Genomic DNA, 54,969 nt, shown 5'->3' on the forward strand with positions numbered 1-54,969 from the left:
TGGGCACCGCGAACCACTACTTCCTCGACGCGGTCGCCGGGGCCGCCGTGATGGGCGCCGGGCTGCTGCTCGCGCCGTTCGTCATGCGGACCGCGGACCGGGTCAAGCTCCGCCTGCGCTCGGGCTCCGGGCCCGCCGCAGCACCGGGCACCGCGTCGGCCGCCGAACCGGCCACCGCGTCCGCCGCCGCATCGGCCGGTGCCTCGGTCGCGGCGGACACTTCCGGCACGGGTTCCTCGATTGTCAGTGCCGGATGCCAGACTTCCGCGGGTGAGCGAATTCCACGGCAGCGAGCGTCACGGTTCGAACCAGGAGCCGAGCGGCCAGGTGCCTCCCCCTCGGACGCGGGGGAAGGCGCTGCGGCACCGGCTCGCTGAGCTGCGCGGTCCGGAGGTACCGGCGAAGGCGCTGGACGCCCGCGCCCTGGCCGCCCTCGCCGCCAACCCGGGCTGCAGGCGCCGCGCGCTCCTCGACGGCGCCGGGGTGGACAAGGCGGCGCTGGCGAGCGCGCTGGGCTCCCCCTCGGTCTTCGGCCAGTCGCAGTTCGCCTTCGTGCGGGGCAACGCCTTCGAGGCGAAGGTCAAGGCCGACGGCGGCACGGAGCTGCTGCGCCTGGCGCACGAGAAGCTGGACCGCTCGGCCGAGCCGCCCGCCGAGGCGCGCGTACCGGATCTGACCGCGCAGGGCCCCGAGGGCCGCACCGCGCGCACCGAGCTGGCCCTGCGCGAGGCCACCGAGGCGGCGGGCGCCTGGACGCTGCTCGACCACCCGATGCTCGCGCTCGACGTCGCGGGCTCCCCCGCCTTCCTGGAGCCCGACGCGGTGGTGGTGCACCCGGACGGCAGCTGGACGGTCGTGGAGATCAAGTCCTTCCCGATGCTGGACGGCTCCGCGGACCCGGCGAAGGTCGGCGCGGCGGCCCGGCAGGCAGCCGTGTACGTGCTGGCGCTGGAGGAGGTCGCCGCGAAACTCGAGACTCCCGCCCGCGTGCGCCACCGCGTCCTGCTGGTCTGCCCCAAGGACTTCTCCAACCTGCCCACCGCCTCCGCCGTGGACGTCCGCAAGCAGCGCGCGGTGACGGCCCGGCAGCTGACCCGGCTCACCCGCATCCAGGACATCGCCGACGCGCTCCCCGAGGGCGTCTGCTTCTCGCCCGAGCTGCCCGCGGAGCAGCTGACGGCAGCCGTGGAGGCGGTCCCGGCGACGTACGCGCCGGAGTGCCTGTCGGCCTGCGAGCTGGCCTTCCACTGCCGGGACCGCTCCCGCGCGGCCGGCGCGGTGACCTGTCTGGGCCGCCCGGTGCGCGCGGAGCTGGGCGGTCTGACGACGGTCGAGGACGTACTGGCGGCGGCGCGCGGTGAGGCCGGTGACCCGGACGACCCGGCGGTCGCCGCGCTGCGGCGCGCGGCGGCCCTGCGCGCGGAGGCCCTCGCGGCGCACCCGGTCCCGGAGGTGGCCCCGTGTCACTGATCGCCACCCTCGCCCGTCTCGAGGCGGTGAGCACCGGCCGCGCACAGCCGGCCGCCACCGTCCGGCACCGGCATCTGTCCGACCGCCCGCTGGTCCTCGTGCCGCTGATCACCGCCGGTGAGGCGGGCGCCCCGCTCGGTGCGCTGGTCGGCACCGACCGGGACGCGCCGCGGCTGCTCGTCGTACCGCAGCCCCGCGACCGCGACCTGCGCTTCGCGTTCCTCGCCGAACTGGCCGACGTGGTCCTGCCGTACGTGGACTCCTACGGCGACTCGGTGGAGGCCGCCGAGCGCACCGAGACCGACCCGGAGACCGGCAAGCGGGTCAAGGTCGAGGTGGAGCTGTGCGCGGACGCGCCGCAGCTGATCGTGCCGAGCCGGGCCGGCATCGATCTCGTACGGCTCCTCGGCCGCTCGATGCGGTTCCGGCGCACGGCGGAGCAGGACCCGGAGGCCCCTTTCCCGGCGCCGCCGCGCGTGCCGCTGCTCGGGCGGTGGCTGACGCACTTCGGGGAGCGGGCCCGGGTGCCCGGCTCGTCGCTGCTGCTGGCGATGACCGACGTGCTGTCCCGGCACTGGGCGACCGGGCAGTCCAGCCTGGAGGACCAGCATCTGGGGGCGTTGCTCGCCTGGATCGCCCCGCCCGAGGGACGCACCGGCGCGGACGCGGCCCGCGAGGCGGAGCTCGCGCGGGGCGCCGACGGCCAGCTGCTGCACCCGCCCGCGGGCCCGGCCACCGACCCGGCGTTCGACAACAAGCTGCTCGCCCCGGCGATCGAGGCCTACGACCGTGCCCGCACCGCGCTCGCCGCGGCGGAGGACGGCGTGCAGGCCGACGCCCGCCTCGGCGCCCTCACGGCGGCCGAGCGGCGCATCCGCGATCTGGTGGAGAGCCGCACGCTGCCCACCTGGAAGGCGGTGTGGCGGGGGCTGGACCTGCTGCGGGAGCTGCCCGAAGGGGCGCATGTCGAGGAGCGGTGGACGCGCGACCGCTGGTCGTTCACCGGCCACCGCGACCGGGTGCTGGCCGGTGAGCCGCCCCAGCCGCGCCGCGACGACGCGGTGACCGCGGCCAACAAGCTCGCCACGCGGGAGCGTGAGCAGGCCCGCCTGGAGGCACAGGAGGCGCTCGACGACCCGCTGGTGATGGCGGGCCGGAGGCTGTCCGGAGAGGCGTTCGCGGGCGAGGTCACCGATGTGGTCATGACCTACACCGACAGCAAGCGCCCGAGCCCCCGCCCCCTGATCACCGTCCGCACGGACGACCGCCCGCACCTGGGCGAGCGGGCCAGGGTGTACCGGTCGCTGAACGGCAAGCCGCAGACGGCCGAGTTCGTCGCCCGCGAGGAGGACGGCGGCGTCCTCGTGCTGCGCATCGTGGACAAGATGGGCCGCGGCCGGGAGCCCGAGCAGGGGTCGGTCCCGGAGAAGGGCGACCGGATCTGCTTCACGCTCTTCGAGCACGAACCGCGCGGCGGCGCGAAGCTCCCCGACCCGGAGGAGACGCCCTGGACCCACGGCGGCCCGCCCGGTGAGGAGCCGGTGGCGGAGCCCGCCGACCCGGTGACGGAGGAGGACGTCCTGTGACGACGGAGGCAGTGTCCCCGGAGTCGGTGCTGGACCCGGGCGCGGCGGCGACCCGCGCCACCGAGGCGATCCTGCACGACACGCTGCACGGCACGGCGCGCGGTGTCGTCGTCGACTCCCCGCCCGGCGCCGGCAAGTCCACGCTGGTGGTCCGCGCGGCGCTGGAGCTGGCCGGGGCGGGCCGCCCGCTGATGGTGGTGGCGCAGACGAACGCACAGGTCGACGACCTGGTGCTGCGCCTGGCGGAGAAGAACCCGGATCTGCCGGTGGGCCGTCTGCACAGCAGCGACACGGACCCGTACGACAAGGCGCTGGACGATCTGCCGAACGTCCGCACGTCGGCGAAGGCCGCGGACCTGGCGGGCCTGGACGTGGTGCTGTCGACCGCCGCCAAGTGGGCGCACGTCAAGGGGGTCGAGCCCTGGCGGCACGCGATCGTCGACGAGGCGTACCAGATGCGCTCGGACGCGCTCCTCGCGGTGGCGGGCCTGTTCGAGCGGGCCCTGTTCGTGGGCGACCCGGGCCAGTTGGACCCGTTCGCGATCGTCGGGAGCGAGCAGTGGGCGGGCCTGTCGTACGACCCGTCCGCCTCGGCCGTGACGACGCTGCTGGCGCACAACCCGGACCTCCCCCAGCACCGGCTGCCGGTCTCCTGGCGCCTGCCGGCCTCGGCGGCCCCGCTGGTCTCCGACGCCTTCTACCCGTACACGCCGTTCCGCAGCGGCACGGATCACGGCGACCGCCGCCTCGCCTTCGCCGTCCCGTCCGACGGTTCGGCCCCGGACCGGGTGATCGACGAGGCCGCCGCCACCGGCTGGGGCCTGCTGCAACTCCCCGCCGCGCACACTCCGCGCACGGACCCGGAGGCGGTCGGGGCAGTGGCCTCGGTCGTCCGCCGCCTGCTGGACCGCGAGGGCGAGGCGACGTCGGAACGCTCCCCGGACCCCACCCCGTTGAAGGCGGACCGCATCGCCGTGGGCACCGCCCACCGCGACCAGGCCGCCGCCGTACGGGCGGCCCTCGCGGACCTCGGCGTCACGGACGTCACCGTCGACACGGCCAACCGCCTCCAGGGCCGCGAGTACGACGTCACGGTCGTCCTGCACCCCCTGTCGGGCCGCCCGGACGCCACGGCGTTCCACCTGGAGACGGGCCGCCTGTGCGTGCTGGCCTCCCGCCACCGCCACGCCTGCATCGTCGTCTGCCGGGAGGGCGTGAGCGACCTCCTGGACGACTATCCGTCCACGGAACCGGTGCAGCTGGGCACGCTGGTGAAGTTCCCGGACGGCTGGGAGGCGAACCACGCGGTACTGGCGCATCTGGCGGAGCACCGGGTGGCGTGGAGGCCGTGAACACGGCCGTGACGGTCAGGGCGTCGGTGGCACGAGCAGAGGCAGGTCCCAGGCTCGACGGAACCCGTCGAGGAGCAGTCGCGCGCTGTACGTGGAGACGGCGAGCTCCTGACGGGCCTCGGCGAGCCGCTCCAGTTCGCCGTCGGGTCCCTTGCTCCGGCCCTTTCTGCGCCGTTCCGCGAAGTCGGGCCTGCCGAACACCTGGAGGAGCGTCAGTGCGAAGTAGGTGCAGACGACGACCTCGTGGCGCAGGGGGTCCACGTCGGAGTCGTCCACCAGCTCCCTGAGCCCGGACTCGAGCTCCGCCTCGTCCAGGTGAGGCGCCGCGTGCAGCGCGCGGACGAGGCCGTGGAGGCGGTGCATGAGCGGACCGCCCTCCGGGCCGGTGTCACGCAGGGCGAGCAGCGTACGGAAGCCCTCCAGGGTGTTGGCGAGTTCCTCCTGGATCACCCGCCGGGTCAGCTGCCGCAGTTCCCGTGGGCCAGGGTCGCCGTGTGACTCCACGAGGCGGCGCGTGTAGCGGATGAGGTCACGCGGCAGGCCGCCGGACAGGACATGCGCCAGCAGCACGAAGGGCGGTCCGAGCCCGGAGGCCCGGCGGGCGAGTATCTGCTCCGACTCTCCCGCCGTGCGCGGCGGGACGTAGAAGGTGTCGTCGATGGAGCTGTCGGTGGCGTCCCGGTGCGGCAGGCTGCGCCGGGCGAAGGCCGCGCCCACGTCCTCCGCCACCGAGACCAGGTAGTAGACGTTCCGGAGGCCGAAGACGGCCTTGATCTGCCCGAGGAACTTACGGGCCGTCTCCGTGTCACCGAGCCGGTCGAGTTCGTCGATGGCGATGACCACACGGACCCCCTCCCGGGCGGCCGCGTCGGCGATGCCCGCCAGCAGCTCACGGTATTCCGCGACCAGCTCCGGGAAAGTGAACGGAACGGAGGAGACGGACCTGGTGCTGGTCGCACCGGAGCCGATGCCCAGGAACTGCGGCAGTGCGAGGGTGAGCCCGGACGTGGTGTTCTGCGTCGTGCGCAGGCGGGCGAGGTGACGTACGCAGATGTCGTCGAGGGACGGCTCCGTCCTGCGCCGCTGCCGAAGAGGCGGCAGCAGACGGACGCCCAGCAGCACCAGGAAGAACCCCGCGGCCCAGGGATGGTCCTCCCAGACGCCCACGACGAACTCCCATACGTGCGTTCCGCCGCCGCGGGCGAGAGCCAGGTTTTCGGAGGAGAAGAACTCCTCCTGGAGCCATCTGACCACCGGGAACAGCCCGGCGAGCAGAGCCGCCAGAGCGAGCGCGAGGCGCAGCGCCCGGCTCAGCGCGTGGAGACCGGCCGACACGGCCAGCACCAGCCGGCGGCGGCGACGCGGGCGGAACACATCGAGATCCGGCTCCCCCGCGCCCGACCACTCCAGATACTGGGTGCACACCTCGTGGAAGAGGGTGAGCAGGAACTCGTGCGGGCTGTACTCCGCGGGTGCGCTGACGAAGACGGCGAGGTCCCGGGGGCCGTCCTGCTGCTCGGTCGAGCACATTCTCAGCAGGGTGGTCTTGCCTGCGCCGCGGGGTCCGCAGACGGCGATCGTGCCGCCCTCGATCTGGTTCATCCGCAGCTTCAGCTGTGCTTCCGCGGTGCCGCGGACCACGTAGTGCGGATTGTGCAGATCCCGCAGTCCGTCGAAGGACTCACCGGACCGGAAATGGGCCCACTCCGGGCCCATCAGATGCCGGGCCGCCTCGTGCAGCCCGGGAAAGACCGCCTTCGTCTCGAGGGCCCGCCGCCACAGCGTGCGTAGATCGGCCAGCTCCCGCCGCTGCCGACGAACGGCACGCCCGAACCACAGCAACCCGAACCCCGCCACCACCCTGCCGCGCGACTCGGTCCGAGCGAGGCACACGGCCACCGTGAGGAAGAGGCCCGCCACGAGGGCCGCGCTCCCCTCCGAGGGCAGCAGCCCCGGCCGCCACCCGCCCACGGTCCACCACAGCGCGCAGAGGACCGCCCACACCGTGGCCGCTCTCAGCCATCCGTCGAACAGCCACGTCACGCCCGCCTGGGCACGGCGTGCCCGGCTGTGCTCGAGCCGGGCGGCGGCCTGCCGGTAGAGCTCGTGAGCGGCCCTGGTCCCGGTGGCAGCGGCCTCGACGAAGGCGGGCTCGTGCGCGGCGCCCCACAGGTCGTCGGGGGACAGGCCCGGCTGTGCCCCGTAGTACTGCGTGAACTGCGGGTCCCAGAGACACCCTCGGACGACACCTTGGTAGATCGTGACGTCGCCCCGATCGTCCCAGGGCCACTCCAGCGCATCCGGTTCCGGCTCGCGCCACGTCATGGTCCCCCACCGCTGCTCACCCCTGCGTCCCCGGGCCAGAGTAGTGATCGAGCGGCACCGGCGAGACCAAAGTCGCAGTCCCCGTAGACCATCGGCCGACGACAGGGCACGGCGCCCGGGCCACACTCGGGACGCGGGACTCGGAACTACGGGGGACGGAACGTGGACCTGGACAAGAGGCCGGCCTCGCAGGCGGACGAGGCCACGGTGCTCGCGGAGTCGGCCTGGCTCATCACGGTGTTCTGTGTCGTGTGCGGGGCGGGGATCGGCGGGTCGGCCACGCTGCTCGCGAAATGGCTCGTGACACTGAAGTGGGCACCGCTCAAGGGACCGGCGAAGCTGCTGACCTCCATCCCGGAGCCGGGTCTCACCCTCGGTGCCGTCACCGTGGGCGCGCTGCTGGGTCTGCTGGTCGGTCTCATCGCGGTGCACGAGTCGCTGTCGGTGAGGATCGCGGACGACCGTGTCGTCCTCACGACCCGGGAGACGTCCCAGGACCTCGGGCACGACGACATCGCCTCGGCGTTCCGGGACGGCAAGCAGCTCGTCCTGCTCGCCCCGGACGGCATGGAGATCGCACGGGAGGACTGTGGCCTTCCCTGGCCGCGCCTCGCCGAGGCCTTCGCCGCACACGGGTATCGCTGGGAGGACGAGGACCCGCACCGGGACGAATGGCGCCGCTGGGTTCCTGGGACCCCCGGTCTGCCCGAGGGGGCGGACGCGCTGCTGAAGGCCCGCGCGAAGGCGCGCAAGCAGGGCGACTCCGAGGACGCCCGGGAACTGCGCGGGGAGCTGAGGAGGCTCGGCGTCCTCGTACGCGACGAGAAGCAGCGGCAGTACTGGCGCACACCGCGGCGGCCCTGATCACGCCGTACGTCTCACCGGTCCCGGCACGCTTCCCAGTTCGCACCAGACGTACTTGCCCCGGTTGCCCTCCCTGGCCAGCGGCTGCCAGCCCCACACGTCGGCGCACGCCCGGATCAGTGCGAGTCCCCGTCCGTCCTCCTGGTCCACCGACCGCTCGAAGGGCTCCGGCGGCTCCGGCGGCGAGGGGTCCGCGTCCCACGCGCCGATCCGCAGGACGCCCGTCCCCGTCCAGCGCACGCGCAGCGCGGCGGGCCCCTTGGTGTGCCGTACGGCGTTGCTGACCAGCTCCGTCGCGAGCAGCTCCGCCACGTCGACGAGGCGGATCAGGCCGTGCATCGTCAGGATGAGGCGGAGGGTGCGGCGGCATACGGTGACCGCCCGAGGGTCGTTGGGGACCCGCAGGGAGTACTCCCACGGTTCGTTTTCGGGCATGCGGACTCCTCGTTCGGTGAGGGGAGTTGAGGTCGGGCGTCGGTGTCATTGCCGCGTCCGTCATGGCAGGACGGAGCGGTGCGCTTCCGGTGCCCGGCGCTTCGGAGTGTGCGCGTTGCGTCACTGACGGTAGGACCTAAATTTAGGGCGGTGCAAGCCGTTGCCGTAATCTTGCCCCGAACGAGTCGTCACCTCCTGGACGTTGGGGGCGAGGAGGAGATTCATGGCACGTCGTCGGCAGCCCACCGCACGACAAGCGCGTCTGGGGATTGAGCTGCGGAAACTGCGTGAGGCGGCAGGGCTCAAGGCGCGTGAGGCTGCTGTGCTGCTCGGGGCCGATTCGGTGCAGATGAGTCAGATCGAGTCGGGGATCTCGGGGGTGAGTGAGGAGCGTGTCCGGCGCCTGGCGGCTCACTACTCCTGCCACAACGAGGAGTTGGTCACCGCGCTCGTGGGCATGGCAACCGACCGGACGCGCGGCTGGTGGGAGGAGTACTGGGGAGTGCTGCCCACTCCGTTCCTGGACCTGTCCGAGCTGGAGCATCACGCTCACTACCGCTGGGACGTGGACTTCCTGCACATCCCCGGGCTGCTGCAGACCGAGGACTACGCCCGTGCCCTGTACTCCTACGTGAACCCCGAGTTCCCGGCGGGAGAGGTGGAACGCTGGGTCGAACACCGGATGCGCCGCAGGGTAATCATCGAGAGAGCTGATCCGATCCCGTACGAAGCGGTCATTCATGAAGGCGCACTGCGCATCAGGGTCGGCGACCGAGCTGCGGCGCGGGCGCAACTCGCCCGCGTGCTGGAGCTCTCCGAGGCCGATCACGTCACCGTGCGTGTCATCCCCTTCGACCTGGACGGCTTCGGAGGAGCCGGGAGCGCCATGGTGTACGCGGGCGGCGCCGTCCCCCAACTGGACACGGTGGTCCGCGACGGGCCCAACGGGCCGGTGTTCATCGATGCCGAAGCACAACTGGACCGCTATCGAACGCTCTTCCGTAAGGTGGTGGCGGTGTCACTCGATCCCGATCGTTCGCGTGACTTCATCCACAGACTGGCGAAGGAGCTGTAGGGACATGCTGATCCCCGACACCTGGCAGAAGTCATCCTTCTCCGGCGGCGGACAGGGCGACGCATGCGTGGAGGTTGCTTACCGCCACCCCCACCACATAGCCGTCCGCGACTCCAAGACCCCCACCCGAGCCGTCCTCACCTTCCCGGCATCCGCATTCGCCGCCTTCCTCGACGGCCTCAAAGCCCGGGACCCGGAGTAACCGGGTCCCGGGCTGCCCTTACAGGGCGAGCATCGCGCGGCCGGCGAACGTGGTGTCCTGGAGCGGCTTCAGCGCCAGACGCACCAGGGCGCGTGCGTTGTCGTCGCCCGCGATGCGGTTGGTGCTGAGTTCACCGCAGGTCAGGCACTCGTGGATGAGCAGCCACTCGCCGTCCGGGCGTACCGCCATGCCCAGGGGCTCCATGCGGCCACCGCAGTCCGCGGCCCGGTCGCCCGGGACGCGGCGGTCCACGTGGAGGCTGACCAGGCAGTTCGGGCAGTGATTGCGGTGTGCGGTGCCCGGTGCCCGTGCGGGCACCGTCAGGCGGCAGCCCGCGCAGCGGAAGTCACCGGCGTCGTGCCGCCGACGACGTGGGCGGCGGGCCGTGCCCTGCTGCTCCCTTCTCCTCGCGCCCATCACAACGTGCCGAACGCTTCGAGCGGGAAGGGCGGTTGGGCCAGCGGGCGGACGGCCATGCGCATCAGGATGAGCTGGTTGTCGTCCGTGCAGACCGGGTTCGAGGTCAGCTCGTCGCAGCGCACACAGCGGTGCACGACCATCCAGTCGCCGGTGCGCAGCACGGCGATGGCGATCGGGGACATCCGTCCGTGGCACTGACTCGGGCCGCCCTCGACATGGTCGATGACATGGCGGGAGTGCAGGCACGACGGGCAGTGGTTGCGGCGGGTGCCGTCGGCGGCGTAGGCGGACACGGTCAGGCCGCACCACGCGCAGGTGAAGGAATCGATCTTGAGTGTGTCGGCCGGCTTGGACACCGGTGCTCCTTGCTGAGAGATGTGCCAGGACAGCAAGAGCAGGCCGAGGGCCTCGGCGGAGAACCGCGTTCGGTCGGTCAGACGGTACGGCGAGGCGCGCTCGGCGCGGGCCGGGTCATAAACCACTCTTTCCAGGGCACAGGGGCCCGGTCGGCAGCTGATGGGCGCCGCCAGCGTAGGCACGCCGGCCCGGGGCACGCCAGCGAATTTCCGGCTCGCGGCGCCCGGCACGGAATAAGCGGAGACCGTCTCCTGTTACGCCACAGCGCAGCACCGCCCGCACACGCACGACAGGAGGCACCCCACCGTGGCCGCAGACGACGAGATCAGGGGCACCGCGCACGGCACCGCCCCCGTGCCCCTCTCCGTTCTCGACCTGGTCACGGTCGGCGCCGGCCGCACCGCCACCGACGCCCTGCGGACCAGCGTCGCCCTCGCCCGGCTCGCCGAGTCGCGCGGGTACCACCGGTACTGGGTCGCCGAGCACCACTCCATGCCCGGCGTGGCCTCCTCCTCCCCCGCCGTGATCCTCGCCCACCTCGCCGCCCACACCGACCGCATCCGGCTCGGCTCGGGCGGCGTCATGCTGCCCAACCACGCCCCGCTCGTCATCGCCGAGCAGTTCGGCACGCTGGAGGCCATGGCGCCGGGCAGGGTCGATCTCGGGCTCGGGCGGGCCCCGGGGACGGACGGGGCGACCGCTGCCGCCCTGCGCCGCACCGACCGGCTGAACGAGGGCGCCGACGACTTTCCGCAGCAGCTCGCCGAACTCATCCGCTTCCTCGACGACGACTTCCCCGACGGGCATCCCTACCGGCGCATCCACGCCGTGCCCGGGCCGGTCCAGGCGACCTCCCCCGGCGGTGTGCAGTCGCCGCACCGGCCGCCGGTGTGGCTGCTCGGGTCCTCCGGGTTCAGCGCCCGGCTGGCCGGGACCCTCGGGCTGCCCTTCGCCTTCGCGCACCACTTCTCCGCGCGCAACACGATCCCGGCCCTCGATCTCTACCGCGAGTCGTTCCGGCCCAGTGCCGTCCTCGACCGGCCCTACGCCCTCATCGGCGTCTCCGCGCTCGCCGCCGACGACGAGAAGGAGGCCCGCCGGCAGGTGCTGGCCGCCGCGCTCAACATGGTGCGGCTGCGCACCGGGCGGCCCGGGCTCGTGCCCACTCCCGAGGAGGCCGAGGCGTATCCGTTCTCCCCGGTGGAGCGGGAGTTCGTCGACTCCTGGAACGCGAACGTCGTCCACGGCACCCCGGACGAGGTGCGCACCGGCCTCGACGATCTGCACAAGCGCACCGGCGCCGACGAGTTGATGCTGACCGCCAACGCCCACAGCGGTGACGCCCGCCTGCGGTCGTACGAACTCATCGCCAACGCCTACGGGTTGCCGACGCCCGCCTGAACTCCCGCCTCCGGGCTGCCCAGCAGCTCGGAGATACGATCCGGCGGCACGGGACGCGAGTACAGCCAGCCCTGACCGGTGTCGCAGCCGATCCGGCGCAGCCGGGTGGCCTGGGCCGAGGTCTCCACGCACTCCGCGGTGACCGTCAGGCCCAGCCGGTGGGCGAGTTGGACCATCGCCTCGACGATGACCTCGTCCGCCGGGTTCGGCGGCGTGGCGGCGCGCTCCTCGTACTGGAAGCCGCGCACGAAGGAGCCGTCCAGCTTCAGGACCGAGACCGGCAGGCGGCTGAGGTAGGCCAGGTTCGAGTAGCCGGTGCCGAAATCGTCGATGGCGATGCGGACGCCCATGTCGCTGAGCGCCTTCAGTGCCTGGAGCGGGCGGCCCGCCGAGCCCATCACCGCCGACTCGGTCAGCTCCAGCTGGAGCAGGTGCGGCGCGAGACCCGTCTCCGCCAGGGTCTCGGCGACGTCGGCCACCAGGTCCGAGTCCCAGACCTGGCGCACCGCCACGTTCACGCTGACGAAGATGGGCGGCTCGTCGGGGTGTTCCACCTGCCAGCGGCGGGCCTGCCGGCAGGCGGTGCGCAGCACCCAGCGGCCCAGCGGGACGATCGAGCCGTCCTCCTCCGCCAGTCCGATGAACCGATTCGGCGTCAATGTGCCGAACTGCGGGTGGTTCCAGCGGATCAGCGCCTCCACACCGTGCACCCGGTCGTCCTCCATGCCGACCAGCGGCTGGTACTCCAGCGCGAACTCGCCCCGGTCGATGGCCGGCCGGAGCGTGGAGGCGAGGGCCTGGCGGGTCATGCGGTGGGCGTTGCGCTCGGGGTCGAACAGCGTCCAGCGGGCCTTGCCGTCGGCCTTCGCCCAGTACAGCGTGGTGTCGGCGGCCTGCATCAGCGCGGTGGGGGTGGTGCCCGCCGCGTGGCGTTCGACCACGCCGATCGACGCCGACACCGACAGCCGCTGGCCGGACAGGTCGTACGGCTCCTGGATCGCCGCGAGCAACGACTCGGCGAGATCGGCGAGTTGCTCGGTGCCCGTGGAGTCCTCCACCAGCAGCGCGAACTCGTCCCCGCCGAGCCGCGCCACCAGCGGCGTACCGGCCCTGGTCGCCCTGGCCCGGCCGGCCTCCTCGGCACAGCGCGTCAGGCGTTCGGCGACGGCGGCCAGCAGCCGGTCGCCGACGCGGTGGCCCAGGGTGTCGTTGACGGCCTTGAAGCCGTCCAGGTCCAGATAGCACAGCCCGATCCGGCCGGTGCCGCTCTGCTCGTACGACTCCGCCTCCAGCGCGGCGGTCAGCCGTTCGAAGAACAGGGTGCGGTTGGGCAGCCGGGTCACCGGGTCGTGCATCTGCAAGTGCCGCAGCCGGGCCTGGAGTTCACGGCGGGCGCTGATGTCGGCGACCGAGAGCAGGACGGCTCCGTCCGCGTCGTCGGGCAGCGGGGTGACCGTCACCTGCACCCACAGCGAGTGCCCCTCGGGATGCTTGAGCCGGCGGGCGCAGCGCAGCTTCGCCTGCCGGCCGCGCAGCACCTCGCGGTAGGCGTGCCAGGTCCGGGCGTCGGAGGACAGGTCCACCAGGTCGGCGGCGACGGCACCGGCGAGCGTCTCCGGGTCGCTGCCCAGCAGGGTGGCGAGCGTGCCGTTGGCGCTGACCACCATGCCCTCGCGGTCGACGACGGCCATGGCGAGCGGGGCGGCCGTGAACACCGAGCGGTAGGGCGGCGCGGACACGGGGGCCGCCACGGGCGACGGACCGGACGAGGCCGACGCGGGTGGCAGCTCGGCCGGGGCCGACACGGGTGACGGCGGCGACGGGGATTCGGTACCGGGAGACGTGACGATCTCACTCTCTGTGACGACCGGCCGGTCGAGATCTGTTGCGGGCGCCGGCCCTTCGGACGTTCCGCTCACCGCTCGCTCCCGCAGTGCACTCGATCGCTGTCCGTGCAGGAAAGTCTCAGGAAAGTGTGCCGATCATAGAGGCTGGCCCAGGGGCCTTCCAGCCACTGTCCAGTCTCCAGGACGGTCCCGCATCTCTGCCAGATCGTTTCTGCTCGCAGGTGGGCGCGTTCTTCAGGCCTCCGACCAGTTGTGACGTTCCGTGAGTGGTTCGGGGGTGTCGGACGCGCACGGACGGGCGCACTCCTCACCCGACCGGCGCAGCCAAACAGGGCGTAGTACGACAAATCCTCCCAATCTGGGTGCGGTGTCCCGTGAACCGTCCCCCGGAGGTCCCCGTGCCGCGTCAGCTCCCCCTGAGAGGACTCGGTCGCGAGGCTCTCAGAGGATTGGGCCGACTGGGTGGACGGCACCGGCCGGCCGTACGGCTCCCCCCGAGCGCACGCCCCCGGCTGCGCACCACGGCCGCGATGTGCACCACCATGTCCGCGCTCGCGGCGACCTCGCTCGTCACCGCCCCCTCAGTCGACGAGCCCTTCTCCGCCGCCCCCTGTGCCCTGACCCGGACCGACGCGCACCACTCGGAGGGCCTGGACACCTGGAACGCCGCCTACCCCCGCCCCACCGACCGGCTGGACGCGGTCCTGGTGTTCCTGTCGTTCCCGGACTCCCACCCCCTGACCACGCCCGGCGAGCTCGCCGCCGACCACTTCCCGGCCACCAGCGACTTCTTCCGGCGGGCCTCCTACGGCAAGTTCACCCTGCGTCCGCACGCCCTGCGGCAGTGGATCCGGATGCCGCGCCCGTCCACCGCGTACGCCATACAGCGCGACTGGACCATCTCCCATCGCGCGGCCTATCTGCGGGACGCGCTCGCCGTGACCGACCGGCACGTGGACTTCTCGCGGTACGACATCGTGTACTTCGTCGCCGACCCGGACGCGCCCGGCGTGGACTCCGACGCGACCAAGGTGGTCAACCTGGACACCCCGCTGCGGGCGGACGGCCGGGACATCCGCCGGTTCGTGACCGTGTTCGAGAACCACCCCCCGGACCGGCTGGTCCTCGCCCACGAGACCGGCCATGTCTTCGATCTGCCCGATCTCTACAACCGGCCCGTGGACGGCAAGGGCGACTGGGACACCCATGTCGGCGACTGGGACCTGATGGGCAGCCAGTTCGCCCTCGCACCGGATCTGTTCGGCTGGCACAAGTGGAAGCTGGGCTGGCTGGAGCGCCGGCAGGTGCGGTGCGTGCAGGACGCCGGTCCGGTGCGGCTGACGCTGGAGCCGCTGGGCGCGGGTCCCGGGGTGCCGGTGACGGGGGCCGCCGGGGCGCCGTCCTTCGGGCTCGGGCGGGGCACCAAGCTCGCGGTGGTGCGCACGGGGCCCGACAGCGTGCTCGCCTTCGAGGCGCGCGGCCCGGTCGGCAACGACTCGGCGGCCTGCCGGCAGGGGGTGCTCGTCTACCGGGTGACCAGCGGCACCCAGTCCGGCGGCGGCCCCGTCGAGGTCGTCGACGCCCACCCGGAGACGGAGGCCTGCTGGGAGGACTCGGTCTACCCGCCCCTGGCGGACGCCCCGGTCGCCCTCGGCGAGAGCTTCACCGTGCCGGGCGAGAACGTGCGGGTGGAGGTGGAGGGGCGCACGGCCTCGGGGGCCTGGACGGTGAAGATCACGACGGGGTGATCCGCCCGGCCGCTCGGCTCGTGATCGCTCGGCCTCGTGATCCGTCCGGGCACGAGAAAGGCCCCCTGCTCTCGCAGGAGGCCCTCTCCGTGTCGTGCGCCGCCAGGGACTCGAACCCCGGACCCGCTGATTAAGAGTCAGCTGCTCTAACCAACTGAGCTAGCGGCGCCTGCTGACGTCGTAGACATTAGCACCCTGGTCCGGGGGAGGAAAAATCGATATCCGCACCGCCGCCCGCGCCGCCCGCACGGCCGCCCACAGCAGCACCTCCGGGCCCGGTAACCAGGGATGACGTGTGTCCGGCGCCACCAGCCAGCGCGAGCCGGCGCGGTCCGGGGGAACGGCGCCGACGGGGGCCGGGACGGTCACCGCGTCGCCGGTTCCGTGGCACAGCAGCGGGGGCACGTCACCCGTACGGCCGTGGGGCCTGCCGTGCGCGCCCCACTCCTCCCACTCCAGCAGCGCCGGGAGCCGCTGGGCGGTACCGACCGCCGCGAACAGCACCATGCGGCCGCGGAACTCCGCGACCGGGCCCGAGCCCGGCCCCTCGTCCCACATCCGGTCCAGCATGCGGCGCCCGAAGACGGCGGGGGTGCTGACCACGTCGAAGGCGACTCCGCAGGGCAGCACGACCGGCGCGTCCGGCCGCTCCCGCCAGTACGAGAGCGTGCTGCGCGGATACGTTCCTGCGGAGGCCAGCCAGGCGGCGCCGTCCGGGGTGACACCGCTGACGTCGGAGGCATTCCGTGTGCTGCTCATGGCGACTACATCTACCGCTCGTGAGCGCACGGTTTCAGGCGGTTGCGGGAATCGGGGACAGCGGGAGGCGTCGGGGAGTATCGTGCCCGCCTGGCATATGCCACGCCTGTTCGAGCCACAGGCTCGGCGGCCGGGCGGTGCCGGCCGCACGGGCGACCAGCGGCCGCACGGGCCGACTACACGGGGTCGGCGAAGCCGTTGCCGTCGCCGCCGCGCAGCAGATCCCGGCCGAACTCGACCATCCGCTTCGCGTAGTCCTCGGTCCACTCGGCGCGTTCGGCGATGTCCGCGGTGGTCAGCCGGTCGAAGCGGCGCGGGTCGGCCAGCTGGGCCGCCGCCATCGCCTGGAACTCCGTCGCCCGGTCCGCCGCGGCACGGAACGCGAGCGTCAGCTCCGTCGCCCGCTCCAGCAGGGCGCGCGGATCGTCGATCGACTCCAGGTCGAAGAAGTGCTCCGGGTCGGAGGCCGCCTCCGCGGGCTCGAAGAGCAGGGGCGCGGGGCGTAGCCGCGGCTGGTCCCGACGCGGCGTGTGCTCCGCCATGTCTTCTCCTTCTCGTACGTCGCGATCGACCCCCTGGGAAGTGGGCCACCGTCCATTGTCCCGCGCCTGCGCAAGAGGGCCTCGGACCCCGCCGCGCCGCTTCCCGCTGCCCCCTCTTGATAGGCAAGTCGCTACTTGCATATCGTGGCGGTCATGGCGGAGGATGTGTTCAAGGCGCTGGCCGACCCGACCCGTCGGCGCATTCTCGACGAGCTGGTGGAACGCGACGGCCAGACGCTGTTCGAGATCTGCACGCGACTGGTGACCAAGCACGGGCTGGGGCTGTCCCGCCAGGCGATCAGCCAGCATCTGGCCGTCCTGGAGTCCGCGGGCCTCGTGCGGACCCGACGCCAGGGCCGCTACAAGTTCCACGACCTGAACACCGAACCCCTGGAGCACATCGTCACCCGATGGCTCCGCCCCGACCCCCGGGAAGGCACCCCATGAGGATCCACCTGACCAGCGTCTTCGTCGACGACCAGGAGAAGGCCCTGCGCTTCTACACCGACGTGCTGGGCTTCGTGAAGAAGCACGACGTCCCGATGGGCGAGGACCGCTGGCTGACCGTGGTCTCCCCGGAGGACCCGGACGGCACCGAGCTGCTCCTCGAGCCGTCCGGCCACCCCGCGGTGCGGCCCTACAAGACGGCTCTGGTCCAGGACGGCATTCCGGCGGCGTCCTTCGCCGTGGACGACGTCAGGGCCGAGTACGACCGGCTGCGCGCCCTCGGCGTGACCTTCACCCAGGAGCCCCTCGAGATGGGCCCGGTCACCACCGCCGTCCTGGACGACACCTGCGGGAATCTGATCCAGATCGTCCACAGCAAGTAGGGCCCCGCGGGCTCCCGCGCGCCTCACACCTGCACGATCGGCTCCCGGGTGAACAGCGCTCCCAGCGACGGTGCGTTGACCCGGCGGTCGGCCAGGCGCAGGGCCTCCCAGACGGTGACCTGGTTGGCGGTGAGGACCGGCTTGCCGAGGTCCTTCTCCAGGGCGGGGATGTGGGCCGCGGTGTGCAGGGCCGTGTCGGGCAGGAGCAGGGCGTCCGCGTCGGGGCGGTCGGCGGTGCGGGCCAGCATGAACACCTCGTCCTCGCCCCAGGTGCCGACCTCCGCCGCCGTGATGATCCCGGAGCTGCGCGCGCCGGTCACCTCCACGCCGCCCGCGCGCAGGAAGTCCGCGAAGAGGGCGGTGACGTCGTCGGGGTAGGTCGCGCCGACGGCGACCCTGCGCGCTCCGATCTCGCGCACCGCGTGGACGAAGGCGAAGGACGTGGAGGAGGCCGGCATGCCCGCCGCCACGGCCAGGGTGCGGACCTGCTCGTGCGCTCCCTCCCAGCCGCGCACGAAGCTGCCGCTGGTGCAGGCCCACACCACCGCCTCGGCGCCCGCGTGCCGCAGTTCCTCGACGCCGGCCGCGAGCCGCTCGGCCGACCCCATCTCCCGCAGCGCGTCCACCCGGTGCGCGTCCTCACCGATGTCGGTGTGCACGACGTCCACCCGTACGTCGCTGCCCAGCAGCTGCTCGATGCGCGGATAGTCGTCCTCGGCGGAGTGGCCCGGGTAGAGGATGCCCAGTGCGGTCATGTCCAGCCTTCCTGCTGCTTCTCTTCCGGCATTTGCTGCACGGGTCCGGAGCGCGCCGACGGGTCGATCAGCGCCTGATACGGTCCCACCGCGCGTGTACCCAATCGGCGCAGCGCCGCCCACATGGTCACCTGGTTGGCCGAGATGACCGGTATGCGCAGTTCCGCCTCGAGCTGCGGGATCACGTCGTACGTCGGCAGGTTGGTGCAGGACAGGAACAGCGCGTCGGCCGCGCCGAGCCGGCCGCGCACCGCCGCCCGCCGGGCCATGTCGACCACCTCGCGGTAGGTGACCTTCCAGATGTGCCGGGTCAGGCTCATGAACGCGCAGCCGGTGACCGTGACGCCCGCCTGGGCGACATAGCCCTCCAGCGCCCGGGTCACCGACACGGTGTACGGCGTCACCAGCGCCACCCGCCGTACGTCGAGCTCCACCAGGGCCTCCAGCAGCGCGCCCGAGGTGGTGATCGCCGGGACCGCGCCGGCCCTGCTCATCGCCTCGCACATCGCCCGTTCGCCCACCATGCCGCCGACGAAGCTGCCGGACGTGCAGGCGTAGGCGACGACCTCGGGCGCGACCGCGGTGAGGGTGCGCACCGCGTCCCCGAGGGTCTCGTGCTCGCTGATCATCCGCGCCAGGTCGAGGCTCACCTCGACCGGCACGTACGGGGTGCGGGTCAGGTGCAGGGACACCTCGTCGGGCACCCAGCGCCACAGCTCGCGGTCCAGCGCGAAGTCGAAGGGGGCGACCACACCGACCCCGCGCTGCGGGCTCGGTCCACCGAGAAAGGAGACGTCCATGACAGCACCGGCCTCACGCTGGGGGAAGAGCACGCGAAGAGCCACACAACGGTTCGCGGATACGCCCGTGTTGACGACGGTAGGTTGGGGTGCGAGCGTGGTCAATCCGCGCATCTCAGACGCCCGGCACATCCCGGGAGAGCCCCGGCCCACGCGGAGAAACGGCGGCCCATGACCACCCCGACACTGCTCGTCCTGGACGCCGAGCCGCTGCCCCGGCTCGGCCGGCTCACCGGGCGGGTGCGGATCGAGCACGCGGACGAGTCCACGCTCGCCGAGCGGCTGCCGCACGCCGACGTCCTGCTCGTCTGGGACTTCACCTCGCACGCCGTGCGGAAGGCCTGGCCCGGCGACGGGCCGCGGCCGCGCTGGGTGCACACGGCGAGCGCGGGCGTGGACCATCTGATGTGTCCGGAACTCGCCGCCTCCGACACGGTGGTCACCAATGCGCGCGGGGTCTTCGACCAGCCGATCGCCGAGTACGTCGCCGCCCTCGTGCTGGCGCTGGCCAAGGACCTGCCGCGGACGCTTCAGTTCCAGCGGGAGCGGACCTGGCGGCACCGGGAGTCGCGCAGGCTCGCCGGGACCCGGGCGGTGGTGGTCGGCTCCGGGCCGATCGGACGGGCCGTCGCCCGGACGCTGAAGGCGCTGGACGTCACGACCGCGCTGGTCGGACGCACCCCGCGCACCGGCGTGCACGGTCCGGACGACCTGGACCGGCTGATCGCCCGCGCGGACTGGGTGATCGCCGCGGCGCCGCTGACCGAGCAGACGCGGGGCATGTTCGACGCGCGCCGCTTCGGCGTGATGCAGCCCTCCGCCCACTTCGTCAACGTCGGCCGCGGCCCCCTGGTCGTGGAGGAGGCCCTCGCCGAGGCGCTGCGGCGGCGCTGGATCGCGGGCGCCGCGCTGGACGTCTTCGCATCCGAGCCCCTCGGCCCCGAGAGCCCGCTGTGGGAGGTCCCCGGCCTGATCGTGTCGCCGCACATGAGCGGGGACACGATCGGCTGGCGGGACGAACTCGCGGCGCAGTTCGTGGACTTGTACGAGCGCTGGGCGGCGGGACAGCCCCTGGTGAACGTGGTCGACAAGCAGCGTGGGTATGTACCCGGACACTGACGTCCCCGGGAGGGTGGATGACTGACCGCGACCTCACCGAGCTGACCGCCGTGGACCTGCTCGACGGCTACCGCAGCGGCGCGTTCGGGCCCGTGGAGGCCACCCGCGCGGCCCTGCGCCGGGCCGAGGAGATCCAGCCGGAGCTGAACGCCTTCGTGCGCGTCACCGCCGAGGACGCGCTCGAACAGGCCGCCGAGTCCGAGGAGCGGTGGCGGCGCGGTGAGCCGTGCGGGCTGCTCGACGGGGTGCCGGTCACGGTGAAGGACATCCTGCTGCTGCGCGGCCATCCCACCCTGAAGGGCTCCCTGACCATCGACCCGGAGGGGCGCCGCTGGGACGAGGACGCCCCGTCGGTGGCCCGCCTGCGGGAGCACGGCGCGGTGTTCCTCGGCAAGACGACCACCCCCGAGTTCGGCTGGAAGGGCGTCACCGACTCCCCGCTCAGCGGGATCACCCGCAATCCGCACGACCCGGCGCGCACCGCCGGCGGCTCCAGCGGCGGCGCGGCGGCGGCCGTGGCGCGGGGCGCGGGCCCGCTGGCGCTCGGCACGGACGGCGGGGGCAGCGTCCGGATCCCGGCGGCGTTCTGCGGGATCTTCGCGCTGAAACCGACGTACGGGCGCGTGCCGCTGTATCCGGCGAGCGCGTTCGGCACGCTCGCGCATGTCGGGCCGATGACCCGGGACGCGAAGGACGCGGCGCTGCTGATGGACGTGATCGGTCGTCCGGACTCCCGTGACTGGTCGGCGCTCGGACCGGCGCCCGGTTCCTTCACGGAGGGGCTCGCGGGCGGGGTGCGCGGGCTGCGCGTGGCGTACTCGCCGTCGCTGGGCGGGCAGGTGGCGGTGCAGCCGGCGGTGGCGTCGGCGGTGCGGCGGGCGGTGGAGCGGCTGGCGGCGCTGGGGGCGTACGTCGAGGAGACCGACCCCGACTTCAGCGAGCCGGTGGAGGCCTTCCACACCCTGTGGTTCTCGGGGGCCGCCCGCGTGGTGCAGCACCTCACCCGGTACCAGCGGGAGCTGCTGGACCCGGGCCTGCGGGAGATCTGCGGTACGGGCGCCCGGTACTCGGCGCTGGACTATCTGGCGGCGGTGGACGTCCGCATGGACCTGGGCCGGCGGATGGGCCGCTTCCACGACACCTACGACCTGCTGGTCACGCCGACGCTGCCGATCACCGCGTTCGAGGCGGGCACCGAGGTACCGAAAGGTTCCGGCCACCGCCGCTGGACGGGCTGGACGCCGTTCACCTACCCGTTCAACATGACGCAGCAGCCCGCGGCGAGCGTGCCGGTCGGCACCGACGCCGACGGACTGCCCGTCGGGCTCCAGCTGGTGGCCGCCCGCCACCAGGACCCCCTGGTGCTGCGGGCGGCCCACGCGCTGTACGAGGCGGGGGTGGCGACCGGGGTCAGGCCCGGCGGAAGCTGAGCGTCTCCCCCGCCGCGCCGGTGCGCCACAGGTCGTTGCAGGCGTCGGCCAGCTCCGGAAGGCCCTCCACCACCTGCCCCCAGACGATGCCGGGCACCCAGCCGACGTCGCCGTTCAACAGCAGGTTGTTCCGCTCGTAGAACAGGGCCAGGTCCACCACCGTCGTGCCCGGCCGGACCTCGCGGTCGTATCCGTAGGCCTTGGTGCCCAGTTCCGCGCCCGCGAAGGAGAAATAACAGAGATCTCCCGGGATAGGGGTGACTGTCGGGTTTTCCAGTGGTGGCTCCGATTCCGCGAACGGCGGGAAAAGGGCGTAGATCTCGTTGCGTGCGTACTTGGCGTGGTAGACGTCGCCGGACAGGGGCAGGGAATTCCAGACGGCCGCGCAGGTGATCGGCGCCCGGTCGTCGAGCAGTCGCGCGGTCCCGGTGATTCCGCGTTTGACCAGCGAGACCTCGATGTATCGGTCAGCCATGTGTTCCATGGTCCCGTGCCGGTCAAGACCGCCCCACCGCCGAACGGGGCCGAAACTGGCCGGAATAACTCGCATCGCTTCGGGTAGCTGCGCCGCCATGGCTCCACCACTGGGACAACCACTGAGACGACGCGGACCTTCGTCAGGGCCCTCACGCCGGTCGCTGCTCGCGGGGGTCGCGGCGCTCGGCGCGCTGGGCGCGGCGGGCTGCTCACGCGTGCCGACCGAGGCGGCCGCGAACGGCGGCGACCTGCTGGACCGGCTCAGGGCGGCGGGCGTCGCCCGGCTCGGCATAGCCGGCGAAATACCCTTCGGCTACATCAACAAGGACGGCGAACTGACCGGCGAGGCGCCGGAGCTGGCCAAGGTCATCTTCAAACGCCTCGGTGTGGACCGGGTCCAGCCGGTGCCGACCGAGTTCGGCTCGCTCATTCCCGGCCTGAACTCCCAGCAGTTCGATGTCGTCGCCGCCGGGATGTACGTCAATCCCGAGCGCTGCGAGCAGGTCATCTTCTCCGACCCCGACTACCAGATGCTCGATGCGTTCATCGTGCGCAAGGGCAATCCGAAAGGGCTGCACAACTACCAGGACGTCGTGGAGAAGAAGGCGAAGTTTGCCACCGGCACCGGATACGCGGAGATCCAGTACGCGGTCGAGGCCGGCTACAAGGAGAGCGACATCCTGATCGTCCCCGACCAGGTCGCCGGGCTGAACGCCGTGGAGGCCGGACGCGTCGACGTCTTCGCCGGTACGGCGCTGACGACCCGTGAGGTGGTCAAGAAGTCCGCCAAGGCGGAGGTCACGGAACCGTTCAAGCCGATCGTCGACGGCAAACCGCATGTCGACGGCGGCGCCTTCGCGTTCCGGCCGACCGAGACGAAGCTGCGGGACGCCTTCAACGCCGAACTGCACAAGCTCAAGGAGAGCGGCGAGCTGCTCCGCATCCTCAAGCCGTTCGGCTTCACGGAGGCGGAGATGACGGATCTGACCGCGAAGGAGCTCTGCGGCGGATGACCTCTGGACTCTGGGAACTGGTGCTCAAGGGCGTCTGGGTCACGATCCAGCTGCTCGTCCTCAGCGCGCTGCTGGCCACGGCGGTCTCCTTCGTCGTCGGCATCGCGCGTACCCACCGGCTGTGGGTCGTCCGCTTCCTCGCGGGCCTGTACACCGAGGTGTTCCGCGGGACCTCGGCGCTGGTGATGATCTTCTGGGTGTTCTTCGTGCTGCCCCCGGCCTTCGGCTGGCAGCTGGTGCCGCTGTGGGCGGGCACGCTGGCGCTCGGCCTGACGTACGGCGCGTACGGCTCGGAGATCGTGCGCGGGGCGCTCGCCGCGGTGGACCCGGCGCAGCGTGAGGGCGGTATCGCGCTGAGCTTCACGCCCTGGCAGCGGATGAAGCTGATCCTGCTGCCGCAGGCGGTGCCGGAGATGATCCCGCCGTTCTCCAACCTGCTGGTCGAGCTACTCAAGGGCACCGCGCTGGTGTCGATCATGGGCATGGGCGATCTGGCCTTCAGCGGCAACCTGGTGCGCCTCGCGCTGCAGGAGAGCGCGGAGATCTACACGTACATCCTGCTGATCTACTTCGTGCTCGCCTTCCTGCTCACCCGGATCATGCGCGGGCTGGAGAAGAAGCTGAAGGCGGGGCTCGGGAAGGCGCCGCAGAAGCAGACGACGGCCTCCGTACGCGTACCCGAGGGAAGTGGTGTCTCGTGAAGTGGGACTGGAGCGCGGTCTCCGATTTCATGCCGCACTTCTGGGACGGCCTGATCGTCACCCTGCAGATCCTGGTCCTCGGCTCGCTGATCTCGTTCGCGCTGGGCCTGGTGTGGGCGCTGCTGATGCGGGTGCCGACGCGCTGGGTGACCTGGCCGGTCGGGGCGGTGACGGAGTTCATCCGCAACACCCCGCTGCTGGTGCAGCTGTTCTTCCTCTTCTATGTGCTGCCCGAGTGGGGCCTGACCTTCTCGGCGCTGACGACCGGTGTCTTCGCCATCGGCCTGCACTACTCGACGTACACGATGCAGGTCTACCGCGCCGGTATCGAGGCCGTGCCGGCGGGCCAGTGGGAGGCGGCGACGGCGCTGAACCTGCCGCTGCGCCGGACGTGGACCGTGGTGATCCTGCCGCAGGCCGTGCGCCGGGTGGTGCCCGCGCTCGGCAACTACGTCATCTCGATGCTGAAGGACACGCCGATGCTGATGGCCATCACCGTGCTGGAGATGCTCGGTGAGGCACGGCTGTTCGCGCAGCAGAACTTCCAGTTCACCGAGCCCCTGACGGTGATCGGCTTCGCGTTCATCGTCATCTCCTACCTGGCCTCCCTTGCCCTGCGAGCCCTGGAGCGACGCCTTGTCCACTGACACCCACGCCCCCTTCGACAAGAAGCCCGAGAGTCCGCGGAGCACGGGCGAGCTGATCCGGCTGGAGCAGGTGACCAAGCGGTTCGGGGACCACACGGTCCTGGACCACCTGGACTTCTCCGTGAACGCCGGCAAGCACGTCACGCTGATCGGTCCGTCCGGTTCGGGCAAGACGACGATCCTGCGGCTGCTGATGACGCTGCTGAAGCCCGACGAGGGCACGATCACCGTGGACGGGCAGCAGCTGTTCCCGGCGCCCGAGAAGCAGGTCCGCGAGGTCCGCAAGAAGATCGGGATGGTGTTCCAGCAGTTCAACCTGTTCCCGAACATGACGGTGCTGAGGAACATCACCGAGGCGCCGGTCACCGTGCTCGGCATGTCCAAGGACGCGGCCGAGGAGCGGGCGCGGGAGCTGCTGGAGATGGTCGGGCTGACCGACCACGTCGACAAGCACCCCGCGCAGCTGTCCGGTGGCCAGCAGCAGCGGGTGGCGATCGCCCGGGCGCTGGCGATGCGGCCGCAGGTGCTGCTGCTGGACGAGGTGACCTCGGCGCTGGATCCGGAGCTGGTCGCCGGTGTGCTGGACGTGCTGCGGGACATCGCCCGCTCCACGGACATCACGATGCTGTGCGTGACACACGAGATGAACTTCGCCCGGGACATCTCCGACAAGGTGCTGATGTTCGACTCGGGCCGGGTGATCGAGGCGGGCTCGCCGGAGAAGATCTTCAACGAGCCGGAGCACGACCGGACCCGGGAGTTTCTCAGCGCGGTCCTGTGACTACGGGCCGTGCGCGGACCGGCGTCCGGGCAGACGTCCGAGGTCGGAGCGCCGGGGCATCCCTCTGGCATATGCCAGCGGATCGGCGCCGCAGTTGAGAGGCCCGCACCGAGGGCCGTCCGAGGGCCGCAATCTCGTCAACACCCGCTCCGTACAGGCCGCTTGACGGCTATCGTGGAGGGGATTCGCCGACCGGATTGCGGCCCTTCGGAGCGAGCGCAGTGCGAGGTGAGCAGTGATGAGGCTGGAGCCGACCGCGCCGTACCGCTCGGTCCAGAGCGCCCTGCGGGTGCTGGAGACGGTGGCGCGGCACACCGGCGGGATCGGCGACGCCGGGCTCGCCCGCGAGACCGGTCTCGGACCGGAGCGGCTGGCCGCGCTGCTGCGGATGCTGGTCCGCGAGTCCTACGTCGAGCAGCTCGCCGACGGGGCGTACGCACCCGGGGAGGCCTTCGCCCGCCTCGGCGCCGCCCGGGGTCATGAGCGGGCCCTGCGCGATCAGCTCCAGCGCACCCTGGACCGGCTGCGGGACAGCGTGGGCGCCGCGGTGTATCTGACCCGGTACGTCGACGGCGAGGTCAGGGTCACACAGTACGCCGACGGCCCGGCCACCCCGAAGGTCAACGAGTGGGTGGACTTCCGTGTGTCCGCTCACGCGACGGCGGCGGGCAAGAGTCTGCTCACGCAGCTCGATCATCAGGGCCGGCGCGATCATCTGGCCCGGCACCGGCCGGCGCGTCTCACCTCGCACACCATCACCAGCGACAAGCTGCTGCTGTCCCGGCTGGAGGCGCAGCCGCCTACCGTGCCGGTGCTGGATCTCCAGGAGTACGCGGTCGGGACGGTGTGTGCGGCTGTCCCGATCACGGCGGGGGCGTCGGTGGGGAGCCTTGCGCTGTCCCTGCCGGTGGAGCACGCGCATCGGCTGCGGGAAGCCGCGGACACCCTGAATCGGAATGCGGCACCTGTGCTTCTGTCGTTGGCGATCTAGGTCGTCGTTCGGGTGCGGCTGAGTGGGGGCTGGTCGCGCCCGCGCGGCGGTAGCCGCACAATCGAGCACAGCCCCGCGCCCCTGAGGTGGGTCCACCTGGCGTTGGTCAGAAGCACACCCTGCGACCGGGTAATATTTACGTCGACGCCGCCCGCGGGGACGCGGACGGCGTGGGTCATGCGCCGCTAGCTCAGTTGGTTAGAGCAGCTGACTCTTAATCAGCGGGTCCGGGGTTCGAGTCCCTGGCGGCGCACAGGTGAGGGGCCTCTCGTGGGAGCGAGAGGCCCCTCTTCGCGTGGGCTCAGAAGGTGACGTCCGAGCAGGCGTAGAACGCGTTGCCCGTGTCGGCGATCGTCCACACCGCGAGGATGACGTGGTGGCCGCTGAGCCCGGACGGGAGCCTGCCGCTGTGCGAGAGCGTCTGCGGCGGGCGCTGACCGTTGTAGGGGACGGTCAGGAACGGGGTGAGGTTGAGGTCGGACCGGGACAGGTTGTGGTTCTGGTTCCAGCCCGGCTTGGTGACGTAGTACTTGAAGTCGGTGGTGGCGTGCATGGCCGTGAACTGCCACCGGAAGGTGTAGTTCTGGCCGCCCGTCACCCGGGTGGTCGGCCAGGCTCCGCCCGAGGGGGTCCTCGGGCTGTCGAGCTGGGCGAACCGCGTGTTGTTGCCCGAGCAGATCTGCCCGTCGGCGGGCCCGGAGGCGGGGAAGCCCTTCGGGCCCTCGACGCTCTGCGGCTCCCACTGGATGGCACCGCAGTTGGTGACCGTGCCGTTCTGGCAGAGCTTCTGCCGGCTGATCGGCAGGTCGGTGTAGCCGTGGCCGCTGGCCCCGCCGGAGGAGAGCACGAGCGCTCCGGTCGTGGCCAGTCCCACCGCGGCTGCGTACAGCTTGGTCCGTGTGCGCATGCTGCCGCTCCTGGAGAACGTGGGGGAAGTTCAGTGAGCCGTGCACTAGGTCTAGACCAAGGGTCAGCGTATTGCCGCTAGTTGAACATGTCCATACCAATCCGAGGACCTGTTCCCCGGCCGTTCACGCCCCTGTGTCGCCCCGGCCCGCGCAGAACGCCACCGTCAGGTCCCTCACCAGCACCTTGCGCTCGTAGTCGTCCAGCTCCACCAGCCCCCGCATGGTCAGCCGGGTCACCGTGTCCTCCACCGAGTCCACGACCGAGGTGAGCACGCTCGCCCGGTGCTGGGCGTCCAGCGCGGCGATCCGGCGGCGGTGCATCGCGGCGGCCACCTCGGGGGCGTACTCCACCCGGACCGGGCGGACCGCGAACACCTCGACCCCCACCGGCGCGGTGTCCTCCGCCACCAGCCGGGTCAGCGCGTCCTGCGCCGACTCCATCGCACCCTTGCCCGCCCCCGGCGCCTCCACCGGGACCCGCAGCAGCGCCGCCTCGACGCACTCGCGCAAGTACGTCTCATGGTCCTCGACCCCGAGCGTCGCCCGCGCGGTGTCCCGCACCCGCCACACCACAAGGACCACCACCCGCAGCGCGACCCCGCTGCGGTCGGCCGCCTGCATCGGCTCGCTGCGCCAGTGCCGCAGCCGCACGTCGACCCGGCGGCGCAGCAGCAGCGGGTTCACCCACAGCAGCCCGGTGCGCCGGACCGTCCCCCGGTAGCGGCCGAACAGGCCGAGCACCCAGGCGCGTCCGGTCCTCCCGCGCGCGAGTCCCCCGAAGCCGAACAGCCCGAGCGCACCCGCGCCCGCGTACGCCGCCCACTGCGCGGGACCGAGACCGGCCGCCGGCGCGGACACCGGAAGGCCGAGCGCCCCGGCCGCGAGCGGCGGCAGCACCCCCGCCCACCAGGACGCGGCCACGCACCCGGCCGCCCCGCACAGCCCGGCGGCCACCCCCGCGGCACCGGGCAGCACCCGGGCGGGCCGCTCCGCCAGCTCGGGGTCGACCCGAACGGCGGGCCGTGGCCGCTCGGGGGCCGGGCGGCGCAGCCGCGGCTGCTCCCCCGTGCCCTGGCGGCGGCCCACCACGGCGGGCCGCAGGTGCACCGGCGCCGGGTCGGGGTCGTCCCGGAACAGCAGATGGACGGGGATCTCGGTGGTCGACTCGGTGTGGATGAGCCGGGCGGCCCGGGGCGGCGCCGGGGCGTGCGCGGGCGGCGGCTCGGGCTCAGGTCCGGACTCCGGGGTGTGGTCGGTGGTCGTGGTCATGCGTGCCTCCAGCCTCCGCGCCAGATGCGTCACATCAGAGGGTGATCCGGGCCGGGTCACGGGGACGGGACCCGGCCGTGTTCGCGGGAAGAGCGGGCTCACAAGGAGCGGGCTCGCGGATGCGGGCTCGCGGATGCGGGCCTAGGTGCGGGCTCACCGCGGCCCGCTCACAGGAACAGCCGGCGCCACGTCTCCGGGCCCGGGTAGCCGTCGGCCGCGCCGCCGCGCCAGCCCTGGGCGCGCTGGAAGGCCTCGACGCCCCGGCGGTCCGCCTCGCTCCAGCGCGGGCCCGGACCGGTGGTGTAGTACCGGCCGAACCCCTTCTTCACGAGCTGCCGCCCCAGCTGGGTGACGTACGCGTTGTTCGCGCCGGGGCGGAACATCGCCCGTCCCGGATAGCCCGGCACCCCGTGCGAGGAGGGTGCCGGGGCGGCGCCCGCGGGCCGCCCGGGTGGCGCGGGCACGACGGAAGCGGAAGCTCCGCTCTTGGTGGCGCGCGGGATGTCCTTGCCCCGGCCCGTCACCAGCAGCTCCCAGGTCACCGGCCCCGGCAGCCTGTCCGCGGCGGTGCCCCGCCAGCCCTGCGCCTGCTGGAACGCCCGGGTCGCCCTGCGGTCCGCCTCCGTCCACCGCGGCCCGGGTCCCACGGTGTAGAAACGGGCTCCGCCGCGGCCGGCGAGCATGCGGCCGAGCTCCGTGACGTACTTGTTGTACGCGCCGGGGCCGAAAGACGCCGCCCCCGGGAAGGGCGTCCGGCGCGGCACGGCGGCCGGGCCGGGGGCCGCCGCGGAGCCGGTCACCCCCTTGTAGCGGTACGGGACGTAGCGGCCGGAGTTGCTCCAGTAGGCGTACGGGGTGGCCTTGCTCCGGGTGCGCGGCCGGGCCTGCTCGTAGGCCACGTAGGCGGTACGGGTGGCGTCGGTCCAGCCGCCGAAAAGAACTACGTGGGACCCCTGGAGCGGGTCGGCCGGATTGTGGAACAGCAGCATGTCACCCGGCTGGAGTTCGGCCTTGGTGATTTTTTCCGCGTACTTCTTGAGACTGCCCGTCCATTCGTTGCGGGGCAGGTTCCAGGCCATCGAGACATAACCCGAACAGTCCTGCCGGTAACCGTCGGGCCAGTACCCGTTCATGTTGTACGGAACCTGCTCGGTCACCCATTTCCGCGCCCTCCTGATGATCTCCGCGCGGGTGATCGCGCGGATCTCCACCGGGGCGGCCGACGGCGCGGCATGTCCTCCGGGGCCGTGCAGCGGGGCCTTCGGGCCTTGCGGGGTATCCGACCCCTCGCCTGCGGGAATGCCCGTGTCGGCGGGTGCCGGGACAGGAGGCGGAGCGGCCAGGGCGGGGACCGCGGGAGCGCCGATCGCCGTGGAGGCGGCAGTGGCCACGACGAGGGCCCGGCGGGCCGCCGGATGACCGGCCGAGGGACCGCCCCGGGAATGGGGAAGGACGCGCCGCCAGTGCACGCATCCGGGGCAGTCGCAGTCGTTCGCGGGCTCGAATTCCTCGAATACCGGCGACTCCATGCGATTCCCCTCACATTTCCCGTGACCACCGTGACCACATTTGCGCCTGTGCACGAAGGTCAGTTTCTCAACTGTCTTCGTCACGCGCATGTTGACGGTCCGAATGATGTACGTCGGCCGCTCGCGCCCGCCCCCGCGCGGGGGCGGGCGGACGGAGGGTGTCCGGAGCACCCCGCGGGGTCCTGTAGAGTTACCGCGTCAGCAGGCGCCGCTAGCTCAGTTGGTTAGAGCAGCTGACTCTTAATCAGCGGGTCCGGGGTTCGAGTCCCTGGCGGCGCACCGACAAGGCGGGCTCCTCGTGATCGAGGGGCCCGCCTGTTTTTGGCCGGATCCCGACTGGTGCGGGTTGAGCGTGATCCTCCTGCCGCACGTATGCCCCTGTGGCCCCACCAGTCATCCACACACGTCACAATGGACACGTATGGCCGGTGAACACCGTGTTTCGCATCTTGCGATCATGATGAACACCGTAGAACCTGGGTTCTTCAAGATGCCGCGGGTTCGCGGCTGTTGAGGGGGCGGGAAACCGGTTGCCGACGGTGCGGGACGAGGGGTCCCGTTCATGGAGCGATGCCGAGGGGGGCATCATGCAACCGGAAGAGTGCTGAGCCGTGTCTATAAGCTGTGGATGACGTGGTGACAGCGGTCTACCACCGATACGTCTGTGAAGGTCGAGGGGGACCGGAGCGGGCGGTAGGAAGCGACGAAACACGTGGTGGAGCCACGTGTGGGGGGATGACTCATGACGTCGACGCCGACGGGCGCCCGGAAGGACCACGACCCGTCCCAGACCACCCAGCTCAGGGTGCCGCAGAGGACCTGGAACACGGGCACCTTCCGGCGGATCAAGAAAACGCTGCCGAGATACGACTACGAGCACTACAGCCGGCTCGCGGGTCCCCTCACCCAGCCCGATCCGAACAAGCCGTACAAGGTGCAGTACCGCTCGCTGATCGGCCAGGAGCCGCACCGCATCCGCATCGCGCTGATGCTGGCCGCGGCCCCGGTGCTGTCGCTGGTGCTGCTGGTGTGGCTGCTGCAGCCCTCGCACTGGACCGAGCGCGACTACGTGGAGTTCGAGTGGCTGCCGGCCCTCGACATCGTGATGCTCGTCTCGATCGGCCTGATCGAGTTCTTCCGCTGCATGAACGTGCTGTCCAACGCGCACGCCACGCTGGTCGCCCGCGACCCGATCCCGGTGGTGCCCGAGACCGGCACGCGTGTGGCGTTCCTCACCTCCTTCGTGCCCGGCAAGGAGCCGCTGGAGATGGTGACGAAGACCCTGGAGGCGGCCGTCAAGATCCGCCACCGGGGCACCATGCACGTCTGGCTCCTCGACGAGGGCGACGATCCCGAGGTGAAGGAGGTCTGCGCGCGGCTCGGCGTGCACCACTTCTCCCGCAAGGGCGTCGCCAAGTGGAACCAGAAGAAGGGTCCGCACCGCGCCAAGACCAAGCACGGCAACTACAACGCCTGGCTCGAGGCGCACGGCGACGACTACGACTTCTTCGCCTCCGTCGACACCGACCACGTGCCGCTGCCGAACTACCTGGAGCGGATGCTCGGCTTCTTCCGCGACCCGGACGTCGGCTTCGTCATCGGCCCGCAGGTCTACGGCAACTACGACAACTTTGTCACCAAGGCCGCCGAGTCCCAGCAGTTCCTCTTCCACGCCCTGATCCAGCGCGCGGGCAACGCCTACGGCGCCCCGATGTTCGTGGGCACGTCCAACGCCGTGCGCATCAAGGCCATCAAGCAGATCGGCGGTCTGTACGACTCGATCACCGAGGACATGGCGACCGGCTTCGAGATGCACCGCGCCAAGAACCCGGCGACGGGCAAGAAGTGGCGCTCGGTGTACACGCCGGACGTGCTGGCCGTCGGTGAGGGCCCCAACGCCTGGACCGACTTCTTCACCCAGCAGATGCGCTGGTCCCGGGGTACGTACGAGACGATCCTCAAGCAGTACTGGAAGGGCTGGTTCTCGCTTCCGCCGAGCAAGCTCTTCAACTACACGATGATGATCATCTTCTACCCGATGTCCGCCCTGAACTGGATCCTCGCGGCGATCAGCTGCGCGCTGTTCCTGGGCCTGGGCGCCTCGGGTGTGAACATCGACCCCGCCGTCTGGCTGATGCTCTACGGCAACGCCTCCGCGCTGCAGATCGGCCTGTACATCTGGAACCGCCGCCACAACGTCTCGCCGCACGAGCCCGAGGGCTCCGGCGGTGTGGCCGGCATGATCATGTCCGCGCTGTCGGCGCCGCTCTACGCCAAGGCGCTGATCGACTCGGTCCTGCGCCGCAAGAGCAAGTTCGTGGTCACCCCGAAGGGCGACTCGGCCAGCCCCGACACCTGGTTCGGCACGTTCCGCTACCACTGGTACTTCATCCTGATCTTCGGCGGTTCCATCGCCGCCGGATTCGTCTACGGACACTCGCACCCGGCCATGGTCATCTGGGCCACCTTCGCCCTGCTGATCACCGCGGCGCCCATGTTCGCCTGGCGCCACGGCATGCGGCAGGACCGCAAGAAGCCGCCGGGCGACGCAGGGGGGCAGCCGGCACCGGCGTCCGCCTTGGGAGGCCAGGACGCCGCCCAGGACTCCCGGACGCAGGCGCTGCCGCGGATGCCGCAGCCGCACACCGCGCACCCCCGGCAGGACCGGCCCAGCTGGGCCGGCTCGCACGGCGGTCCGGGCGGATCAGGAGGGACCGGGAACACCCCGGGCAACGACCAGACCATGCAGATCGCCCTTGGTGGACTTGGGGGACGTAAGGAATGAAGGACCGTGCAGGCCGCCGTCGCGCCCGTCGGATCGCGATAGGCACGGCGGTGGTACTCGCGCTGGCCGGAATGAACGGGCCGTGGCTGTACCGCTTCGGCACCGAGAAATACCACCAGTACAAGATCAACCAGCCTGAGTACAAAGCTGCCAACGGCAAGTGGGAGATCATCGAGTTTCCCGAGGAGTACCGGCAGAACACGATCCACGCGGCGCTGCTGCGCACCGGCAAGGTGCTGCTCGTCGCGGGCTCGGGCAACAACCAGGACAACTTCGACGCGAAGAAGTACGACACGCGGATCTGGGACCCGGTCAAGGGCACCATCAAGAAGGTGCCGACGCCGACCGACCTGTTCTGCACCGGCCACACCCAGCTCGCCAACGGCAATCTGCTGATCGCGGGCGGCACCAAGCGGTACGAGAAGCTCAAGGGTGACGTGAAGAAGGCGGGCGGCCTGATGGTCGTCCACAACGAGAACCCGGACAAGCCGATCACCATCCCGGCCGGCACCAAGTTCGTCGGCAAGGAGAACGGCAAGACCTTCGTCTCGAAGGACCCGGTGCTCGTCCCGCGCGCCAAGAAGAACTTCGACAAGGAGACCGGCGAGTTCCTGGGCAACACCCCGGGCTACGGCCGCACCTACGTCGAGGCGCAGAAGGAAGGCGCCAAGTACGAGACGGGTACGCAGGACAACTACCGCATCGAGGGCCTGACCGGCGCCGACGCGCGCAACACGTACGGCATCGCCGAGAAGCTCGCCCTGGACAAGAAGGACTTCCAGGGCATCCGGGACGCCTACGAGTTCGACCCGGTCGCCGAGAAGTACATCAAGGTCGACCCGATGAAGGAGGCCCGCTGGTACCCGACGCTCACCACCCTGAGCGACGGCAAGATCCTCAGCGTCTCCGGCCTCGACGACATCGGCCAGCTGGTCCCGGGCAAGAACGAGATCTACGACCCGAAGACCAAGAAGTGGACCTACACCGACAAGGTCCGTCAGTTCCCCACGTACCCGGCGCTGTTCCTGATGCAGAACGGCAAGATCTTCTACTCGGGTTCCAACGCGGGCTACGGGCCGGACGACGTGGGCCGCGACCCGGGCATCTGGGACGTGGAGACCAACAAGTTCACGAAGGTCCCCGGGCTGAGCGACCCCAACATGATGGAGACGTCCGGCACGGTGCTGCTGCCGCCGGCGCAGGACGAGAAGTACATGGTGATCGGCGGCGGCGGGGTCGGCGAGTCGAAGCTGTCCAGCGAGAAGACCCGCATCGTGGACCTGAAGGCCGACGACCCGCAGTTCGTGGACGGGCCGTCGCTGGACAAGGGCACGCGCTATCCGCAGGCGTCGATCCTGCCGAACGACGAGGTGCTGATCTCGGGCGGCTCGGAGGACTACCGCGGGCGCAGCGACTCCAACATCCTCGAGGCGCGGATCTACGACACCGAGAAGAACGAGTTGAAGCGGGTCGCCGATCCTCTGGTCGGCCGGAACTACCACTCCGGTTCGATCCTGCTGCCCGACGGCCGGGTGATGTTCTTCGGCTCCGACTCGCTGTACGCGGACAAGGCGAACACCAAGCCGGGCAAGTTCGAGCAGCGGATCGAGATCTACACGCCGCCGTATCTGTACGGGGACCGGGAGCAGCCCGACCTCTCGGGCGGGCCGAAGACCGTCAAGCGCGGTGAGTCGGCGACGTTCACGTCCAAGGACGCGGCGAAGGTCAAGAAGGCCCGGCTGATCCGGCCCAGCGCCTCGACCCACGTGACCGACGTCGACATGCGGTCCATCGCGCTGGACTTCGAGGCCGACGGCGACCAGCTGACGGTGACCGTGCCGAAGAACAAGAACCTGGTGCAGTCGGGTTGGTACATGCTGTTCGTGAGTGACGGTGAAGGTACGCCCAGCAAGGCGCAGTGGGTGCAGGTGCCGTAGCCCCACAGCACACGAGAAAGGGGGTGTCCTCCGTCACGGAGGACACCCCCTTCGTCGTTGTCTCAGTCGCTGGCCTTGGCCAGGTCCAGGGCGTAGTCCGCCCACCACTGGCCTGCCTTGGGGCCGCCCTTGCACTCGCCGTCGGACTCGCCGGGGCGCTTGACCCACAGGTAGGCGTCGACGAGGGGGTCCTCGGTCTTCACCGTGGGGGTCTCGCCGAGGGCGCGGCCCGGAGGGTTGCACCAGCGTTCGTCCGCGGCGCCCTCCGTGTAGGGGCCGTTGCCGTTGCGGCTGGTGTCGATGACGAAGGGCTTGTTGCCGACCTTCGCGGAGAGCTGCTTGCCGTAGGCGATGGAGTCGTCGGTGGTGTAGAAGTTCGACACGTTCACCGAGAAGCCGTCGGCCTGGTCGATGCCGGCCCGCTTGAGCGGCTCGTATATCTGGTCGGGGTTGCCCCAGCCGGCGTTGCCCGCGTCCAGGTAGACCCGGGTGTTCTTCAGGGCCGCGAGCTTCTTCACGGCCCCGCTGAGGAGGTCGTAGCGCTCCTCGTGGAACTGCTGCGGGGTGCAGCCGTCCACCAGGTGCAGCACCGCGTCCGGTTCGAGGATCACCGTCGCCGGGCGGTCGCCTATGCCCTTGGCCACGTCGTCGACGAAGTCGCGGTAGGCGTTGCCGTCGGCGGCGCCGCCCTGCGAGTACTGGCCGCAGTCGCGGTGCGGGATGTTGTAGAGGACCAGCAGGGCGGTGCGGCCCGCCTTGTCGGCGGCCTCGGTGTAGCCGCGGGCCTGCTCCTCGGGGTTCTCCGGGCTGATCCACTCGGCGACGGGCTGCTCGGCGATCTTGCGGATCTGCTCGGCCTCCTTCTTCCTGCCGTCGTGGATCAGTTCGGCCACCTTGCGGGCGGCGAGGCCGTCCGGATTGACCCAGAAGGGGTTGGACTCCTTCGGCTGCTGCGTGATCTCCGCGCCGGCCGCCTCCGGATCCTTCCGCTTGTCGTCGTCCGACGAGGAACACCCCGTCATCAGCAGTGCCGCCCCCAGCACTACCGCGGACGCCCGCCTGCCCGCGAACGCCCCGACCCCCCTGTTGCCGTACATCCAACCCCCCTCGGGTGGACTCGTACCAAGTGTGATGAGCCCCAATCCTGACATACGGCCCGCGGCACCCACGAGGGCGAGCCCGTCCTTGTCCACCAGCCGTTACAGGCCGGTGCGGGGGCCGGGCGAGGGCGGGCCGGGGGCGGGCCAGGAGGCGGGTTCGGGGGCCTGGGAATGTGAGTGAATTGATCAGATGACCTGGTCCTGATCAGTTATGCTCCCGGTGACAGCCGTAGACGCTTGTGGAAGCTTGGGGTGACTCGATGGCCGCTTCGGCGCACGACCGGCGTGCACGGATCCTCGACGTCGTGCGCGAGGCCGGGTCCATCCGGGTCGTCGAGCTCGCGGAGCGACTCGGCATCCCGGCGGTCACGGTGCGGCGTGACGTCGCCGCGCTCGCCGGGGAAGGCAGCCTGCGGCGGACGCACGGCTCCGTGTCGCTCCCCGTCGGCGGGGAGGCGGGGGGCCAGGGCCGGCTGATCGGCATGCTGGTGCCGACCGTCGGCCAGTACTTCGACGAGGTGATCGCCGGGGCCAGCGACGCGGCGACCTCGGCCGGGGCGCGGGTGATCCTCGGTATCGCGCCGTACGGCGCCGGAAGCGACCGGGCGCAGGTCGAGCGGCTGCTGGAGTCGGACGTCGACGGGCTGCTGCTCACGCCGGGCTGGACGCCCGGCGAAGGGCTGGTGGGCAGCGACTGGCTGGGCGAACTGCCCGTGCCCGCCGTGCTGGCCGAGCGCCGCGCCGCGCCCGCGAGCCCGGCCGCGCAGCTGGACGCCGTCTGCTCCAACCACCGCCACGGTGTGCTGCTGGCGCTGCGCCACCTGGCCGGGCTCGGCCATGAGGCGGTGCTGCTCGCCGCCCGCGCCGACACCCGCACCGCGCACGAGGTCCGCGCGGGCTACGCGGAGGCGGTGCGCCAGCTCGGCCTGGCGGAGCTGCCGGTGATCGACGTGCCGAGCCCCGCGGGCGCCCGCTCCCCCGGCGACGACGCGGAGCTGGCCGGCCGGATCGCCGAGGCCGCCCGCTCGGGCGTGCGCGCGGTGCTGGTGCACAACGACCAGGACGCCATACAGCTCCCGCCGCTGCTGCGCCCCCACGGGCTGAGCGTGCCCGAGGACCTGGCGCTGATCTCGTACGACGACGTGTTCGCCGCGCTCTCGGAGCCGCCGCTGACCGCCGTGGCCCCGCCGAAGCGCGCGGTCGGCGCCGAGGCGCTGAACCTGCTGCTGCGGCGGCTCGACGAGGGCGACTCCCTGCCGGTGCACCAGGTGGAGCTGCTGCCGACGCTGAAGATACGGAAGTCCTGCGGGGGCCCGGTCTGAGCCGGGCGGCCGTCAGGCCGGGGGTGCCGGCGTCTCGGTGACGTCCACCGTGTCCGGGGCGAGGGTCGCGCGGTGCGCCGTGCCGTCCGGCCAGGTGACGGTGACGGACCAGCCGGTGGGCTGCCGGGGGCCGATGGTGACCCGGGGCGGTGCGGTCGGTTCCGGGGCGCCGGGGCCGTCGAGGCGGAAGGTGCCCGCGAAGAGGCAGGGGCCGGCTGTCGTGGTGCCGCGGAGCACCGGCGCCGCGGCTCTCGGGCCGAAGGCGGTGGCGTCCCGCGAGTGCCGTATCTGTATCTCCGTCAGCCCGTGGACCGGGTGTGCCTGTGAGCGCGGTCCGGTCCGGCTGACGGCCCGTCCGACGGGGCCGGTGGCCGTGTCGTGGACCTCTGTCACCACCTCGGCCTCGTCCGGCACCGCCCAGCCGCCGTGCACGACCGGGGTCCCCGGGGCGGCGCCCGCGACCACGTGGAGCCGCACCTCGTCGGCGCCGTGAGCGAGCGTCAGGGAGGTGATGCGGGTGCCCGGCAGCGGGTGGCCGGCGATCCGGGGGCGGTGGGCGGAGGCGGCCCAGCCCGGGCCGGCGCCGAGGGGTTCGATCCGGCCGCGTGCGCTGATCTCGCCGTCGATCTCCAGGCCGAGGTGGTTGTCCGGCAGGTCGGTCGTCGGGCCGGTGACGGTGGAGTGGGCGAGGGCCGAGTAGAGCGGGTCGTCGGGGAGCGTCTCGTCGCGGGGCTGGTCGTCGCTGCCGTGGTTGTGGAGGCGTACGACACCGTCGGCGGCCGTCGACTGGACGAGCCAGCCGGGCCCGGTCAGCTCTTGTACGCGGTCGGCGCGTTCGGCCGGGGCGGGATCTTCCGTCGCCGTCCAGACGGGGTGGTCCGGGGGCAGCAGGAGGCCGAGGAAGCCGCAGGCGGACCAGTAGGGGGAGGCGGGGCCGGAGTAGGGCTGCACGAGCGGGGCGTACGGGCCGTGCCAGCCGAGGGTGAGCAGTCCGCGCTCGTCCAGGGCGCCCCGGTCGAGGAAGTAGCGCAGGGCGCCCGAGGCGATGCGGCGGGTCGTGCCCGGGGTGAGCGGCGTGCGGCCGGTGAGGGCTCCGGCCCACAGGGCGGCGGCGGTGCCGAACCGGTAGGTCAGGGAGCGGCCCTGGTGGACCGGGGCTCCGTCGGCGCCGAAGGTGGCGGCGTAGCCGTCCAGGTGGGCGGCGAGCCGGTCGCCGTAGGCGGCGGTCAGGGCGGCGTCGCCCGCGAGGTGGGCGTGCAGGACGGGGAGCAGGTGCAGGGCCCAGCCGTTGTAGTGGTCGAAGGCGCGGGGGCGGCCGTCGGTGTACCAGCCGTCGCCGAGGTACCACTGCTCGATCTTCTCCAGGCCCCGCTCGACGGCGGCGCGCGCGGCGTCGGTCTCGATGCCGGCCTCGGCGAGGAAGCCGCCGACGGTCAGCGGGAACAGCCACCAGTTGTTGTCGTGGGGCTCGTGGTGGAGGGCACCGGCGAGCCAGCGTCCGGCGCGTTCGCGGACGCCGTCGTCGAGCCGGTCCCACAGCCAGGGACGGGTCAGGCGCAGGCACAGGGCGACGGTGGACGCCTCGACCATGGCCTGGCAGCGGTCGGTGATCACACCCCAGGAGGTGAGGTCGCCGTCGGCGAGGTCGCGCTCGGTGGTGGGCGTGCGGGTGCCGGCGTCGAGGCCCTCGGCGTAGCGCTCCATCAGGCCGTGCGGATCCGCGCCGCCGGCGCCCGCCACGCGCAGGGCGGCCAGCTGGAACGTCCTGGCGTACCCTTCCAGTGCGTCGGAGCGCCGGCCCGACCAGCTGGGACGGGGGCCGGGGAGGTCGATGAGGGCGTGATGGGGGCCCGCGTAGGGGCGTACCGCGGCGAGCATGCCGTCGGCGGCGGCCTCCCAGTGCGCCCTGGTCCAGCCGGTGTACGGGCTGAGGGTGCGGTCCTCGGGCGGCAGGTGCATGGCGGTGATCCTTCGTCGGACGGACCGGTCGCGCGATCAGGTCGGCTCAGCGATCGAACGATAGCAGGGACTGCGCAGAGGATCTGCGATTGATCAAGTGAGATCATTCGATCGGAAACTCTTGACTTCGATCGGGGCGCGTCTCAGGATGGCGGCAATTCAGCGTGCGGCGCCGGTGCGACTCCGGTGCCCGTGACTTCCCCCTGGAGCCGCGCCATGCCTTCTCCCCGCTCAACCCATCTCGTCGCGGCGGCGACCGCGCTGTGTCTCGCCGCGCTCTCCGCATGCGGCTCGGGCGACGACGCGGAGGCGTCCGCCAAGGACGGCGGTCCCGTCACCCTCACGTTCTGGGGCTGGGCCAAGGGCACCCAGGAGGTCGTGGACGCCTTCAACGCCTCCCAGAAGGAGATCCGCGTCACCTTCCAGGAGATCCCGTCCGGCAACGCCGGCGGCTACGCCAAGATCTCCAACGCGGTGAAGGCGGGCAACGCCCCCGACGTGTTCAACGTCGAGTACCCGCAGCTGCCGGACTTCGTCAGCCGGGGCGCCGTGCAGGACATCAGCGACCACGTCTCCGACGACCTCAAGTCCCGGTACCTGCCGCAGGCCGTCCAGATGACCACCCTGGGCGGCTCCACGTGGGCCCTGCCGCTGGACGCCGCGCCGCAGACCTTCTACTACCGCAAGGACGTCTTCGAGAAGGCGAGGATCACGACGCCGCCGAAGACCTGGGACGAGTTCCGCGAGGCCGCGGAGAAGATCAAGAAGGCCGATCCCAAAGCCCGTATCGCGACCTTCTTCCCCGACGACCCGAGCACCTTCGAGGCGATGGCCTGGCAGGCCGGGGCGCAGTGGTTCAAGCCGGGCAAGGACTCCTGGAAGGTCGGCTTCCAGGACGCGGCCACCAACAGGACCACCGACTTCTGGCAGAAGCTGATCGACGACGATCTGGTCGAGGTCGCCCCGTCCTTCTCCCAGCAGTGGACGGCCTCCCTGCAGAAGGGCCGCACCGTCGGCTACCTGGGCGCCAGCTGGGGCGCCGGTGTGCTCGGCGGCACCCTCCCCGACCAGAACGGCAAGTGGGCCGCCGCGCCGATGCCGACGTTCGACGGGAAGCCCGCGAGCGGCATGCTCGGCGGGACGACGTTCGCCGTGTCCAAGGACAGCGACAAGGCCGAGGCGGCGGTGAAGTTCGCGCAGTGGGCGACCACCACCGAGGAGGGCTTCAAGGCACGTATCGCCTCCGGCACCTCCTCCGCCTACCCGGCCGCCCCCGCGCTCCTGCCGGTCGCCAAGGGCGCCTTCAAGAGCACCCTGTTCGGCGACCAGGACCTCTACGGCCTGTACGAGAAGGCCGCGACGTCGATCCGGTCCGACTGGACGTGGGGCCCGGTGATGGGCACCACCAACAACTCCCTCAAGGACGCCTTCGCCAAGGTCCACAAGGGCGGCGGGGACATCGCGACCGCCGTCCGCAACGCGGAGGCCGCCACCGAGAAGGAGCTGGAGAACCGCGGGATCAAGGTGACCGGCTGATGGTCGCCCCCGCGCCGCACAAGGCCGCGTCGCCGGACGGCTCACCGGCCGCCCCGGCCGCCCCGGGCTCACCGGGTGCCGCCCCCGCCGTATCGGCGACGGCCTCCCGGGCCACCCGGCCCGCCCCCCGGCGACGGGGGCGGCCGGGGGCGCCGGCCCTGCTTCTGCTCCCCTTCTTCGTCCTGTTCACCGCCTGCACGCTGATCCCCGTCGGCAACGCGATCTACCTCAGCCTCTACAAGGAGAAGCGCTCGGGGCTCGGCTTCGGCGGTGTGGAGCGCGTCTTCAGCGGCTTCGGCAACTACACCGACGCCCTCGGCGATGCCGCGTTCCGTGACGGCTTCGTGAACCTCGCCCTGTACTGCCTGCTCTACATCCCGCTGATGCTGGCGCTGTCACTGCTGCTCGCCCTGCTGCTCGACTCGGCGCTCGCCCGCGCCAAGCGGTTCTTCCAGCTGATGCTGTTCCTGCCGCACGCCGTGCCCGGCATCATCGCCGCCCTGATCTGGATGTACCTCTACACGCCGGGGGTGAGCCCGGTGATCGACGCCCTGGACTCGGCCGGGGTGCAGGCTGACCTGCTCGGCAGTCCCGTGCCGGCGGTGGTCAACATCGCGCTGTGGGAGTGGACCGGCTACAACCTGATCATCTTCTTCGCCGCGCTCCAGGCGATCCCCCGCGAGGTGCTGGAGGCGTCCGTCGTCGACGGCGCGGGCCCGCTGCGGATCGCCACGAGCATCAAACTCCCGCTGATCCGGCCGTCGCTGGCGATGGTCGCCCTGTTCACGGTGATCGGCTCGCTTCAGCTGTTCACCGAACCGATGATCCTGCACGGCGCGGCCCCCGGCGTCGTCACCACCTGGACGCCCAACATGTACGCCTATACCGCGGCCTTCGAGCGCAACGACTACGGCCTGGCAGCGGCCTCCTCCGTGCTGCTCGCGCTGGCCGCCGCCGCGCTGTCGTTCCTGGTCACCCGGTTCTCCGGCGGCCGTTCCGGCGGCCGTTCCGCCCAGGCGAAGGGAGCCGAGGCATGAGCACCGCCGCCCCCGCCCTGGACACCGGGCGCCGACGCCACTGGTCGCTGTCGAAGGCCGCCGTCAACGGCGTCCTCCTCCTGGCCACGCTCTACATGATCCTGCCGCTGCTGTGGCTGCTCACCGCCGCGGCCAAGAACACCGGCGACCTGCTGGGCGGGCGCACCCTGACGCCCGAGCGCTGGAACCTGGGCCAGAACCTCGCCGACCTGGCCGCCACCGGCGACGGGGTGTACTTCCGCTGGTACCTCAACTCCCTGCTGTACGCGGGAGTCGGCGCCGCGCTCTGCGCGTTCATCTGCGTCGCCGCCGGCTACGCCTTCCACGTGTACCGCTTCCCCGGCAAGGAGAAGCTGTTCGGTCTGGTGCTGCTGGGTGTGCTGGTGCCGACGACCGCGCTCGCGCTGCCGATGTATCTCCTCGCCTCCAAGGTGGGGATCGTCAACAGCTTCTGGGCGGTGTTCCTGCCGTCGCTGGTCAATCCGTTCGGCGTCTATCTGGCGCGGGTGTTCTGCGGCGGCTATGTGCCCGGCGAGGTGCTGGAGGCGGCCCGGATGGACGGCGCCGGGGAGCTGCGGACCTTCTGGTCGATCGGGCTGCGGATGGTGATGCCGGGCTTCGTGACGATCTTCCTGTTCCAGTTCACCGCGATCTGGAACAACTTCTTCCTGCCGCTGGTGATGCTGTCCGACACCAAGCTGTTCCCGGTGAGCCTCGGGCTCTACTCCTGGAACACCCAGACCCGCGCGTTCCCCGAGTACTACCCCCTGGTCGTGACCGGCTCGCTGCTCGCGGTGATCCCGCTGGTCGTCGCCTTCGTCGGGCTGCAGCGCTTCTGGAAGGCGGGCATGACCGCCGGGGCCGTCAAGTAGCCCCACCGCCCGACCGTCGTCCGTCCGCGCATCCTTCCCGGGAGAGACCCGTGCACCACCCCCTTTCCGTCGTCCGCCGCCCGCGGGCCCTGCTCGCGATGCACACCGACCTGGCGGGCCGGCTGTTCGACGACGCGACGATGCGCCGGCTGACCGCGCTCGCCGAGCTCGACCCGGACCTGGTCGTCGACGACTTCGCGGCGCCCGCGGCCGAGAAGGCGCTGCGCGACACCGAGGTCATCGTCAGCTGCTGGGGCTGCCCGCCCCTGACACAGGACGTCCTCGACCGCGCGCCCCGGCTGCGGGCCGTCGTCCACGCCGCCGGATCCGTCAAGCACCACATCACCGACGCCTGCTGGCGCCGCGGCCTCGAGGTCACCTCCGCGGCCTGGGCCAACGCCCTGCCTGTCGCCGAGTACACGGTCGCCTTCGTGTTCCTCGCGGGCAAGGACGTGCTGCGGATCCGCGACGACTACCGCGCCCGGCGCGCCCCGCACGACTGGCAGTCCGCCTACGCCGGCGCCGGCAACCACCGCAGGACCGTCGGCATCGTCGGCGCGTCCCGGATCGGCCGCCGCGTCCTGGAACTGCTGCGCCCGCACGACCTGGAGTTGCTGCTGCACGACCCGTATCTGCTGCCCGGCGAGGCCGAGCGGCTGGGCGCGACGCCCGTCGGGCTGGACGAACTGTGCTCCCGGAGCGATGTGGTGAGCGTGCACGCACCCGAACTGCCCGCGACCCGGCACCTGTTGAGCCGGGATCGGCTGGCGCTGATGCGCACCGGCGCCACGCTGATCAACACCTCCCGGGGCTCGCTGGTCGACCAGCAGGCGCTCACCGAGGAGCTGGTGTCGGGCAGGCTGGACGCCGTCCTCGACGTCACGGTGCCCGAGGTGCTGCCGCCCGACTCGCCGCTCTACGACCTGCCCAACGTGCTGCTGACCCCGCACATCGCCGGTTCTCTCGGCAACGAGCTGCACCGCATGGCGGCGGCCGCCGCGGACGAGCTGGAGCGGTACGTCACCGGCCGCCCGTTCGCCCACCCCGTCTCGGCGGAGGAATGGGAACGCTCGGCCTGAACGCCCCCGCCGCCTGCCGGGCGGTTCCGGGCCGGGCGGTCACGTGGTCGTCGCCGTCAGATACGCCGAGACGATCACCTCGGCCGTGCAGCGGTCGCCCGCCGTGTCGAAGGTGCCTTCGCAGGTGACGAGCCGCAGTTCGGCCCGCCCGTCGCGGCGCGGCTCGTACGCCTGCCGGGCGTCGGACCGGTCGCGCCCGAGGACCCGCACGGTCTCCACGGTGAACTCGGCGACCCGGGCGTCCTCGCGGACCACACGGATCCTCTGACCGGCTTCGAGCGTGCTCACCCCGGACAGGGCGGAGGGCCCGGCCCCGGTGTCGCCGTGCCCCACCAGCAGGGCCGTGCCGGACGCGCCAGGCGCCACCCCGTCCGCGTCCCAGCCGACCGCTCCGGCCCGGCCGGACGGCGGCGGATCGAGCGCGTCCCGCGCGCCCGGCCCGCCGGGGACCACGGGCGCCCGCACGCCGAGGCCGGGGATGTCCAGCCGCCGCGGCGGCGCCTCGCCGAGGGGCCGGTGGGCGGGCGGCAGCTCCAGCCGGGGCGGGCGCCCGGCCGCCGCCATGTCGCCCGTGGCGGACCCCGACAGCCCGGGCGGTACGTCACCGGCCTCGCGGCCCCACAGCCACAGCCCGAGCAGCAGCACGGTCCAGGCGGCACCGGAGAGCAGACGCCCGGTGCCGCCGTCGCGTCCGGCCATGGTCAGCCCGCCCCCCGGCGCCGGCGCAGCCGCCCGCGCACCACGGCCGCCGCTGCCGCCGCGACCCCCATGAGCGTCAGCCCGATCACGACCTGAGCCGTGCCGGGCCCCTCCTCGCGGGCGTCGGTGGCGGCGAGAGTGAGCGCGGCGAGGACGAAGGCGCTGGTACAGACAGTGAGACGCAGGAAACGCATCGTGAACCTCCAGACACCCGGAGCGTCCCCCGCGGGGCACCGCGACGCATCCTCAGGTGGGCGCCCGCTGCTCCGTACGGGTGACTCCCCGGGCCGGGGCGTTTAGACCAGGTCCACCAGGTCGGCGATGGAGTCCACGACCTTGGACGGCCGGTAGGGGAAGTTCTCCACCTGGTCGGGTCGGGTCAGTCCGGTGAGCACCAGGAACGTCTGCATACCGGCCTCCATGCCGGCCAGGACGTCGGTGTCCATGCGGTCGCCGATCATCGCGCTGCTCTCGGAGTGCGCCCCGAGGGCGTTGAGGCCGGTGCGCATCATCAGCGGGTTCGGCTTGCCCGCGAAGTACGGCTGCTTCCCGGTCGCCTTGGTGATCAGCGCGGCCACCGCTCCGGTCGCCGGGAGGGGGCCCTCGGTGGAGGGGCCGGTCTCGTCGGGGTTGGTGCAGATGAAGCGGGCACCGCCGTTGATGAGCCGTACGGCCTTGGTCATGGCCTCGAAGGAGTAGGTGCGGGTCTCGCCGAGGACGACGTAGTCCGGCTCGTGGTCGGTGAGGACGTAGCCGATGTCGTGCAGCGCGGTGGTCAGACCGGCCTCGCCGATGACGTACGCCGAGCCGTTCGGCCGCTGGTCGTCGAGGAACTTGGCGGTGGCGAGCGCGGAGGTCCAGATGTTCTCGAGCGGCACCTCCAGGCCCATGCGGCGCAGCCGGGCGTGCAGGTCGCGCGGGGTGTAGATCGAGTTGTTGGTGAGCACCAGGAAGGGCTTGCCGGACTCGCGCAGCTTCTTCAGGAAGGCGTCGGCGCCCGGGATCGGCACGCCTTCGTGGATGAGGACGCCGTCCATGTCGGTGAGCCACGACTCGATGGGCTTGCGGTCTGCCATGTGCTTCGTACTCCCTGGCGTTGCGGTGGGGCATGGGCGGGGGCGCCGGAACCACGGCGTACCGACGCCCCCCAGGGTAGTCAGGACCGGGTCGGTCGGACCCCGTCGATCACCCAGTACCAGGTGTTGCCCGCCGTGCTGCCGGGTTCAGCTGCCGAGTTCAGCTGCCGGTCGCTGCCTTCCAGGCGTCGACGTACCGGGGCAGGTTCTGCTCGATGTCATTCCAGTCGGGTTCGAAGACCTCCACGCCGTCCATCAGCTTGGTCAGTGCGATGGCGTTGGCGTCGGTGGCCTTGACGTCCTTGCGGGCCGGGAAACCGCCGCCGATCTCGCTGACCTGGGTCTGCGCCGTCCGGCTCAGCATGAAGTCGAGGAGCTTCCTGCCGTTCTCGGTGTGCGGGGCGCCGGTGACCAGGCCGGCCGCGTACGGCAGGGCGAAGGTGGTGGGCTCGCCGCCCTCGCGGGCCGGGAACCAGATGCCGAGGTGGGGCATGGACTTGGACTGGGCGAAGTTCATCTGCACATCGCCGTTGGCGACCAGCAGCTCGCCCTTGTCGACCTTCGGCGCGAGCTTGCCGGTGGAGGCGGACGGACCGACGTTGTTCTTCTGGAGCTTCTTCAGGTACTCCAGGGCCGGCTGCTCGCCGCCGAAGTCGTGCATGGCCTTGATGAGCACGGCGGTGCCGTCGCCGGCGACGCCCGGGGTGGAGTACTGGAGCTTGTTCTTGAACTTCCCGTCCAGCAGCTCCTCCCAGGTGGTGGGGGCCTGCTTCAGCTCCTTCTTGTTGTGGATGAACCCGAAGTAGTTGTTGACGACGGCGGTCCAGGTGCCGCCCGCGGCCTTGTCGGCGCCGCTGACCTGGTCGGCGCCCGCGGGGGCGTACTTCTGCAACAGGCCCTTGGAGTCGGCCTGCTGGATGAACGGCGGCAGGGTGACGAGCACGTCGGCCTGCGGGTTGCGCTTCTCGCGGGTGGCGCGCTGCACCATCTCCCCGGAGCCGCCCTCGACGTACTCGACCTTGATGCCGGTCTCCTTCTCGAAGTCCTTGAAGACCCGGTCGTACCAGCCGTCGCCGTTCTCGCCCTTGAGGCCGTCGGCGCTGTAGACGGTGACGACGTTCTTGTCGGCGGCCGCGGAGTTGCCGCCGCAGGCGGTGAGCGGGAGGGCGAGAACGCACAGGGCGGCGAGCGGCAGGAGGGGCTTTCTGGGCATGGCGAGGTGAACTCCTTGCAGGAAAGGGGGCGTTCGGGTCAGCGGTAGGAGGCCTTGGTACGGATCCGGGAGACGGCGAGCAGCACCAGCAGGGTGGCCGCCATGAGGACCACGGCGATCGCGGAACCGGTGAACAGGGCGCCGCGGTCGGTGGCCGCGTAGATCAGGACGGGCAGCGGGGTCCAGTCGGGTGGGTAGAGCATCATCGTGGCGCTCAGCTCGCCCATGGACAGGGCGAAGCAGAGGCCGGCGGCGGCGGTCAGGGACGGCAGCAGCAGCGGCAGCTTGACCCGCCACAGCACATACGCCGGTCGCGCGCCGAGTGAGGCGGCGGCCTGTTCGTAGGCGGGGTCGAGACGGCTGATCGCGGCGGACACGGACTGGTAGGCGAAGGCGGTCACGAGGACCGTGTGGGCGATGATCACGATCCAGCGGGTGCCGTTGAGGAGGAACGGCGGCTGCGAGTAGGCGACGAGGATCGCCAGGCCGACCACGACGGACGGCACCGCGACCGGCAGTACGAACAGGGCGTCCATCACCTTGCGCTGCCGTTTCCGCAGCGCGGCGGCGGCGAGCGCGGCCCAGGTCCCGGCGGCCAGGGCGAGCAGACTCGCGGTGACCGCGGTCACCAGGCTGGTGGTGAGGGCCTGGAGGGCCTCACCCCGGGTGGCCGCCCGGTAGTGGGCGGCGGTCAGGCCGGAGGGCAGGACGCTCGACCAGTTGGTGGCGAAGGAGGCGCCCAGGACGACGAGGAGAGGCAGCGCGAACAGGGGCACGAAGAGGACGAGGAACACCGCCCACAGGGCCCACCTCGCCTTGCGGCTATGCACCAGCACGGCGGCTCACCACCCGGTAGAGGCCGTAGAGGCCCACGGAGATCAGGACGTTGACGACGGCGACCACACAGGCGCCCGGGTAGTCGGACTCCAGGATCGCCTTGCTGTACACGAGCGTCGGCAGGGTCGTGACGCCCTTGGCTCCGGTGAACAGCACGATGCCGAACTCGTTCAGGCACAGCACCAGCACCAGGCTCCCGCCCGCCGCGAGCGCGGGCAGCGCCTCGGGCAGGATGATCTGCCGCACGATCCGCGGCGCCCTCGCCCCCAGCGAACTGGCCGCCTCCAACTGCGCGGTGTCCAGCTGCGAGAACGCGGCGAGCAGCGGCCGCATCACGAAGGGCGTGAAGTACGTGATCTCCGCGAGCAGCACACCCCAGGGCGTGGTGAGGAACTGGAACGGCCCCTCGCCGGCCCCGGTGACATCCGTCCACAGCCCGTTGGCCATACCGACGGTGCCGTAGATGAAGAGGAGGGCGAGGGTGATCAGGAAGGACGGAAAGGAGAGAAACACGTCGATGAACCGAGACACCGCCCGCGCCCCGGGAAACGGCACGAACGCGATGATCAGCGCGAGCACGAACCCGAGGACGAGACATCCCACGGTCGCTCCGACGGCCAGCCATACGGTGGTCCAGAGGGCCTCCCGGAAGGCATGGGAGGCGAAGACATCGACGTAGGGCTGGACGGAGGTACCCCCGGTGTCCGGCTGGAAGGACTGCTGGACGACGAGGGCCAGCGGATAGAGGAAGACGAGAGTGAGCAGTGCGATGGGAGGAAGCGCCCACACAAGCGCCCCATAGGGGCGCGGGGCTGTGTGTGATTTCCGGCTACCGCCGGGCGGGCGCGACCAGCCACGACTCACCCGCAGCTTCTCGACAACCTCAGCCACACCCCACCCCCGCAGGCAACAACACCGCATCCTCGGAAGCGAAGTGCAGGGAAACCCGCTCCCCGATCCCCGGCGGCGCCTTCAACTCCCGCACGTCCGCCATCACCCGCTCCCCACCCACATCGACGAACAACCGATGCGTGGCCCCCCGCCACTGGATCTCCGCCACGGTCCCGGTGAGCCGATTGGGCCCGTCCCCCAGCCCCACCAGATGCGGCCGCAAACACAACGTCGCCGAAGCCCCCGCCGCGACACCCCCCGTGTCGACCTTGATCCCGGCGTCCCCGAAGGACACTCCCGCGGCCCCGACCCTCACCGGCAGCAGATTGGCCCCGCCCACGAAGGACGCCGTGAACTCATCGGCCGGCGCCCGGTACAACTCCCTCGGCGTCCCGCACGCCCGCAGCTTCGCCTTGTCCATCACGGCGATCCGGTCGGCCAGCGTCAACGCCTCGACCTGATCGTGAGTGACGTACAGGATCGACACATCCGGCAACTCCCGGTGCAGCCGTGCCAGTTCACCGAGCATCCCGGACCGCAGCTGCGCGTCCAACGCCGACAACGGCTCATCGAGCAGCAGCACCTCCGGCCGGATGGCCAACGCCCGGGCGATGGCCACCCGCTGCTGCTGCCCGCCGGACAGCTCACGCGGATGACGCCGGGCGTAGGCGCCCATGCCGGTCATCTCCAGCGCCTCGGCGACCCGTTCCCGGATCTCGCCGCGAGGCGTCCTGCGCGCCCGGAGCCCGAAGGCGACGTTGTCCTCGACGCGCAGGTGCGGGAACAGGGCGTACTGCTGCACGACCATGCCGATGCCGCGCCGGTGCGGCGGCAGGCCGGTGACGTCGCGGTCGCCGAGGAACACCCGCCCGGAGGCGGGCCGTACGAACCCGGCGACCGCCCGCAGCGCGGTGGTCTTGCCGGATCCGGACGGCCCGAGGAGCGCCATGACCTCGCCGGCTGCGACGGTGAGGTCGAGGGCGTCGAGGACGACGTGGCCGTCGTAGGCGACGGTGACGTTCTCGAAGCGGATGCCGCTGGTCATGCGAGCGCTCCCGGCAGCTCCGCCACCGAGTCCAGCACATGGGTGGCGCCCGCCGCCCGCAGCGCGTCCGTCTCGTGCGCCCCGGTCAGGACGCCGGCGACGAGGCCCGCCCCCGCGCGGACTCCGCTGAGCATGTCGTACGAGGTGTCCCCGGCGACGGCGATCTGGCGCACGCTCTCCGCGGCCTTCGTCCGCAGGAACGCCTCCAGCACCATGTCCGGGTACGGCCGTCCGCGTCCGCCCGCGTCGGCGGGGCACAGGGTGAGCGGCACCAGGTCGCGCCAGCCGAGCGCGTCGAGGATGGCGTCCTGGGTGACACGGGCGAAGCCGGTGGTGAGGACGACGGTCCGGCCCCCGGCGAGGAGTTCCTCGATCGTCTCGCGGGCCCCGGCGACGGGGGCGATCAGGCCGCCGTCGACGAGTTCGCCGTACGCCTTCTCGAAGGCGGTGTTGGCGCGCTGGGCGCGGTCCTCGTCGCCGAACAGGTGCCGGAACACGGAGATCTTGGACTCGCCCATGGTGGCGCGGACGTAGGCGAGCTTGTCGGCGTGGTCGTCGCTGCCGGGTTCGACGCCCAGTTCGCGGGCGGCGGTGTCGAAGGCGCGCTCGACGAGGCCGCCGTCGGCGACGGTGGTGCCGGCCATGTCGAGGACGACGAGGCGGATGTCTGTGTGTGCCATGTCGGGTGTCACCAGCCCAGTTCGTTCGCGGTGGTCTCGGCTATCGCGGGCGAGCAGGTCATGCCGCGCCCGCCGGGCCCGGTGACCAGCCACACGCCGTCGCGCACCCGCTGCCGGTGCACGACCCGGCTCGGGTCGGTGCACTGGGCGTAGACCCCGGCCCAGCGGCGCCGGATCCTCGGCAGCGGGCGGCCGAGGAGGGACTCGACGACTCCGGTGAGGTGCTCGTAGGGGTCCTCGAGGGTGTCGAAGGCGAAGGGGTGCTCGTACTCGTGGGTGTCGCCGATGGTCAGCCCGCCGTCGGCGCGCTGCACCATCAGCAGCTGCATGGCGTGCTCGGCGGCGGTGGCGGGCTGCGGCTGGAGGGCGTTCAGCTGGTCCAGGGCGGGCGAGCGGTACGCCGGGTAGTAGCGGAAGCTGTCGGCGTCGGCGACCGAGGTGGTCAGCGGTTCGCCGAGGGGGTCGGTCTGCATCATCTGCAGCCGGACGCGGCGCACCGGCAGCTCGGGCCCGGCCAGCTCGCGGACGAGGCCGCCGAGCCACGCGCCGGTGCACAGCACGACCACGTCGCCGGTGTGGGTGTCGCCGTGGTCGTCGCGGACGGCCCGCTCGCCGATGACGTCGCGGACCTCGCGGCCGGGCAGGAAGGTGTACCGCGGCGACTTCAGCAGCTCGGCGCGCAGGGCGAGCTGGGCGGTACGGGGCTCGACGGCCGCGTCGCGCTCGCAGTACAGGGCGGCGTCGAACTCCCCGCGCAGGGCGGGGTTGAGGGCGCGGGCCTCGCCGGGGGTGAGCAGCTTGTAGCCGCGGGCGGCGGCGTCCGGGCGGGCGACGGCGGCCTCGGCGACGGCGAGTTCCAGAGGGCCGCGGACGGGGGTCAGGGACCCGTTGGGGCGGAAGCCGAGGCCCGGGACCCGGCCGCCGATCTCCTCCCACAGCTCCCGGGCCCGGAGCGCGGTCTCCAGCTCCTCACCGCCCGCCCGGCCACTGACCCAGATCTGGCCGAAATTGCGCAGCGAGGCGCCGCGCGCCTCGGTCTCGCGCTCGATCTGTACGACCTCGTGGCCGCGTTCCACTGCGTGCCAGGCGTGCATGGTGCCCACCACGCCGGCTCCGACGACTATCACTCTCACGACCGCCACGCTCCTTGACATCGGGGAACCGGAGGAATCCGGCTGACAACGAGAGCGTGAACTGGTCATCACATTTGGGCTAGACCCGTTATCTTTTCGTGATACCAAAGGGGGGACAAAAGGGCTGTTCAGGACGGTTTCAGCCGCCGAGACGCGTCGTGAACGAGAACCGGTCCCCCCGGTACAGCGTCCGGACCCGCTCCAGCGGCCGGCCGTCCGTGTCCCGGGAGACGCGATGGATGAGCAGCATGGGCAGGGCGGGCGGCGTGCCGATCAGCAGGGCCTCGCGCGGGGTGGCCAGCACCGTCTCGATCCGCTCGTCCGCGTCGCCGAAGCCGATGCCCTGCCGGTCGAGGTAGCCGTAGAAGGAGGAGTCGGGGTCGAAGTCCGTGTCGAGCCGCGGCACCCGGGACACGGCGACGTACGTGCTCTCCAGGCCCACCCGCTCGTCGTCCGCCAGCAGCACGCGCTCCAGGTGCCAGACGGCCTCGCCGCGCGTGAGCCCGGTCTCGGCGGCGAGGGCGTCCGGGCACGGGAATCGGTCGAGCGTGACGAGCGCACGGCCGGGGGTACGGCCCTGGCGCCGCACGCCCTCGGTGTAGCTGGCCAGCGACAGCGGCTGCTCCAGCTTGGGCCCGGCGACGACCGTTCCGCGCCCGCGCCGGCGCAGCTTGCCCTCCAGCACCAGTTCGCGCAGCGCCTGCCGCACGGTCTCGCGGGCGACCTCGTAGCGCTCGGAGAGATCACGCTCGGTGGGGATCGCGGCGCCCTCCCCCAACTCGTCGACGAGCCGGTCGATGCGCGCCTTCACGGCGTAGTACTTGGGCACCCGTCCGTGCTCCGGGATGCCGTAGCGGACGGGGGCGCCGGGGGCCTGGTCGTTGGGGTAGTCCACGCAGGGATCGTCGCAGACGGGAGCGGAGACCGAGGCGTCGGCTCCTCCGTGCGACGGCGACCGGTGCCGGTCCCGTGAACGGCTCCGGTCCAGCGGCGACCGGCTCCGGTCCAGGCGGACGGCTCCGGCTCGGCGACGGCCGGCTCCGGTCCAGGCGGACGGCTCCGGCTCGGCGACGGCCGGCTCCGGTCCAGGCGGACGGCTCCGGCTCGGCGACGACCGGCTCGCTCAGGCGACTCGATCCGGCTCAGCGGCGGCCGGGGCGGCGGCGGGCGAGCAGTACGGCTCCGGCTCCGGTGAGGACGAGCAGGGCGCCCGCCACGAGGGCGACAGTGGTCCTGGCGAGTCCGGTGCCGGCGAGCTCGTCGGCGAAGGGGATGCGGTCGAAGGGGGTGAGCGGTGAGGGGCTGAGGGTTGCGGTGGCCGAGCCGGGCCCTTCGGACTCGCCTCCCTCTTCGATCTCGCCGGCCTCCTCGGATTCGCTTGCCTCCCCGCTCTCTCCGGTCTCTTCAGTCTGTTCGGTGTCTCTGGTCTCCGCCGTTTCCCCGCTGTCCCCGGTCCCCTTGGTCTCCCCTCTCTCCTCGCTCTCCTCGCCATCCTCGCTTTCCTCGCTTTCCCCAGGTGACTGCCGAGCGCCCGGCTCCTCCGCTGCGACGCGGAAGCGATAGTCGTTCGACTGGCCGACCCACTCGCCGTCCCCGGCCCTGCGCTGCACCACGGCGGCGTTGGCGGTGACCTCGTTGGCCACGGCGTCGGAGGTGACCGCGAGGCGGACCTTCACGCTGAGGGTCCGGCCGGGGCGCACGGTGAACCCGCGGAAGCCCCCGCGGTCGTCGGCGAGGGCACCGACCAGCTCGTCCTCCTCCGTCCGCACGAACCGGACGGGGTGCGGCCGGCCGCCGTCGTCGTAGAACTCCAGGACGGCCTGCGACGGCGTCAGGGCGCGCGCCTCGTCGACGAGGACGACGACGGGGTGGATACCGGCGCAGGCGCGGTCGGTGGTGTTGGTGAGGTCCACCCGCCAGGTCCCGTGACCGCCACCGGCCGTGTAGGTGCGGGGCCCGCCGTGGATGCGCGTGGTCAGCGGGAAGCCGCGTTCGGCGGCGGTGGCACAGCTGGGCAGCGGGGCGAGTGACGCGGCCCGCGCGGGGGCGGTGACGACCGCGGACGTGGACACGGAGGTGACGAGCAGGGCGGCTGCCGCCACCAGACGGGAGGACAGGGCCGTACGCAGTCGCATGAACACATGACCATGCCGGTCACCCGGCCCCCCGCACACCGCCATCCGGTGCACACACCCCCGAACGCACGCTCATCCCACCCGCTCGGAGCACTCCCCCCTCAACGCCCCGGCGACGCGGGCGCCTCCGCCGTCGCCCGGCCCTCACCCCGCCCGAACACCGGCGCGAGGACCAGCTGCGCCGCACCCTCCGCGACCCCGCGCTCCCCGCCGGGGGCGATCCGTACGGGGACCGCGCCGGCGCGTCCGCCCTCACGCCGTGCGCGGGCGTCGAGGACGGCGCCGACCCCCCGTACGAACGCCTCGGGAGCGGCGGCGATGGTCCGGCCGCCGAGCAGCACCAGGTCGATGTCGAGCAGCCCCACCAGGTTCGCGGCCCCCGCGCCCAGCACACGGGCCGCCTCGGCGAGGTCACCGCGCGCCACCGCGGCGAGACACAGGGCCTCGATGCAGCCCCGGTCACCGCAGCCGCAGGGCGGCCCGTCCAGCTGGACGACCTGATGCCCGAACTCTCCGGCGCCGGTCCGCGCCCCCCGGTGCACGCCGCCACCGATCACCAGGCCGGCGCCCAGTCCCGTACCTAGATGCAGGTAGGCGAAGGATCCGCAGCCGCCGCCTGCGTTCCCGGGCGGAAGGCCGGGGCTGCCGACCGCGAGGCCGAGTGCCGCGGCGTTGGTGTCCTTGTCGAGGACTACCGGCACACCGAGGCGCCGCACCAGCGCGTCCCGCAGTGGGAACCCGTCCCACTCCGGGAAGCCGGTGACCCGGTGCAGTACGCCCCGTACGTGGTCGAGGGGGCCGGGGAGGGCGACGCCGGCCCCGAGGAGCGTACGGGCGCCGGCGAGGGTTCCGTCCGGGGGCCGCAGTACGTGCGTGACCAGCTCGGTCGCGGACCGGGCCACCTCGTTCAGCACGGGCTCCGCGCCCGCCCCGAGGTCCAGCGGGGAGCGCCGCTCTCCGACCACGGCGCCCTTGAAGTCGACCAGCACGGCCCGCAGTTCGTCCCGGTCCAGGTGGACGCCGAGCGCGTGTGCCGCCTCCGGCACCAGGCGCAGCACCGTGCGCGGCTTGCCGCCCGTGGACGCGCGGCGCCCGGCCTCGACGGCGAGGCCCTCCTGCCGCAGCCGTGCGGTGATCTTGCTGACCGCCTGCGGGGTGAGGCCGGTCCGCTCGGCGAGTTCCAGCCGGCTGATGCCCTGCGCACCGGCCGCGCGCAGCAGGTCGAGCACGAGGGCGCTGTTGTGACTGCGCACGGCGAGCAGATTGGCGCCCACGCCGCCTTGGCCCCCGCCGCCACCCGGGCGGGCGCCACGCGGGGCGCCGCCGCCCGGTTCCCCGGCGTCACGCGGGCCGGGTTCCGCGCCACCACGCGGACTGGCGCCACCCGGTTCCGCGCCGCCACGCGGACTGGCGCCAATCGGGCTCCCGCCGCCACGCGAGCCACCGCCACCCGGTTCCCCGGCGTCACGCGGGCCACCGCCACCTGGTCCCGCGTCACCCAGGCGGGCTCCGCCCGAGCCCCCTCCGCCCGGACCGTCAGCGCCGCCCGGGCCGCTGTCGCGCCGGCCGCCGATCCCCGGGCCGCCGCCGGCGCCCGTTCCGCCGCCGAAACCCGGGCCGCCGCCGGCCCGCCCGCTCGCGCCGCCCGCTGGAGCCCCGCTCCCGCACGAAGCTCCACCCACGCCCGCATCGCCGTCGTTCGCCCTGTTCACGCCCCCATTGTCCTCAGCGCTTGCACTTTGGCAACAGCGTTGCGAAAGTGGTCCTCATGACTGGCCCCACCACTGGCACTGGCACTCCCCTCCGCGTCGGCCTCATCGGCTACGGCCTCGCGGGCTCCGTGTTCCACGCCCCGCTGATCGCCGCCACCGAGGGCCTCGCGCTCGACACGGTGGTCACCTCGAACCCCGAGCGGCAGCAGCAGGCCCGCGCCGAGTACCCGGACGTCCGCGTCGCCGCCGCCCCGGACGAGCTGTGGGCGCGCGCCGACGAGCTGGACC

The 54,969-nt window shown here is 71.9% G+C and carries 53 protein-coding genes and 3 tRNA genes (2 of these 56 only partly in view); 28 read left to right on the forward strand and 28 right to left on the reverse strand.

Going from position 1 to position 54,969, the window contains the following annotated elements; all coding sequences use genetic code 11:
* The 4 genes in view from AB0412_RS20630 to AB0412_RS20645 are tightly spaced (each overlapping or abutting the next) and all read left to right on the forward strand, a layout consistent with a single transcriptional unit that may run on beyond the window.
* Positions 1–377 carry the 3' portion of a phosphatase PAP2 family protein gene (locus AB0412_RS20630; RefSeq protein ID WP_366404032.1) on the forward strand. Its footprint begins 652 nt before the window's first position, so the window shows 377 of its 1,029 coding nt (coding positions 653–1,029); its start codon lies beyond the left edge, outside the window; the stop codon is at positions 375–377.
* Positions 328–1,470 (forward strand): hypothetical protein, encoded by a 1,143-nt coding sequence (locus tag AB0412_RS20635; protein ID WP_366404109.1) that lies wholly within the window; start codon positions 328–330, stop codon positions 1,468–1,470. The genes AB0412_RS20630 and AB0412_RS20635 overlap by 50 nt, the downstream gene beginning before the upstream one ends.
* Positions 1,461–3,056 (forward strand): hypothetical protein, encoded by a 1,596-nt coding sequence (locus tag AB0412_RS20640; protein ID WP_366404033.1) that lies wholly within the window; start codon positions 1,461–1,463, stop codon positions 3,054–3,056. The genes AB0412_RS20635 and AB0412_RS20640 overlap by 10 nt, the downstream gene beginning before the upstream one ends.
* On the forward strand, positions 3,053–4,408 hold the full coding sequence (locus AB0412_RS20645) for an AAA domain-containing protein (RefSeq protein WP_366404034.1): 1,356 nt from the start codon (positions 3,053–3,055) through the stop codon (positions 4,406–4,408). Before AB0412_RS20640 ends, AB0412_RS20645 begins: the two co-directional genes overlap by 4 nt.
* A gap of 15 nt (positions 4,409–4,423) precedes the next feature.
* On the opposite strand, the gene AB0412_RS20650 is transcribed toward AB0412_RS20645, so the two are convergent.
* Positions 4,424–6,733, reverse strand: a complete 2,310-nt coding sequence (locus AB0412_RS20650) for an AAA family ATPase (protein ID WP_366404035.1) — start codon at positions 6,731–6,733, stop codon at positions 4,424–4,426.
* Between the two features lie 162 nt (positions 6,734–6,895).
* On the opposite strand from AB0412_RS20650, the gene AB0412_RS20655 reads away from it, so the two are divergent.
* Complete coding sequence (locus tag AB0412_RS20655) at positions 6,896–7,597, forward strand: hypothetical protein (protein ID WP_366404036.1); 702 nt, start codon at positions 6,896–6,898, stop codon at positions 7,595–7,597.
* On the opposite strand, the gene AB0412_RS20660 is transcribed toward AB0412_RS20655, so the two are convergent.
* A complete protein-coding gene (locus AB0412_RS20660) occupies positions 7,598–8,032 on the reverse strand; it encodes an ATP-binding protein (protein WP_366404037.1) in 435 nt (144 codons plus the stop codon).
* Between the two features lie 223 nt (positions 8,033–8,255).
* On the opposite strand from AB0412_RS20660, the gene AB0412_RS20665 reads away from it, so the two are divergent.
* Positions 8,256–9,107 (forward strand): helix-turn-helix transcriptional regulator, encoded by an 852-nt coding sequence (locus AB0412_RS20665; protein WP_366404038.1) that lies wholly within the window; start codon positions 8,256–8,258, stop codon positions 9,105–9,107.
* A gap of 4 nt (positions 9,108–9,111) precedes the next feature.
* A complete protein-coding gene (locus AB0412_RS20670) occupies positions 9,112–9,309 on the forward strand; it encodes a DUF397 domain-containing protein (protein WP_366404039.1) in 198 nt (65 codons plus the stop codon).
* Between the two features lie 18 nt (positions 9,310–9,327).
* Here AB0412_RS20670 and AB0412_RS20675 read toward each other — a convergent pair whose 3' ends face one another.
* Entirely contained in the window at positions 9,328–9,726 is a 399-nt protein-coding gene (locus AB0412_RS20675) for an RNHCP domain-containing protein (RefSeq protein WP_366404040.1), read from the reverse strand.
* A complete protein-coding gene (locus tag AB0412_RS20680) occupies positions 9,726–10,085 on the reverse strand; it encodes an RNHCP domain-containing protein (RefSeq protein ID WP_366404110.1) in 360 nt (119 codons plus the stop codon). Before AB0412_RS20680 ends, AB0412_RS20675 begins: the two co-directional genes overlap by 1 nt.
* A 307-nt stretch (positions 10,086–10,392) precedes the next feature.
* Here AB0412_RS20680 and AB0412_RS20685 point away from each other — a divergent pair, with 307 nt between their 5' ends.
* On the forward strand, positions 10,393–11,487 hold the full coding sequence (locus AB0412_RS20685; protein WP_366404041.1) for an LLM class flavin-dependent oxidoreductase: 1,095 nt from the start codon (positions 10,393–10,395) through the stop codon (positions 11,485–11,487).
* Here the strand turns inward: AB0412_RS20685 and AB0412_RS20690 are convergent.
* Entirely contained in the window at positions 11,463–13,406 is a 1,944-nt protein-coding gene (locus tag AB0412_RS20690) for an EAL domain-containing protein (RefSeq protein WP_366404042.1), read from the reverse strand. The two genes, AB0412_RS20685 and AB0412_RS20690, sit on opposite strands and share 25 nt — an antisense overlap.
* A 458-nt stretch (positions 13,407–13,864) precedes the next feature.
* On the opposite strand from AB0412_RS20690, the gene AB0412_RS20695 reads away from it, so the two are divergent.
* Positions 13,865–15,082, forward strand: coding sequence for a M6 family metalloprotease domain-containing protein (locus tag AB0412_RS20695; protein WP_366404043.1), 1,218 nt, complete (start codon positions 13,865–13,867; stop codon positions 15,080–15,082).
* Between the two features lie 95 nt (positions 15,083–15,177).
* On the opposite strand, the gene AB0412_RS20700 is transcribed toward AB0412_RS20695, so the two are convergent.
* The 3 genes from AB0412_RS20700 to AB0412_RS20710 form a co-directional block, all read right to left on the reverse strand.
* A tRNA-Lys gene (locus AB0412_RS20700) sits at positions 15,178–15,251 on the reverse strand.
* Positions 15,242–15,841, reverse strand: coding sequence for a hypothetical protein (locus tag AB0412_RS20705; RefSeq protein WP_366404044.1), 600 nt, complete (start codon positions 15,839–15,841; stop codon positions 15,242–15,244). Before AB0412_RS20705 ends, AB0412_RS20700 begins: the two co-directional genes overlap by 10 nt.
* A gap of 176 nt (positions 15,842–16,017) precedes the next feature.
* On the reverse strand, positions 16,018–16,383 hold the full coding sequence (locus AB0412_RS20710; RefSeq protein WP_366404045.1) for a hypothetical protein: 366 nt from the start codon (positions 16,381–16,383) through the stop codon (positions 16,018–16,020).
* Between the two features lie 153 nt (positions 16,384–16,536).
* Between AB0412_RS20710 and AB0412_RS20715 the strand changes: the two genes are divergently transcribed.
* Together AB0412_RS20715 and AB0412_RS20720 are read left to right on the forward strand one after the other, a co-directional pair.
* Entirely contained in the window at positions 16,537–16,830 is a 294-nt protein-coding gene (locus tag AB0412_RS20715; RefSeq protein WP_366404046.1) for a metalloregulator ArsR/SmtB family transcription factor, read from the forward strand.
* Entirely contained in the window at positions 16,827–17,213 is a 387-nt protein-coding gene (locus tag AB0412_RS20720; protein ID WP_366404047.1) for a VOC family protein, read from the forward strand. The genes AB0412_RS20715 and AB0412_RS20720 overlap by 4 nt, the downstream gene beginning before the upstream one ends.
* Positions 17,214–17,236: 23 nt before the next feature.
* Here AB0412_RS20720 and AB0412_RS20725 read toward each other — a convergent pair whose 3' ends face one another.
* Positions 17,237–17,968 carry a decarboxylase gene (locus AB0412_RS20725; protein WP_366404048.1) on the reverse strand — a complete coding sequence of 244 codons (732 nt, stop codon included), beginning with the start codon at positions 17,966–17,968 and terminating at the stop codon, positions 17,237–17,239.
* On the reverse strand, positions 17,965–18,768 hold the full coding sequence (locus AB0412_RS20730) for an aspartate/glutamate racemase family protein (protein ID WP_366404049.1): 804 nt from the start codon (positions 18,766–18,768) through the stop codon (positions 17,965–17,967). The genes AB0412_RS20725 and AB0412_RS20730 overlap by 4 nt, the downstream gene beginning before the upstream one ends.
* Before the next feature lie 171 nt (positions 18,769–18,939).
* On the opposite strand from AB0412_RS20730, the gene AB0412_RS20735 reads away from it, so the two are divergent.
* Together AB0412_RS20735 and AB0412_RS20740 are read left to right on the forward strand one after the other, a co-directional pair.
* Positions 18,940–19,887: a D-2-hydroxyacid dehydrogenase gene (locus AB0412_RS20735; protein ID WP_366404050.1), complete on the forward strand. Its 948-nt coding sequence runs from the start codon at positions 18,940–18,942 to the stop codon at positions 19,885–19,887.
* 17 nt (positions 19,888–19,904) lie between these two features.
* Positions 19,905–21,317 (forward strand): amidase, encoded by a 1,413-nt coding sequence (locus AB0412_RS20740; protein ID WP_366404051.1) that lies wholly within the window; start codon positions 19,905–19,907, stop codon positions 21,315–21,317.
* Here the strand turns inward: AB0412_RS20740 and AB0412_RS20745 are convergent.
* The gene (locus AB0412_RS20745; RefSeq protein WP_366404052.1) at positions 21,298–21,792 is read right to left on the reverse strand and encodes a DUF3830 family protein; all 495 of its coding nucleotides are present in this window, start codon (positions 21,790–21,792) and stop codon (positions 21,298–21,300) included. The two genes, AB0412_RS20740 and AB0412_RS20745, sit on opposite strands and share 20 nt — an antisense overlap.
* A 97-nt stretch (positions 21,793–21,889) precedes the next feature.
* Here AB0412_RS20745 and ehuB point away from each other — a divergent pair, with 97 nt between their 5' ends.
* The 6 genes from ehuB (at position 21,890) to AB0412_RS20775 (ending at position 26,180) form a co-directional block, all read left to right on the forward strand.
* On the forward strand, positions 21,890–22,807 hold the full coding sequence (ehuB, locus tag AB0412_RS20750; protein ID WP_366404053.1) for an ectoine/hydroxyectoine ABC transporter substrate-binding protein EhuB: 918 nt from the start codon (positions 21,890–21,892) through the stop codon (positions 22,805–22,807).
* Entirely contained in the window at positions 22,804–23,508 is a 705-nt protein-coding gene (gene ehuC, locus AB0412_RS20755; protein WP_366404054.1) for an ectoine/hydroxyectoine ABC transporter permease subunit EhuC, read from the forward strand. The genes ehuB and ehuC overlap by 4 nt, the downstream gene beginning before the upstream one ends.
* Positions 23,505–24,155 carry an ectoine/hydroxyectoine ABC transporter permease subunit EhuD gene (gene ehuD / locus AB0412_RS20760; RefSeq protein ID WP_366404055.1) on the forward strand — a complete coding sequence of 217 codons (651 nt, stop codon included), beginning with the start codon at positions 23,505–23,507 and terminating at the stop codon, positions 24,153–24,155. The genes ehuC and ehuD overlap by 4 nt, the downstream gene beginning before the upstream one ends.
* Positions 24,145–24,936 carry an ectoine/hydroxyectoine ABC transporter ATP-binding protein EhuA gene (gene ehuA / locus AB0412_RS20765; RefSeq protein ID WP_366404056.1) on the forward strand — a complete coding sequence of 264 codons (792 nt, stop codon included), beginning with the start codon at positions 24,145–24,147 and terminating at the stop codon, positions 24,934–24,936. Before ehuD ends, ehuA begins: the two co-directional genes overlap by 11 nt.
* Before the next feature lie 238 nt (positions 24,937–25,174).
* Positions 25,175–25,927 carry an IclR family transcriptional regulator C-terminal domain-containing protein gene (locus AB0412_RS20770; RefSeq protein ID WP_366404057.1) on the forward strand — a complete coding sequence of 251 codons (753 nt, stop codon included), beginning with the start codon at positions 25,175–25,177 and terminating at the stop codon, positions 25,925–25,927.
* Between the two features lie 179 nt (positions 25,928–26,106).
* Positions 26,107–26,180 (forward strand) — tRNA-Lys (locus tag AB0412_RS20775).
* 48 nt (positions 26,181–26,228) lie between these two features.
* Here the strand turns inward: AB0412_RS20775 and AB0412_RS20780 are convergent.
* The 3 genes from AB0412_RS20780 to AB0412_RS20790 form a co-directional block, all read right to left on the reverse strand.
* Entirely contained in the window at positions 26,229–26,834 is a 606-nt protein-coding gene (locus AB0412_RS20780) for a lytic polysaccharide monooxygenase (protein WP_366404058.1), read from the reverse strand.
* A gap of 124 nt (positions 26,835–26,958) precedes the next feature.
* Complete coding sequence (locus tag AB0412_RS20785) at positions 26,959–28,104, reverse strand: SPFH domain-containing protein (protein WP_366404059.1); 1,146 nt, start codon at positions 28,102–28,104, stop codon at positions 26,959–26,961.
* 167 nt (positions 28,105–28,271) lie between these two features.
* Positions 28,272–29,633: a peptidoglycan-binding protein gene (locus tag AB0412_RS20790; protein ID WP_366404060.1), complete on the reverse strand. Its 1,362-nt coding sequence runs from the start codon at positions 29,631–29,633 to the stop codon at positions 28,272–28,274.
* A 205-nt stretch (positions 29,634–29,838) separates the two neighbouring features.
* Here AB0412_RS20790 and AB0412_RS20795 point away from each other — a divergent pair.
* From AB0412_RS20795 to AB0412_RS20805, 3 genes are all read left to right on the forward strand, one after another.
* Positions 29,839–29,912: transfer RNA gene (locus AB0412_RS20795), tRNA-Lys, on the forward strand.
* A gap of 463 nt (positions 29,913–30,375) precedes the next feature.
* The gene (locus AB0412_RS20800) at positions 30,376–32,418 is read left to right on the forward strand and encodes a glycosyltransferase family 2 protein (protein WP_366404061.1); all 2,043 of its coding nucleotides are present in this window, start codon (positions 30,376–30,378) and stop codon (positions 32,416–32,418) included.
* Positions 32,415–34,355, forward strand: coding sequence for a kelch motif-containing protein (locus tag AB0412_RS20805; RefSeq protein ID WP_366404062.1), 1,941 nt, complete (start codon positions 32,415–32,417; stop codon positions 34,353–34,355). The genes AB0412_RS20800 and AB0412_RS20805 overlap by 4 nt, the downstream gene beginning before the upstream one ends.
* Positions 34,356–34,417: 62 nt before the next feature.
* On the opposite strand, the gene AB0412_RS20810 is transcribed toward AB0412_RS20805, so the two are convergent.
* Positions 34,418–35,452 carry a glycoside hydrolase family 6 protein gene (locus tag AB0412_RS20810; protein ID WP_366404063.1) on the reverse strand — a complete coding sequence of 345 codons (1,035 nt, stop codon included), beginning with the start codon at positions 35,450–35,452 and terminating at the stop codon, positions 34,418–34,420.
* A 263-nt stretch (positions 35,453–35,715) separates the two neighbouring features.
* On the opposite strand from AB0412_RS20810, the gene AB0412_RS20815 reads away from it, so the two are divergent.
* Positions 35,716–36,777, forward strand: coding sequence for a substrate-binding domain-containing protein (locus AB0412_RS20815; RefSeq protein WP_366404064.1), 1,062 nt, complete (start codon positions 35,716–35,718; stop codon positions 36,775–36,777).
* A gap of 12 nt (positions 36,778–36,789) precedes the next feature.
* On the opposite strand, the gene AB0412_RS20820 is transcribed toward AB0412_RS20815, so the two are convergent.
* Positions 36,790–38,736: a DUF2264 domain-containing protein gene (locus tag AB0412_RS20820; protein ID WP_366404065.1), complete on the reverse strand. Its 1,947-nt coding sequence runs from the start codon at positions 38,734–38,736 to the stop codon at positions 36,790–36,792.
* Positions 38,737–38,952: 216 nt separating this feature from the next.
* Between AB0412_RS20820 and AB0412_RS20825 the strand changes: the two genes are divergently transcribed.
* The 4 genes from AB0412_RS20825 to AB0412_RS20840 all read left to right on the forward strand — a co-directional run bounded on the left by AB0412_RS20825 (position 38,953) and on the right by AB0412_RS20840 (position 43,260).
* The gene (locus AB0412_RS20825; protein ID WP_366404066.1) at positions 38,953–40,272 is read left to right on the forward strand and encodes a sugar ABC transporter substrate-binding protein; all 1,320 of its coding nucleotides are present in this window, start codon (positions 38,953–38,955) and stop codon (positions 40,270–40,272) included.
* Positions 40,272–41,309: a sugar ABC transporter permease gene (locus tag AB0412_RS20830; RefSeq protein ID WP_366404067.1), complete on the forward strand. Its 1,038-nt coding sequence runs from the start codon at positions 40,272–40,274 to the stop codon at positions 41,307–41,309. The genes AB0412_RS20825 and AB0412_RS20830 overlap by 1 nt, the downstream gene beginning before the upstream one ends.
* The gene (locus AB0412_RS20835) at positions 41,306–42,181 is read left to right on the forward strand and encodes a carbohydrate ABC transporter permease (RefSeq protein ID WP_366404068.1); all 876 of its coding nucleotides are present in this window, start codon (positions 41,306–41,308) and stop codon (positions 42,179–42,181) included. The genes AB0412_RS20830 and AB0412_RS20835 overlap by 4 nt, the downstream gene beginning before the upstream one ends.
* A 98-nt stretch (positions 42,182–42,279) precedes the next feature.
* On the forward strand, positions 42,280–43,260 hold the full coding sequence (locus AB0412_RS20840) for a hydroxyacid dehydrogenase (protein ID WP_366404111.1): 981 nt from the start codon (positions 42,280–42,282) through the stop codon (positions 43,258–43,260).
* Positions 43,261–43,299: 39 nt separating this feature from the next.
* Here AB0412_RS20840 and AB0412_RS20845 read toward each other — a convergent pair whose 3' ends face one another.
* From AB0412_RS20845 to AB0412_RS20900, 12 genes are all read right to left on the reverse strand, one after another.
* Positions 43,300–43,959 (reverse strand): sortase, encoded by a 660-nt coding sequence (locus AB0412_RS20845; RefSeq protein ID WP_366404069.1) that lies wholly within the window; start codon positions 43,957–43,959, stop codon positions 43,300–43,302.
* Positions 43,960–43,961: 2 nt separating this feature from the next.
* The gene (locus AB0412_RS20850; protein WP_366404070.1) at positions 43,962–44,153 is read right to left on the reverse strand and encodes a hypothetical protein; all 192 of its coding nucleotides are present in this window, start codon (positions 44,151–44,153) and stop codon (positions 43,962–43,964) included.
* 102 nt (positions 44,154–44,255) lie between these two features.
* The gene (locus tag AB0412_RS20855; protein WP_366404071.1) at positions 44,256–45,035 is read right to left on the reverse strand and encodes an HAD-IIA family hydrolase; all 780 of its coding nucleotides are present in this window, start codon (positions 45,033–45,035) and stop codon (positions 44,256–44,258) included.
* Between the two features lie 160 nt (positions 45,036–45,195).
* Positions 45,196–46,248 carry a 2-aminoethylphosphonate ABC transporter substrate-binding protein gene (locus tag AB0412_RS20860; RefSeq protein WP_366404072.1) on the reverse strand — a complete coding sequence of 351 codons (1,053 nt, stop codon included), beginning with the start codon at positions 46,246–46,248 and terminating at the stop codon, positions 45,196–45,198.
* A gap of 38 nt (positions 46,249–46,286) precedes the next feature.
* On the reverse strand, positions 46,287–47,084 hold the full coding sequence (locus tag AB0412_RS20865) for an ABC transporter permease subunit (protein WP_366404073.1): 798 nt from the start codon (positions 47,082–47,084) through the stop codon (positions 46,287–46,289).
* On the reverse strand, positions 47,071–47,976 hold the full coding sequence (locus AB0412_RS20870; RefSeq protein WP_366404074.1) for a 2-aminoethylphosphonate ABC transporter permease subunit: 906 nt from the start codon (positions 47,974–47,976) through the stop codon (positions 47,071–47,073). The genes AB0412_RS20865 and AB0412_RS20870 overlap by 14 nt, the downstream gene beginning before the upstream one ends.
* On the reverse strand, positions 47,969–49,021 hold the full coding sequence (locus AB0412_RS20875; protein WP_366404075.1) for an ABC transporter ATP-binding protein: 1,053 nt from the start codon (positions 49,019–49,021) through the stop codon (positions 47,969–47,971). The genes AB0412_RS20870 and AB0412_RS20875 overlap by 8 nt, the downstream gene beginning before the upstream one ends.
* Positions 49,018–49,701, reverse strand: coding sequence for a phosphonatase-like hydrolase (locus AB0412_RS20880; RefSeq protein WP_366404076.1), 684 nt, complete (start codon positions 49,699–49,701; stop codon positions 49,018–49,020). Before AB0412_RS20880 ends, AB0412_RS20875 begins: the two co-directional genes overlap by 4 nt.
* 8 nt (positions 49,702–49,709) lie before the next feature.
* Entirely contained in the window at positions 49,710–50,834 is a 1,125-nt protein-coding gene (locus AB0412_RS20885) for a TIGR03364 family FAD-dependent oxidoreductase (protein WP_366404077.1), read from the reverse strand.
* Positions 50,835–50,973: 139 nt separating this feature from the next.
* Entirely contained in the window at positions 50,974–51,729 is a 756-nt protein-coding gene (locus AB0412_RS20890) for a GntR family transcriptional regulator (RefSeq protein WP_366404078.1), read from the reverse strand.
* A gap of 247 nt (positions 51,730–51,976) precedes the next feature.
* Positions 51,977–52,969, reverse strand: a complete 993-nt coding sequence (locus tag AB0412_RS20895; RefSeq protein ID WP_366404079.1) for a hypothetical protein — start codon at positions 52,967–52,969, stop codon at positions 51,977–51,979.
* A gap of 101 nt (positions 52,970–53,070) precedes the next feature.
* Entirely contained in the window at positions 53,071–54,243 is a 1,173-nt protein-coding gene (locus tag AB0412_RS20900) for an ROK family transcriptional regulator (RefSeq protein ID WP_366404080.1), read from the reverse strand.
* 494 nt (positions 54,244–54,737) lie between these two features.
* Between AB0412_RS20900 and AB0412_RS20905 the strand changes: the two genes are divergently transcribed.
* Positions 54,738–54,969, forward strand: partial view of a Gfo/Idh/MocA family oxidoreductase gene (locus AB0412_RS20905; protein ID WP_366404081.1) — the 5' portion only. The gene runs 860 nt beyond the window's last position; 232 of the gene's 1,092 nt are visible here — the first part of the coding sequence; the start codon lies at positions 54,738–54,740; the stop codon falls past the right edge of the window.

The sequence above is a fragment of the Streptomyces sp. NPDC052012 genome (assembly GCF_040689265.1).
Classification (GTDB): Bacteria; Actinomycetota; Actinomycetes; order Streptomycetales; family Streptomycetaceae; genus Streptomyces.

Bases quoted from the DNA above. Each gene is read 5' to 3' on its own strand.
- AB0412_RS20770 (WP_366404057.1), top strand. From the start codon at position 25,175: ATGAGGCTGGAGCCGACCGCGCCGTACCGCTCGGTCCAGAGCGCCCTG.
- AB0412_RS20800 (WP_366404061.1), top strand. From the start codon at position 30,376: ATGACGTCGACGCCGACGGGCGCCCGGAAGGACCACGACCCGTCCCAG.
- AB0412_RS20850 (WP_366404070.1), bottom strand. From the start codon at position 44,153: ATGCGTTTCCTGCGTCTCACTGTCTGTACCAGCGCCTTCGTCCTCGCC.
- AB0412_RS20725 (WP_366404048.1), bottom strand. From the start codon at position 17,968: ATGACCGCACTGGGCATCCTCTACCCGGGCCACTCCGCCGAGGACGAC.
- AB0412_RS20810 (WP_366404063.1), bottom strand. From the start codon at position 35,452: ATGTACGGCAACAGGGGGGTCGGGGCGTTCGCGGGCAGGCGGGCGTCC.
- AB0412_RS20705 (WP_366404044.1), bottom strand. From the start codon at position 15,841: ATGAGCAGCACACGGAATGCCTCCGACGTCAGCGGTGTCACCCCGGAC.
- AB0412_RS20710 (WP_366404045.1), bottom strand. From the start codon at position 16,383: ATGGCGGAGCACACGCCGCGTCGGGACCAGCCGCGGCTACGCCCCGCG.
- AB0412_RS20715 (WP_366404046.1), top strand. From the start codon at position 16,537: ATGGCGGAGGATGTGTTCAAGGCGCTGGCCGACCCGACCCGTCGGCGC.
- AB0412_RS20650 (WP_366404035.1), bottom strand. From the start codon at position 6,733: ATGACGTGGCGCGAGCCGGAACCGGATGCGCTGGAGTGGCCCTGGGAC.
- AB0412_RS20830 (WP_366404067.1), top strand. From the start codon at position 40,272: ATGGTCGCCCCCGCGCCGCACAAGGCCGCGTCGCCGGACGGCTCACCG.
- AB0412_RS20675 (WP_366404040.1), bottom strand. From the start codon at position 9,726: ATGGGCGCGAGGAGAAGGGAGCAGCAGGGCACGGCCCGCCGCCCACGT.
- AB0412_RS20665 (WP_366404038.1), top strand. From the start codon at position 8,256: ATGGCACGTCGTCGGCAGCCCACCGCACGACAAGCGCGTCTGGGGATT.
- AB0412_RS20895 (WP_366404079.1), bottom strand. From the start codon at position 52,969: ATGCGACTGCGTACGGCCCTGTCCTCCCGTCTGGTGGCGGCAGCCGCC.
- ehuC (WP_366404054.1), top strand. From the start codon at position 22,804: ATGACCTCTGGACTCTGGGAACTGGTGCTCAAGGGCGTCTGGGTCACG.
- AB0412_RS20695 (WP_366404043.1), top strand. From the start codon at position 13,865: ATGTGCACCACCATGTCCGCGCTCGCGGCGACCTCGCTCGTCACCGCC.
- AB0412_RS20880 (WP_366404076.1), bottom strand. From the start codon at position 49,701: ATGGCACACACAGACATCCGCCTCGTCGTCCTCGACATGGCCGGCACC.
- AB0412_RS20835 (WP_366404068.1), top strand. From the start codon at position 41,306: ATGAGCACCGCCGCCCCCGCCCTGGACACCGGGCGCCGACGCCACTGG.
- ehuB (WP_366404053.1), top strand. From the start codon at position 21,890: ATGGCTCCACCACTGGGACAACCACTGAGACGACGCGGACCTTCGTCA.
- AB0412_RS20805 (WP_366404062.1), top strand. From the start codon at position 32,415: ATGAAGGACCGTGCAGGCCGCCGTCGCGCCCGTCGGATCGCGATAGGC.
- AB0412_RS20840 (WP_366404111.1), top strand. From the start codon at position 42,280: ATGCACACCGACCTGGCGGGCCGGCTGTTCGACGACGCGACGATGCGC.
- AB0412_RS20790 (WP_366404060.1), bottom strand. From the start codon at position 29,633: ATGGAGTCGCCGGTATTCGAGGAATTCGAGCCCGCGAACGACTGCGAC.
- AB0412_RS20745 (WP_366404052.1), bottom strand. From the start codon at position 21,792: ATGGCTGACCGATACATCGAGGTCTCGCTGGTCAAACGCGGAATCACC.
- AB0412_RS20780 (WP_366404058.1), bottom strand. From the start codon at position 26,834: ATGCGCACACGGACCAAGCTGTACGCAGCCGCGGTGGGACTGGCCACG.
- AB0412_RS20660 (WP_366404037.1), bottom strand. From the start codon at position 8,032: ATGCCCGAAAACGAACCGTGGGAGTACTCCCTGCGGGTCCCCAACGAC.
- AB0412_RS20875 (WP_366404075.1), bottom strand. From the start codon at position 49,021: ATGACCAGCGGCATCCGCTTCGAGAACGTCACCGTCGCCTACGACGGC.
- AB0412_RS20720 (WP_366404047.1), top strand. From the start codon at position 16,827: ATGAGGATCCACCTGACCAGCGTCTTCGTCGACGACCAGGAGAAGGCC.
- AB0412_RS20825 (WP_366404066.1), top strand. From the start codon at position 38,953: ATGCCTTCTCCCCGCTCAACCCATCTCGTCGCGGCGGCGACCGCGCTG.
- AB0412_RS20670 (WP_366404039.1), top strand. From the start codon at position 9,112: ATGCTGATCCCCGACACCTGGCAGAAGTCATCCTTCTCCGGCGGCGGA.
- AB0412_RS20730 (WP_366404049.1), bottom strand. From the start codon at position 18,768: ATGGACGTCTCCTTTCTCGGTGGACCGAGCCCGCAGCGCGGGGTCGGT.
- AB0412_RS20735 (WP_366404050.1), top strand. From the start codon at position 18,940: ATGACCACCCCGACACTGCTCGTCCTGGACGCCGAGCCGCTGCCCCGG.
- AB0412_RS20820 (WP_366404065.1), bottom strand. From the start codon at position 38,736: ATGCACCTGCCGCCCGAGGACCGCACCCTCAGCCCGTACACCGGCTGG.
- AB0412_RS20860 (WP_366404072.1), bottom strand. From the start codon at position 46,248: ATGCCCAGAAAGCCCCTCCTGCCGCTCGCCGCCCTGTGCGTTCTCGCC.
- AB0412_RS20740 (WP_366404051.1), top strand. From the start codon at position 19,905: ATGACTGACCGCGACCTCACCGAGCTGACCGCCGTGGACCTGCTCGAC.
- AB0412_RS20855 (WP_366404071.1), bottom strand. From the start codon at position 45,035: ATGGCAGACCGCAAGCCCATCGAGTCGTGGCTCACCGACATGGACGGC.
- AB0412_RS20845 (WP_366404069.1), bottom strand. From the start codon at position 43,959: ATGGCCGGACGCGACGGCGGCACCGGGCGTCTGCTCTCCGGTGCCGCC.
- AB0412_RS20815 (WP_366404064.1), top strand. From the start codon at position 35,716: ATGGCCGCTTCGGCGCACGACCGGCGTGCACGGATCCTCGACGTCGTG.
- AB0412_RS20785 (WP_366404059.1), bottom strand. From the start codon at position 28,104: ATGACCACGACCACCGACCACACCCCGGAGTCCGGACCTGAGCCCGAG.